52 protein-coding genes are annotated in these 50869 nt (G+C 36.6%); 27 read left to right on the top strand and 25 right to left on the bottom strand.

The window, feature by feature from the left end:
* Window positions 1-426 precede the first annotated feature (426 nt).
* The gene (locus tag DWA31_RS13530; RefSeq protein WP_114327106.1) at window positions 427-996 is read left to right on the top strand and encodes a PhnA domain-containing protein; all 570 of its coding nucleotides are present in this window, start codon (window positions 427-429) and stop codon (window positions 994-996) included.
* Between the two features lie 20 nt (window positions 997-1016).
* On the opposite strand, the gene DWA31_RS13525 is transcribed toward DWA31_RS13530, so the two are convergent.
* From DWA31_RS13525 to DWA31_RS13500, 6 genes are all read right to left on the bottom strand, one after another.
* Window positions 1017-1475 carry a methyltransferase family protein gene (locus tag DWA31_RS13525; protein WP_114327105.1) on the bottom strand — a complete coding sequence of 153 codons (459 nt, stop codon included), beginning with the start codon at window positions 1473-1475 and terminating at the stop codon, window positions 1017-1019.
* Between the two features lie 227 nt (window positions 1476-1702).
* The gene (gene fur / locus DWA31_RS13520) at window positions 1703-2146 is read right to left on the bottom strand and encodes a ferric iron uptake transcriptional regulator (protein ID WP_114327104.1); all 444 of its coding nucleotides are present in this window, start codon (window positions 2144-2146) and stop codon (window positions 1703-1705) included.
* 173 nt (window positions 2147-2319) lie between these two features.
* Window positions 2320-2844 (bottom strand): flavodoxin FldA, encoded by a 525-nt coding sequence (fldA, locus tag DWA31_RS13515; RefSeq protein ID WP_114327103.1) that lies wholly within the window; start codon window positions 2842-2844, stop codon window positions 2320-2322.
* 13 nt (window positions 2845-2857) lie between these two features.
* On the bottom strand, window positions 2858-3151 hold the full coding sequence (ybfE, locus tag DWA31_RS13510) for a LexA regulated protein (protein ID WP_114327102.1): 294 nt from the start codon (window positions 3149-3151) through the stop codon (window positions 2858-2860).
* On the bottom strand, window positions 3151-3372 hold the full coding sequence (locus DWA31_RS13505) for a DUF2788 domain-containing protein (RefSeq protein WP_114327101.1): 222 nt from the start codon (window positions 3370-3372) through the stop codon (window positions 3151-3153). The genes ybfE and DWA31_RS13505 overlap by 1 nt, the downstream gene beginning before the upstream one ends.
* 320 nt (window positions 3373-3692) lie before the next feature.
* Window positions 3693-4499 carry an alpha/beta fold hydrolase gene (locus tag DWA31_RS13500; RefSeq protein WP_114327100.1) on the bottom strand — a complete coding sequence of 269 codons (807 nt, stop codon included), beginning with the start codon at window positions 4497-4499 and terminating at the stop codon, window positions 3693-3695.
* A 112-nt stretch (window positions 4500-4611) separates the two neighbouring features.
* On the opposite strand from DWA31_RS13500, the gene DWA31_RS13495 reads away from it, so the two are divergent.
* The 3 genes from DWA31_RS13495 (at window position 4612) to astE (ending at window position 8237) form a co-directional block, all read left to right on the top strand.
* Entirely contained in the window at window positions 4612-5226 is a 615-nt protein-coding gene (locus DWA31_RS13495; protein WP_114327099.1) for a replication initiation regulator SeqA, read from the top strand.
* A gap of 47 nt (window positions 5227-5273) precedes the next feature.
* Entirely contained in the window at window positions 5274-6950 is a 1677-nt protein-coding gene (gene pgm, locus DWA31_RS13490) for a phosphoglucomutase (alpha-D-glucose-1,6-bisphosphate-dependent) (protein WP_114327098.1), read from the top strand.
* Window positions 6951-7121: 171 nt separating this feature from the next.
* The gene (astE, locus tag DWA31_RS13485) at window positions 7122-8237 is read left to right on the top strand and encodes a succinylglutamate desuccinylase (protein WP_114327097.1); all 1116 of its coding nucleotides are present in this window, start codon (window positions 7122-7124) and stop codon (window positions 8235-8237) included.
* Window positions 8238-8368: 131 nt separating this feature from the next.
* Here the strand turns inward: astE and DWA31_RS17735 are convergent, their stop codons facing one another.
* From DWA31_RS17735 to DWA31_RS13470, 3 genes are read right to left on the bottom strand one after another with little or no spacing between them, the layout of a single operon-like run.
* On the bottom strand, window positions 8369-8548 hold the full coding sequence (locus tag DWA31_RS17735) for a diguanylate cyclase domain-containing protein (RefSeq protein WP_281268635.1): 180 nt from the start codon (window positions 8546-8548) through the stop codon (window positions 8369-8371).
* On the bottom strand, window positions 8545-9597 hold the full coding sequence (locus tag DWA31_RS17730) for a diguanylate cyclase domain-containing protein (protein ID WP_114327095.1): 1053 nt from the start codon (window positions 9595-9597) through the stop codon (window positions 8545-8547). Before DWA31_RS17730 ends, DWA31_RS17735 begins: the two co-directional genes overlap by 4 nt.
* Before the next feature lie 50 nt (window positions 9598-9647).
* The gene (locus DWA31_RS13470) at window positions 9648-10079 is read right to left on the bottom strand and encodes a hypothetical protein (protein WP_114327094.1); all 432 of its coding nucleotides are present in this window, start codon (window positions 10077-10079) and stop codon (window positions 9648-9650) included.
* Between the two features lie 205 nt (window positions 10080-10284).
* On the opposite strand from DWA31_RS13470, the gene DWA31_RS13465 reads away from it, so the two are divergent.
* The 5 genes from DWA31_RS13465 to DWA31_RS13445 all read left to right on the top strand — a co-directional run bounded on the left by DWA31_RS13465 (window position 10285) and on the right by DWA31_RS13445 (window position 17252).
* Window positions 10285-11337, top strand: a complete 1053-nt coding sequence (locus DWA31_RS13465) for an aldo/keto reductase (protein ID WP_114327093.1) — start codon at window positions 10285-10287, stop codon at window positions 11335-11337.
* Window positions 11338-11781: 444 nt separating this feature from the next.
* Entirely contained in the window at window positions 11782-12963 is a 1182-nt protein-coding gene (locus tag DWA31_RS13460; protein ID WP_114327092.1) for a thiamine pyrophosphate-dependent dehydrogenase E1 component subunit alpha, read from the top strand.
* A gap of 2 nt (window positions 12964-12965) precedes the next feature.
* Window positions 12966-13943 (top strand): alpha-ketoacid dehydrogenase subunit beta, encoded by a 978-nt coding sequence (locus DWA31_RS13455; RefSeq protein ID WP_114327091.1) that lies wholly within the window; start codon window positions 12966-12968, stop codon window positions 13941-13943.
* Between the two features lie 57 nt (window positions 13944-14000).
* On the top strand, window positions 14001-15260 hold the full coding sequence (locus DWA31_RS13450) for a 2-oxo acid dehydrogenase subunit E2 (protein WP_114327090.1): 1260 nt from the start codon (window positions 14001-14003) through the stop codon (window positions 15258-15260).
* Between the two features lie 144 nt (window positions 15261-15404).
* Entirely contained in the window at window positions 15405-17252 is a 1848-nt protein-coding gene (locus tag DWA31_RS13445) for a protein kinase domain-containing protein (RefSeq protein ID WP_114327089.1), read from the top strand.
* A gap of 241 nt (window positions 17253-17493) precedes the next feature.
* On the opposite strand, the gene DWA31_RS13440 is transcribed toward DWA31_RS13445, so the two are convergent.
* The 4 genes from DWA31_RS13440 to cmoA form a co-directional block, all read right to left on the bottom strand.
* Entirely contained in the window at window positions 17494-19998 is a 2505-nt protein-coding gene (locus DWA31_RS13440) for a TonB-dependent receptor plug domain-containing protein (RefSeq protein ID WP_114327088.1), read from the bottom strand.
* A gap of 359 nt (window positions 19999-20357) precedes the next feature.
* Window positions 20358-21701, bottom strand: a complete 1344-nt coding sequence (locus DWA31_RS13435) for an anti-phage deoxyguanosine triphosphatase (RefSeq protein ID WP_114327087.1) — start codon at window positions 21699-21701, stop codon at window positions 20358-20360.
* Between the two features lie 300 nt (window positions 21702-22001).
* On the bottom strand, window positions 22002-22970 hold the full coding sequence (gene cmoB, locus DWA31_RS13430) for a tRNA 5-methoxyuridine(34)/uridine 5-oxyacetic acid(34) synthase CmoB (RefSeq protein WP_114327086.1): 969 nt from the start codon (window positions 22968-22970) through the stop codon (window positions 22002-22004).
* Between the two features lie 224 nt (window positions 22971-23194).
* The gene (gene cmoA, locus DWA31_RS13425; protein WP_114327085.1) at window positions 23195-23929 is read right to left on the bottom strand and encodes a carboxy-S-adenosyl-L-methionine synthase CmoA; all 735 of its coding nucleotides are present in this window, start codon (window positions 23927-23929) and stop codon (window positions 23195-23197) included.
* Between the two features lie 336 nt (window positions 23930-24265).
* Here cmoA and aspS point away from each other — a divergent pair, with 336 nt between their 5' ends.
* The 4 genes from aspS (at window position 24266) to ruvB (ending at window position 28693) form a co-directional block, all read left to right on the top strand.
* The gene (gene aspS, locus DWA31_RS13420) at window positions 24266-26050 is read left to right on the top strand and encodes an aspartate--tRNA ligase (RefSeq protein ID WP_114327084.1); all 1785 of its coding nucleotides are present in this window, start codon (window positions 24266-24268) and stop codon (window positions 26048-26050) included.
* A 95-nt stretch (window positions 26051-26145) separates the two neighbouring features.
* The gene (gene ruvC, locus DWA31_RS13415; RefSeq protein ID WP_114327083.1) at window positions 26146-26673 is read left to right on the top strand and encodes a crossover junction endodeoxyribonuclease RuvC; all 528 of its coding nucleotides are present in this window, start codon (window positions 26146-26148) and stop codon (window positions 26671-26673) included.
* A gap of 141 nt (window positions 26674-26814) precedes the next feature.
* On the top strand, window positions 26815-27450 hold the full coding sequence (gene ruvA / locus DWA31_RS13410) for a Holliday junction branch migration protein RuvA (RefSeq protein WP_114327082.1): 636 nt from the start codon (window positions 26815-26817) through the stop codon (window positions 27448-27450).
* Window positions 27451-27685: 235 nt separating this feature from the next.
* Window positions 27686-28693, top strand: coding sequence for a Holliday junction branch migration DNA helicase RuvB (gene ruvB / locus DWA31_RS13405; protein ID WP_114327081.1), 1008 nt, complete (start codon window positions 27686-27688; stop codon window positions 28691-28693).
* A gap of 72 nt (window positions 28694-28765) precedes the next feature.
* On the opposite strand, the gene DWA31_RS13400 is transcribed toward ruvB, so the two are convergent.
* On the bottom strand, window positions 28766-29275 hold the full coding sequence (locus DWA31_RS13400; RefSeq protein WP_114327111.1) for a DUF2062 domain-containing protein: 510 nt from the start codon (window positions 29273-29275) through the stop codon (window positions 28766-28768).
* A 73-nt stretch (window positions 29276-29348) separates the two neighbouring features.
* Between DWA31_RS13400 and DWA31_RS13395 the strand changes: the two genes are divergently transcribed.
* The 4 genes from DWA31_RS13395 (at window position 29349) to DWA31_RS17890 (ending at window position 33477) form a co-directional block, all read left to right on the top strand.
* Window positions 29349-31748, top strand: a complete 2400-nt coding sequence (locus DWA31_RS13395; protein WP_114327080.1) for a DNA internalization-related competence protein ComEC/Rec2 — start codon at window positions 29349-29351, stop codon at window positions 31746-31748.
* A 212-nt stretch (window positions 31749-31960) separates the two neighbouring features.
* Complete coding sequence (locus DWA31_RS13390) at window positions 31961-32827, top strand: delta-class carbonic anhydrase (RefSeq protein WP_114327079.1); 867 nt, start codon at window positions 31961-31963, stop codon at window positions 32825-32827.
* Window positions 32828-32956: 129 nt separating this feature from the next.
* Window positions 32957-33184 (top strand): HDOD domain-containing protein, encoded by a 228-nt coding sequence (locus tag DWA31_RS17725; RefSeq protein WP_114327078.1) that lies wholly within the window; start codon window positions 32957-32959, stop codon window positions 33182-33184.
* Window positions 33185-33261: 77 nt separating this feature from the next.
* Window positions 33262-33477 carry an HDOD domain-containing protein gene (locus tag DWA31_RS17890; protein ID WP_114327077.1) on the top strand — a complete coding sequence of 72 codons (216 nt, stop codon included), beginning with the start codon at window positions 33262-33264 and terminating at the stop codon, window positions 33475-33477.
* 319 nt (window positions 33478-33796) lie between these two features.
* On the opposite strand, the gene DWA31_RS17235 is transcribed toward DWA31_RS17890, so the two are convergent.
* Genes DWA31_RS17235 through DWA31_RS13370 form a run of 3 tightly spaced genes read right to left on the bottom strand, consistent with a single transcriptional unit; the run spans window position 33797 to window position 34606 of the window.
* A complete protein-coding gene (locus DWA31_RS17235; RefSeq protein ID WP_168427343.1) occupies window positions 33797-34051 on the bottom strand; it encodes a hypothetical protein in 255 nt (84 codons plus the stop codon).
* A complete protein-coding gene (locus DWA31_RS17885) occupies window positions 33961-34227 on the bottom strand; it encodes an HDOD domain-containing protein (protein ID WP_168427344.1) in 267 nt (88 codons plus the stop codon). The genes DWA31_RS17235 and DWA31_RS17885 overlap by 91 nt, the downstream gene beginning before the upstream one ends.
* 1 nt (window position 34228) lies before the next feature.
* On the bottom strand, window positions 34229-34606 hold the full coding sequence (locus DWA31_RS13370; protein ID WP_114327075.1) for an HDOD domain-containing protein: 378 nt from the start codon (window positions 34604-34606) through the stop codon (window positions 34229-34231).
* Between the two features lie 535 nt (window positions 34607-35141).
* Between DWA31_RS13370 and msbA the strand changes: the two genes are divergently transcribed.
* From msbA to kdsB, 4 genes are all read left to right on the top strand, one after another.
* Window positions 35142-36899, top strand: a complete 1758-nt coding sequence (gene msbA, locus DWA31_RS13365; protein WP_425451893.1) for a lipid A export permease/ATP-binding protein MsbA — start codon at window positions 35142-35144, stop codon at window positions 36897-36899.
* Window positions 36900-37120: 221 nt separating this feature from the next.
* Window positions 37121-38146: a tetraacyldisaccharide 4'-kinase gene (lpxK, locus tag DWA31_RS13360; RefSeq protein WP_114327073.1), complete on the top strand. Its 1026-nt coding sequence runs from the start codon at window positions 37121-37123 to the stop codon at window positions 38144-38146.
* Window positions 38147-38214: 68 nt separating this feature from the next.
* Complete coding sequence (locus DWA31_RS13355) at window positions 38215-38415, top strand: Trm112 family protein (RefSeq protein WP_114327072.1); 201 nt, start codon at window positions 38215-38217, stop codon at window positions 38413-38415.
* 4 nt (window positions 38416-38419) lie between these two features.
* On the top strand, window positions 38420-39280 hold the full coding sequence (gene kdsB / locus DWA31_RS13350) for a 3-deoxy-manno-octulosonate cytidylyltransferase (protein WP_114327071.1): 861 nt from the start codon (window positions 38420-38422) through the stop codon (window positions 39278-39280).
* A 3-nt stretch (window positions 39281-39283) separates the two neighbouring features.
* On the opposite strand, the gene ubiT is transcribed toward kdsB, so the two are convergent.
* Entirely contained in the window at window positions 39284-39889 is a 606-nt protein-coding gene (gene ubiT, locus DWA31_RS13345) for a ubiquinone anaerobic biosynthesis accessory factor UbiT (protein WP_245942625.1), read from the bottom strand.
* Between the two features lie 194 nt (window positions 39890-40083).
* Between ubiT and ubiU the strand changes: the two genes are divergently transcribed.
* From ubiU to DWA31_RS13325, 4 genes are all read left to right on the top strand, one after another.
* Window positions 40084-41079 carry a ubiquinone anaerobic biosynthesis protein UbiU gene (ubiU, locus tag DWA31_RS13340; protein WP_114327070.1) on the top strand — a complete coding sequence of 332 codons (996 nt, stop codon included), beginning with the start codon at window positions 40084-40086 and terminating at the stop codon, window positions 41077-41079.
* Window positions 41080-41570: 491 nt separating this feature from the next.
* The gene (locus DWA31_RS13335; protein WP_114327069.1) at window positions 41571-42452 is read left to right on the top strand and encodes a U32 family peptidase; all 882 of its coding nucleotides are present in this window, start codon (window positions 41571-41573) and stop codon (window positions 42450-42452) included.
* Between the two features lie 57 nt (window positions 42453-42509).
* Window positions 42510-43664: a ribosomal protein uL16 3-hydroxylase gene (locus tag DWA31_RS13330; protein WP_114327068.1), complete on the top strand. Its 1155-nt coding sequence runs from the start codon at window positions 42510-42512 to the stop codon at window positions 43662-43664.
* A 17-nt stretch (window positions 43665-43681) separates the two neighbouring features.
* Window positions 43682-44395, top strand: coding sequence for a pseudouridine synthase (locus tag DWA31_RS13325; RefSeq protein ID WP_114327067.1), 714 nt, complete (start codon window positions 43682-43684; stop codon window positions 44393-44395).
* A 50-nt stretch (window positions 44396-44445) separates the two neighbouring features.
* Here DWA31_RS13325 and DWA31_RS13320 read toward each other — a convergent pair whose 3' ends face one another.
* The 5 genes from DWA31_RS13320 to DWA31_RS13300 form a co-directional block, all read right to left on the bottom strand.
* On the bottom strand, window positions 44446-44733 hold the full coding sequence (locus DWA31_RS13320; RefSeq protein WP_210725600.1) for a DUF1244 domain-containing protein: 288 nt from the start codon (window positions 44731-44733) through the stop codon (window positions 44446-44448).
* Window positions 44734-44869: 136 nt separating this feature from the next.
* Window positions 44870-45265 (bottom strand): DUF2069 domain-containing protein, encoded by a 396-nt coding sequence (locus DWA31_RS13315; RefSeq protein ID WP_114327066.1) that lies wholly within the window; start codon window positions 45263-45265, stop codon window positions 44870-44872.
* Between the two features lie 22 nt (window positions 45266-45287).
* A complete protein-coding gene (gene arsC / locus DWA31_RS13310; RefSeq protein WP_114327065.1) occupies window positions 45288-45629 on the bottom strand; it encodes an arsenate reductase (glutaredoxin) in 342 nt (113 codons plus the stop codon).
* 54 nt (window positions 45630-45683) lie between these two features.
* On the bottom strand, window positions 45684-47150 hold the full coding sequence (gene bepA / locus DWA31_RS13305) for a beta-barrel assembly-enhancing protease (protein WP_245942624.1): 1467 nt from the start codon (window positions 47148-47150) through the stop codon (window positions 45684-45686).
* Between the two features lie 69 nt (window positions 47151-47219).
* A complete protein-coding gene (locus tag DWA31_RS13300; protein ID WP_114327064.1) occupies window positions 47220-47849 on the bottom strand; it encodes a hypothetical protein in 630 nt (209 codons plus the stop codon).
* A 108-nt stretch (window positions 47850-47957) separates the two neighbouring features.
* On the opposite strand from DWA31_RS13300, the gene DWA31_RS13295 reads away from it, so the two are divergent.
* Together DWA31_RS13295 and DWA31_RS13290 are read left to right on the top strand one after the other, a co-directional pair.
* Window positions 47958-48179: a sulfurtransferase TusA family protein gene (locus DWA31_RS13295; protein ID WP_114327063.1), complete on the top strand. Its 222-nt coding sequence runs from the start codon at window positions 47958-47960 to the stop codon at window positions 48177-48179.
* Between the two features lie 30 nt (window positions 48180-48209).
* The gene (locus DWA31_RS13290; protein ID WP_114327062.1) at window positions 48210-49277 is read left to right on the top strand and encodes an AI-2E family transporter; all 1068 of its coding nucleotides are present in this window, start codon (window positions 48210-48212) and stop codon (window positions 49275-49277) included.
* A gap of 65 nt (window positions 49278-49342) precedes the next feature.
* Here the strand turns inward: DWA31_RS13290 and bcp are convergent, their stop codons facing one another.
* Window positions 49343-49825 (bottom strand): thioredoxin-dependent thiol peroxidase, encoded by a 483-nt coding sequence (gene bcp, locus DWA31_RS13285; RefSeq protein WP_114327061.1) that lies wholly within the window; start codon window positions 49823-49825, stop codon window positions 49343-49345.
* Between the two features lie 90 nt (window positions 49826-49915).
* Complete coding sequence (locus DWA31_RS13280; RefSeq protein ID WP_136037998.1) at window positions 49916-50212, bottom strand: hypothetical protein; 297 nt, start codon at window positions 50210-50212, stop codon at window positions 49916-49918.
* Between the last annotated feature and the right edge of the window lie 657 nt (window positions 50213-50869).

The raw sequence follows: 50869 nt of genomic DNA, 5'->3' as shown, positions 1-50869 counted from the left end.
AGCCAAACAAGTAATAAAGCAATTCAAAAGGCGTATCACGCTGAACTATATAGAAAAAAGTTTAAAATACTTCATTTTGAATTACCAAAAAGAAGCGTTCAACTAAAATGGGGATCCCTCAGCCCTACGGGGATGTCTGAGTAAATCATGCTCTTCGTTGCATCTGTTTTTAAGGGCGCTATATGGAAGTAGCTTATTAGAGAATGCAGGAGCATATTCTCCTGAATAACCCTTAATAAAAAGATGCGCCTTGACCATGAATTGCTCAGGCATCCTGAAACACGCATTTTGAGGTATCACGGGTATATAAGACAATGCAGGAGATATATTGTCCTGAACAACCACATGACATTTAATGAGGATAAATAGCATGTTATAATCGAGATATTGAAATTTAGACTATTTTGTTTTTAATTAGGAATGACCATGGCAACCGAACAAGCATTGCAACAACGAAGTAATAACAGCTGCGAGCTTTGCACAGCAACGATAAATTTATCAGTATTTCCAGTACCTCCAACAAGTGACTTAAGCGCACAACAATGTGTCTATATATGCCAAAACTGTCAATCTCAAATTGAATCGACTACAGCGTTAGATGCAAATCATTGGCGTTGTTTAAATGATAGCATGTGGAATCAAGAGCCTGCGGTACAAGTCATTTCATATCGTATGTTGCATAAGCTTTCAACAGAGAGCTGGGCACAAGATGCACTTGAAATGATCTATCTAGAAGATGATGTAAGAACTTGGGCAGAGCAGGGCATCGCAGCGGAACAAACTGATGGCCCAACCCGAGATAGTAACGGGGCAGAATTGCAAGATGGTGATAATGTTACTCTGATCAAAGATTTAAAAGTAAAAGGTGCTAATTTTACCGCTAAACAAGGCACTATGGTACGTGGTATCTCATTAACTGATAATCCAGAACATATTGAAGGCAAAGTAAACGGAACACGTATTGTTTTGGTTGCGGCGTATTTGAAAAAAGCTTAGTTAAAAATAGTTATCAGTTTTTACAACCAGCGCCGTACTTTTTGGCTGTAAGCTTGGTAGTCAGTTGGGAAAAGTTTATTAAGCATCAGTTCTTCAGGCTTTATTTGATAGTGAGTAATGTACCATATAAATAACGGAATAACGGCGAAGCAAGTGACGTTTGTAAAATAAAGTGCTAAAGCGAGTAACACTAGCACTAATGCTAAATACATAGGATTACGTGAGTAAGCGTAAATACCAGAGTCTACTACAGTGCTAGTTTTTTCAGGAGTATGAGGATGATAAGTGGTTTTGTGCTTATGAAAATCATATAAAGCTAACGAACCGATAATAGTGGCTAAGACTATTAAACATATAATGATAGGAAAACTAAGTGATAAAGTAAAACGATATTGAGGGAAATAAGATGCTAAACCAAACATTAAACTTGCACAAATAATAAACTGTACAGGTGGAATAACTTTTAACGCTAGACTCATACTTTATTTTACCATAAATTATTTTTGTATTGACTTATTTTTTCCTGAATACATTGATACCGTCATCTTTGAAATCCGTTGTCAAAGGTGTGATTATCTTTTTATTTGGATTCAGGATGAATATGCATCCTGCATTTCTACTATGTAACATCCATGTTATATCAGTATAAAACAGAGCTGGAATGATAAAATTTATTGATGATTGTGCTAGATAGGCAACTATAGTGTTATAAATGTGTTAACCGGTATTTTTCACAAGCGACTTTATCTTCACACTCACCGTATAAATATAGACTATGGTTCGTCAGCGTGATTTTATGAGATTTAGCAATGTCTGACTGTCTTTGTTCAATGACATCATCTTCAAATTCAACTACGTTACCACACTTTAAACAAACTAAATGATCATGATGTTTTTTATGGGCAAGTTCAAATACTGATTTACCACCTTCAAAGTGATGGCGAGTAACAATACCGGCATCATCAAACTGGTTTAATACGCGGTAAACCGTTGCTAAGCCTATTTCCTCATGTTGCTCTAACAATAACTTATAAACATCTTCTGCGCTAATATGTTGATTCTTTGGCTCTTGAAGAATAGTTAAAATTTTAATACGTGGCAAGGTGATTTTCAATCCGGCTCTTTTAAGTTCTTCGTTCTGATCTGCCATGTAAATAATTTCTCTAAAGGTGATAATGCTCAAAAGTATATGAGGTTATTGACTAAGGATAAAGGCTTAGTTGTATTTATTCAGCTTTTTTAGTTTTAAATAGCAAAAAAGCTCACTTGTTGAGCTTTTTTGTTAGATAATAGCGGCAGTTAAAGCCCTATAAATATTAAGGTTTAAGCGAGTTCAGCTAAGCACATTTCATCATTAAGTTGACTAACCCATTTACTAACACGTGCATCAGTTAATTCAGGCTGTCTGTCTTCATCAATGCATAAACCAATAAAAGTATTTTCATCAATTAATGCTTTAGATGCTTCAAATTCATAACCCTCGGTAGGCCAGCTACCCACAACAATAGCGCCTTTACTTTCAACAATATCACGTAATGGCTCCATTGCATCGCAAAAGTACTCTGCGTAATCTTCTTGATCGCCTAAGCCAAAAATGGCTACTAGCTTGTCAGTAAAGTCAACTTCTTCAAGCTCAGGCAGAAAATCATCCCAGTCACACTGATTTTCACCATAATACCAAGTAGGTATGCCTAAAATTAGCATATCAAACTCTGAAATTTCTTCTTTTGTGCTTTTCGCGATGTCTTTAACATCGACCATTTTTTTGCCCAGTTTTTTCTGGATCATTTTACTAATTGCTTCGGTGTTACCGGTATCACTGCCGAAGAATAAACCTACGATTGCCATGGATATTTACCTTTTAGACTTCAATTAAATTTGTTTTATGTGCTAAAGATTCAATCAATAGCGATTCAATTAATTCACTGCGGCTAATGTCTTTAGTCTTAGCCAATTCTTCTAACTGTTCAAATAAGCTATGGTGTATTTTAAACTCAACCCGCTTTAAACCCTTAGTCTTATCTCGTTTTACTTGATTACGTTTATTTAGTTTAATTTGTACGTTGCGTGGATGTGGGTTCGTTTTAGGTCGCCCTGGACGCTTTTCTTCATTAAACAGGTCAATAGTCGTTAAATCAGTTAACTCTTTTGCCATTAGCCAACACCCTGACTTTCCCAGACGAATTGAATAATTCCCTTGGCAATAAAACCGAAACAACCTAAAAACAGTACGAAATAAACAACTAATTTTCCCATTTTTGGTACATCATTTTTATTCATCACATCGTGAATGGATAAACCAATAAAACCAAAAATGAAAAGAAAAAATAAATTAAGGCCTATTGCCTCTATAAGTTCCAAATGTTCAGCTAGCATGTGTGTTATTTCACTATGAAAAATACATCAAGTGATGTAAGCCAAAAAATTGGCGACATTGTAGCATGTCATGTCATTAAACACATTTACTTTCATGATACTTATGATTAAAAACTCTAACTTAACTACCAAGTTAATTTGTTGATCTTCATCAAGGGCTTAACATTATTCTGTCCTAAGGAGTCGGCTAAAATCATTTTACTCATTGTTGAGTAGTATTTGCTTAGAATGATTAGGCTACATAGTACTCACCGCGATTAAAACGCTTTACTCTCTTTAAAAAAGGCGAACAAAATTTAACCGTTAAAGATCAACAGACCCTAGTTTTTTAAGAAATCTATTACTATTTTATTAAAGGCTACCGTCTTTTCAGCATGTAACCAATGACCCGCACCTTGAATTATTTTAGCTTTAGCCTTAGGGAAAAGTAGCGCTATAACACTTTGATGTTCAGGTAATATGTAATCTGAATTACCCCCTTTAATAAATAAAGTATCACCGTTAAATTGTTGGCCAGTTTGACCATTAATACTTTGCATTATTTGTTGGTAACCTTGTTCAATATAATGCAGGTTACATTTGAATTGAAATTCTCTTTGTTCATTTAGGGCTAAATTTCGCAGTAGAAACGGCCTTACATTAGAGTCAGTTACATATTTTGATAATTGAGTATCCGCATCAGTACGTTTATGTACTTGTGTTAAGTCAATTGCTTTCAAGCCTTCAATAATGGTCAAATGATGAGCCGGGTATTTAACTGGGGCAATATCGGCAACAATAAGTTTATTAAGTCGCTCTGGAAATAAAAGTGCTATCTTCATCGCAATTTTACCTCCCATTGAATGACCTAATATATGGCAATTTTCAATAGACAATTTATCTAATAAATTAATGACATCTTGTGCTAAAACTTGATAGTCCATATTTTGTTGGTGAAAAGAATTGCCATGGTTCCTTACATCAATACTTGTAACGCAATAATGTAGGCTTAGGTTTTTGGCAACCATGTTTAAATTTTCTAAACTACCAAATAAGCCATGAATTAGCACAATATGCTTACCTTCGCCTAGTTGTTGATAATTTAACTGGCCAGGGTGTTGTTGTGTTGGTTGGTTAATATTTGTCATTTTATTTATTCATTTATTTTTATTTTTTAACTTATGGTAATTTTACCATGAAATAACCATGAATTTGGGTATAATCTCGCGGCAATTAAAAATTTATAGAAGTTAGTGATAAATGAAAAATATTGAAATAGACGATGAACTTTATCTGTATATTGTTTCGAATACACAAGCTATTGGCGAGAGCGCTTCAAGTATTTTACGTCGATTACTCACGCTTGATGATACTAACCAACTGTCAGTTCCAGAATCTAACCTAGTAACAGCACTAAAAGGTGATGATACTAAACAAGATGAATTCCCCCCAAATATAGAGGTAAAAGATTCTGATATTGTTGATACTGATTGTAGCGAAATAAAAATTATTACTAGCTCAGAAAGCGTTTTTAATTTCATTAATAAAGAAGAGCTCGCTATGCAGCGTGGTGCTGTAGGCCGGTTTTTATTAATTCTTGCTGCCTTATATAGAGCTCATCCAAAAACATTTAATATAGTAACCAACATAGCGCCTAAAGTGAGTGCGAGAAAAACTAAACGCTTATATTTTGCCTTGAGCGAAGAAATACTAACGGCGAGCGGTAGTAGTACTAAACCGAAACAAGTTCCTCAAAGTCCGTTTTGGGTTATTACCAACTCAAACACAACGCGTAAAAAAATGATGTTAACAGAAGCGGCAAGTTTATTAGGTTACGATGAGAGTGATGTAATAAAAATACGTGAGTTATTGTAAAAAATAGTTCTTAGGTTACAAGTAGTCATTCAAATATAGGGAATAATATGTCTGTTCACCCGCATGCAGGTAAGCCAGTTCGTCCAGAAGATAGAGTTAATCTTGGCCAATTAGTCAGTGAGTATTATCTCAAAACACCTGATGTAGATATTATCGCTCAACAAGTGAGTTTTGGTACCTCTGGCCACCGAGGCACAGCAGCTAAAGTCAGCTTTAATGAACAGCATATTATTGCTATTTGTCAGGCCGTTGCTGAGTATCGTTTAGCGCAAAATATTACCGGGCCACTTTTTTTAGGTAAAGATACTCATGCCTTGTCTGAACCTGCTTTTGCGAGTGCAATCTCAGTGTTCATTGCCAATGGTGTGAATGTTGTTATTCAAGATGATGTTTTATCAAGGTCTCAAACAAATGCTGGCTTTACACCTACGCCCGTGATTTCTCGACTTATTATTTCACATAATAAAACCCATGATGAGTGCTCAATTGCGGATGGTATTATTATCACGCCTTCACATAATCCGCCAACTGATGGTGGTATTAAGTATAACCCGCCACATGGTGGACCAGCAGAAGGAGATATAACTAAACAAATTGAACAAAGAGCAAATGAGCTCATTAAAACAGGCTTGGTTGATGTTAAACAACTGCCTTATGTTCAAGCATTAGAATCTGAGTTGTTAACGCAGCAAGATTTTATTGAACTGTATGTTAGTCAACTTGAACAAGTTATTGATATGCAGGCTATAGCCAAGTCAGGTGTAACTATAGGTGTGGATCCCCTTGGTGGCTCAGGTATTGCTTATTGGCCCGTTATCGCTAAAAAATACGGTATTAGTATTACTATTGTCAATCCGGTTGTTGATGCCAGCTTTGCTTTTATGCCGCTTGATAAAGACGGTAAAATTCGCATGGATTGTTCATCCCCTTATGCGATGGCTGGTCTTATTGCGATGAAAGATGATTTCGACATTAGTGTGGGTAATGATCCAGATTTTGACCGACACGGCATAGTGACTAAAAGCGGTGGTTTAATGAATCCGAATCACTATTTAGCCGTTGCTATCAACTATTTGATGACACATAGAGGTTGGCCACAAAAGAGTAAAATAGGTAAAACACTTGTGTCTAGTTCACTCATTGATCGCGTAGCGAAAAATATCAATAGACCATTATCAGAAGTACCGGTAGGTTTTAAATGGTTTGTCGACGGCTTAGGTGATTCAAGCTACGCTTTTGGCGGTGAAGAAAGTGCTGGCGCTTCATTTATAGCTCGTGATGGTAGCACATGGACTACCGACAAAGACGGTTTCATTATGGCGCTATTGGCCGCTGAAATATTAGCCGTTACTGGTAAAGACCCATATCAGCATTACCTTGAGTTGGTTAGCGAGCTAGGTGAGCCCTATTATGGCCGTGTTGAAGCGGTTGCTTCATTTGAACAGAAAAAAGTTCTCACAGCACTATCGAGTAATGATGTTACTGCTGAGATGTTAGCAGGTGAAAAAATAGTACAAATTCTTTCTCATGCACCGGGAAATAATGCTGCTATTGGCGGTATTAAAGTCGTTACTGATAATGGTTGGTTTGCTGCACGTCCATCGGGCACTGAAGAAATCTATAAAATATACGCTGAAAGTTTTATTGATGAACAACATTTGCAAACCATTATAAAAGAAGCCCAAGATATTGTAAGTGCTGCGTTTAAAGCGGCAGGATTGTAATTAAGCAAGTATATAGATTGGACGTAATTATTCACCATACCCAGCGTGCACGTCATTCCGGTTGTGTCTTAAGCCGGAATCTGCCAGTTTTAAACATTAGACTCCCGATTAAAACATCTCGGGAGTGACGATAGATGAGTAGTTACGATTGGACAATTATAAAGGTTAACCATGGCATATTTACAAGAGAGTTTATCGGCATCACAGCTACAATATCAACTTCAAAAAACAGCTGACTTTTTACATTTAACGCGTAGTCATGAATTTTCGATGGCTGCGTTTAATTTTGAAGTCAAATGCACACAGAACTCATCAAAAGCTAAAGTATCAGTACTTGATACTGGCATTATAATTTTTGAACCGTTAAACCACACCTCAAGTAAAGATATCGTTTTATCTAGTGCTGTTCACGGTAATGAAACTGCACCCATTGAAATATGCAATGAGCTAATCAAACAACTAATTTTAGGAAAGTTACACCTAGAAAATAGAACGCTATTTTTATTTGGTAATCCTCCTGCTATTAATATCGGACATCGTTTTGTTGAAGAAAACCTTAATCGACTCTTTAGCGGTGCTCATTCACAAGGTTCTTCATTACATAAGGGGCAGGGTGAAGTTTTGATTAACAAAGAGCATCATCGTGCTTTGTTATTAGAAAACACCGTAAAAATTTTTTATGAAAATAATAATTATAAAGAACGTAACAGTGAGCGCTTTCATTATGATCTACACACAGCAATACGAGGCTCTAAAAATGATAAATTTGCCGTTTATCCATTTAGACACAATAAATCTTGGGTAAAAGAGCAATTACAATTTATGCTGGCTTGTGGCATCAATACTATTTTATTTTCTAACTCGCCAACCACTACATTTAGCTACTTTTCGTCAAATAAATTTGGCGCCCATGCTTTTACTGTCGAACTAGGTAAAGTTAAGCCTTTTGGTGAAAATGATATGACAAACTTTGCTGGTGTAATTGGCAGCTTAACCGCTTTAATTTCAGGACAACCGCTAGCGCTAGCTGAATATAACAAAGAAGATTTTAGCTTTTTTGCGATAGACCAAATCATTGACCGTCACAGTGATGATTTTAAATTTCACTTTAGCGACGATGTTGAGAATTTCACTGACTTTGCTATTGGCACTGTTATCGCAACAGATGGTGAACAAGAAATTAAAACTCAAAAAGCAGGTGAGGCCATTATTTTCCCTAATGCTAATGTTGCTATTGGTCAACGAGCCTTGTTAACGGTAATTCCAGTAGAAGTTAACCCAGAATAAACTATTACTGTTGAAGTGAGGTCTTCAATAATATGACTCACTTATATCAATGAGTTTTATCACTAACTCGACTTACGATTCAACTTTTGTTGGTCATCACTTTTTTCGTTGAAACTACTCAAATTAATCGATTATTCATCAAAAATACGATATGTATTTCTTCCAGCTTCTTTTGCTTGATATAAAGCTGTATCAGCATTATTCATTAATATATCTAAATCAAAGTTAGCGTTGTGCTGATGTATTGCTACTCCAATGCTGATACCAACCGATAATTGATCCTTGCCATAAGGTACGGATGTAGGAATCAATGCAATAACTCTTTGTAATGTTTTTTTATGCTTTCTATGTTGTCTGGAGCGTAAAGCACAACGGAAAATTCATCACCACCAAGGCGCGCCACCAAATCTGTTTCTCTAAAAATTAATGATAGATTATTAGCAACCGACTTTAAAATCAAATCTCCAGCAGCATGACCATATTCATCATTTATTGGCTTAAATTTATCAAGGTCAAGCGCTAACAACGCGATAATTTTATCTTCGCGCTTAGCTAAAGCCGCCATTTCATTGATACTACTCTCAAATTTATTGCGATTGGCTAAGCCTGTCAGGGGATCGGTTAAGGCAAGACGAGTTATTTTTTCTTCGGCAGCTTGTCGTTTTATTTCATTATCTTTAAATATTTGTAAAGAACTATGCATTTGTCCCAATTCGGTATGATCATTTTCATAACGTATCTCCTGCGGATAAATGGGAATATCAACCTCACCCTGAGACATTTTCAACATGACTGTTGAAATGTTTTTTACTGGGTTAATTACTTTACGGGTAAAAACCCAATAGATAAAAAAGGCGATAAAGATAGTTGATGTAATAACAATAAACGCATTTTGCTGTTCTTTGTTATAAACATCCTGTATTAAAACACCTAACAAGTCAGACTTTTTTTCTATTTGGTAAATAATATCTTGTTCAATGGTTTTTAAGCCCCTTAAAGAATAGATATCACTTATTTCAACTTGACCGTCAATTTCTTCAGGCGACAAATCTTGCTCAATGCCTTGATCAATAATCTCAATATTTGATTTGTATTTATTCAAAACAGAGATTATATCTTCTAATGCGGTTTTTTCACTTATCGTTGGACTTAGTTGCTTATACTCATTGATTAAGTTTTCAATGTTTCCTATTGAATTTAAGGCATTCTTCTTATATTTAACATCACGACGAAGAATATAATTTTTAAATGAATGAATCATACCGCCATAGCCTAATTCTGCATAAAGAGCAGAAGCTAAAACAGGCTTGTTCGTTCTATCCGCAAAAAATGGATGCACGCTAACAATCTCATCTTGCAATAATTTTAAACCACGTAATGCTAACTCATCACTCAGTTTTACTAAGTTATCTATCTCAATACTAGTGCTATTTTCGCGACCTTGTCTCGAATCAGTATAATCGCTTGTTGATAGTGGTCTAACGTGGATTGAATATCAGATAAAACCAATTTTTCAGTTGGAGATGTACCCAACGCGATATATTGTTTAACTACAGCTTGTGCTGCCCCCATAGAACGTTCAACTTTAACAAAGTGTGAAAAGTCTTTTCGTAGGATGTAATTCTTAAAATTATGTATCATGCCGCCGTAACCCACTACTTGATATAAGGAGTTAATCAAGCGGGCTTTTTCATTATTTTGAGATCTAAATGCACTCCATGATTGCTGAATTTCATCAACTTGCTCGGCCACACGTATTGAAGAATAACCATGAATAAAAGCGATAGAAGTTAATGCAATTAATATAATAATTGACAGCTTACGAAGTGATAAATGATCCATATCTATTTATGTTCCTTTTTGTTAATTATCTGAAATAAATAATATTAAAACATAGGCTTATGGTAAAAAATCAACTAATTTACTTCAAATAAGTTTTTTTAGCCAGAATGATTGAATATTGGTTTTTATAATTTAAACCTCTATGTGAAAGGGGGATTCTTTTGCTAGTATTTAGTCACAGTTATTACCATGGTCATTAAATATTATGATGTATGTTCCTTTAGGCAGTAGTTCTTTGAATGTTTCTCGAGTTTGTTTAGGCAGTATGACTTGGGGGTTACAAAATAATCAACAAGATGCAAATGCTCAAATTGACTATGCTTTAGCACAGGGAGTTAATTTTATTGATACCGCTGAAATGTATGCTATACCTCCATCTGAACAAACTTATGGTAAAACAGAAGCTATAATAGGCAATTGGTTAGCTGCTAATTCCTCTAAACGAAAAGATATAGTGCTTGCATCAAAAATAGTCGGACCAGGTTTTTCATACATACGTGAAGGTAGCTCTATTTCAGGGAAAACTGTAAAAGAGGCGATTGATGGTTCCTTAATGCGCTTACAAACAGATTATATTGATTTATACCAATTACATTGGCCTAATCGTATGTCGCCACATTTTGGTAATCATTGGCCCAATACTAAAGGCTTTCTAAAAGAAGATACTGCTGAAGAAATAGAGAAAATGTTAGATATATTACAAGGGTTAGCTGACAGTGTTAAAGCAGGTAAAATTCGCTATTGTGGCCTTTCAGATGATACTTCTTGGGGAATTAATCAATATTTACGTTTAAGTGAAAAATATGATTTGCCTCGAATGGTTTCTATTCAAAATGAATTCAGTTTACTACATACCAAAGATTGGCCTTATTTAATTGAAAATTGTGTACGTGAAAATATTGCTTACTTGCCTTGGTCGCCTCTAGCAACAGGGCTACTGACAGGGAAATATCTTAATGGTGCTCGCCCTGAAGGAAGTAGATGGACTTTTATGCAAAGAAAAGGGCTCTTTAGAGACACAAAAAATACCAATGCAGCAGCTCAAGCTTATGTTGATTTAGCCAAGCATTTTGATATAACACCTGCACAATTGGCACTTGCTTGGTGTGATCAAGTTAACGGTGTTACCTCTACTCTCATTGGCGCAACAACAATGAACCAGTTAGAAGAAAACATAAGCGCTTTTAAAACTAAATTGTCAAAAGAGTTAATAATTGAAGTTAACGCTATATTAAAGCAATATCCAGCTCCTTTTTAATAAATAACTGGATATTGTTAACTAGATAAATATCAAAAAAGATCATCTAGCTCTATTTCTTATACAAGCAATGAACATCATAGTTTTATATTATTATAGACTAACTTTTTAGTTAGTTTTAATGATGTTTCACACACCTCTATAATTATTTTCAACTACTCATCCCTTTGATAAAACTACTTTTTTTTGTTTTTGCTGTAAACATTTCTGCACACTTTCAACTTAAGTCGCTATATTTCATTGTTCAATAATCTTGAGTCATGGTTAACGTAAAGGTAAGGTTTTGCGCGATTATTACAAATTATTGACTATACTCAAATTGAATAAAGTCTGTATAAAACAAGCATAAAATAATAAGTGTAAAAAATAAAAATTACACATCTATTTTGTTCAGCCAATTTATTATCAATTTAATAGCACGAACAATTAAAATAAGAGAATGTTATGAGTAGTGAGCTTTATAATGAGGGACCCGTTGTACATAAACCTACGTTTATCGACGGCACCAGCGTTGAAATTCCAGAATTAAAAATATTAAAACAAGATGGTAGTGTTTATGAAGGCAGTGATATGCCTGACATAGATGAAGCACTTGCCGTTAAGGTATATAAAACCTTCGTTTTTCATCGCGTATTAGATGAGCGTATGGTGGCATCACAGCGCCAAGGTCGCTTAAGCTTTTATATGGCGGCATTAGGCGAAGAAGCCGCCAGTGTTGGTGGCGCAGCAGGTTTGAAGCCACAAGATATGATCATGAGCCAATACCGTGAACAAGGCGCATTAATGTTTCGTGGTTTTAGTCTTGAAAACTTTATGAACCAAATGTTCTCTAATGAAAAAGATTTAGGTAAAGGCCGACAAATGCCAATTCATTATGGTTCAAACGAATTGAACTATATGACGGTTTCTTCTCCTCTAGGCACACAAATCCCACAAGCAACAGGTTATGCTTATGGTCAAAAGTTACAAGGCTTAGACGCAGTTACTCTTTGTTATTTTGGTGAAGGTGCGGCATCAGAAGGTGATTTTCATGCGGGTTTAAATATGGCTGCGGTACATGAAGCCCCTGTGATCTTTTTTTGTCGCAATAATGGCTATGCTATTTCAACACCGTCAGATGAACAGTATAAAGGCAATGGTATTGCTTCACGTGGTGTTGGTTATGGTATTAAAACCTTAAGAGTAGATGGTAATGATATTTTGGCCGTTATTAAAGCCACACAAACAGCGCGTAAGGTTGCTTTAAAAGAGAATGTTCCCGTATTGGTTGAGGCTATGTCATATCGTTTAGGCGCACATTCAACGTCTGATGACCCATCAGGCTACCGTACTCGAGAAGAAGAAGCTAAGTGGCAGGCTAATGATCCCATTTTAAGAATGAAAAATTGGCTGTTGGCAGAAAATTGGTGGGATGAAAACAAAGAAAAAGCATTGTTTGAAAAACTTCGCGAAAAGGTATTAGCTGCAGTTAAAGTATCCGAAAAAATGAGTAAACCTCATATCGATACTTTAATTACTGATGTTTATGATGTCCCTTCAAACCAATTGAAAGCGCAATTAGAACAAGTGAAAATGCACGTTAATAAATACCCAGAAGCCTATCCATTTACTGCGGGGAAATTTTAATCATGGCAAAAATGAATATGTTACAAGCCATTAATAATGCGCTTGATATCGCTATGGGTGAAGATGATTCCACCTTATGTTTTGGTGAAGATGTTGGACATTTTGGTGGCGTTTTTCGTGCAACGAGTGGCTTGCAAGATAAATATGGAAAATTACGTTGTTTTAACACACCATTAGTTGAGCAAGGTATTATTGGTTTTGCTAATGGTTTAGCAGCACAAGGCTCTCGCCCGATTGCTGAAATTCAATTTGCGGATTATATTTTTCCTGCCTTTGATCAAATTGTTAATGAAGCGGCTAAATTTCGCTATCGCAGTGGTAATGAGTTTGACGTAGGTAAGTTAACTATTCGCTCGCCTTATGGCGGTGGTATTGCGGGTGGTTTGTATCACAGCCAATCACCCGAAGCTTATTTCGCTCATACTCCGGGCTTAAAAGTGGTTATTCCACGCAATCCCTATCAAGCTAAAGGCCTGTTACTTGCTTCTATTCGTGATGACAATCCAGTGATATTTTTTGAACCTAAGCGCTTATACCGAGCATCAACGGGTGAAGTACCGATAGAAGATTATCAATTACCACTTGGTAAAGCTGAAGTACTGCAAACGGGCAGTGATATCACGTTACTTGCTTGGGGCGCGCAAATGGAAGTTTTACAAAAAGCGGCTGATTTAGCTGCAAATGATGGAATTTCTTGTGAAGTTATTGATTTGCGAAGCATATTACCTTGGGATATAGAAACTATAGCAAACTCGGTAGTTAAAACGGGTCGTTTATTAGTCAGCCAAGAAGCACCACTAACGGCAGGGTTTGCTAGTGAGATAGCGGCAACTATTCAACAAGAATGTTTTTTACATTTAGAGTCACCGATAGAACGTGTTTGTGGTTTAGATACGCCATATCCGTTGGCATTAGAAAAAGAATACGTAAGTGATCACTTAAAAATATATGAAGCGATTAAACGCAGTTTTAATTACTAATACTTGATGATAAGAGTGATTGATAAAAATGTCTGATAAGAGTACTAGGGAAAAAATATGAGTATTGATTTTATATTACCTGATATTGGTGAAGGTATCGTTGAGTGTGAACTAGTTGAATGGCTAGTTAAAGAAGGCGAAACAGTTGCTGAAGATCAACCTATTGCTGATGTGATGACAGATAAAGCATTGGTACAAATTCCTGCAATGCATTCAGGCGTAATAGATAAACTATTTTACAAGCAAGGTGAAATAGCCAAAGTACATTTACCGCTATTCTCAATGATTACAACTGACGATGGTGGAAGTTGTGAACCCAAAGAAGCGCTCAGTGATGTGCAGGCTGAAGTAGAAGCCGAACAAACTGTAAAAGAAGTGCCTAGTGCTGAGTCAGATAAAAAAGAAACACCAAGTATAGAGCAAAGACAAACAAAGGGTAAAGCTGTTGCTAGCCCTGCTGTTCGTCGTGTTGCCCGTGAGCTAGATGTTAATATTAGTGAAGTGACAGGCTCAGGTAAAAAAGGGCGAGTGTATAAAGATGACGTTTTAATGTTCGAAAAAGCTGGCAACACTGTTGCTGTTCAAACTCAGGCTTCTTCTACAGGTGTTGAGCCTAGCTATGTTGAAAAAATAAAGGGTATTAAAGCGTTAATGGCAAAAGCGATGGTTAATTCGGTTAGCACCATTCCTCACTTTACTTATTGTGAAGAAATCGACATGACAGAACTAATCAAGCTGCGTCTAGAGCTCAAAGAGGTATATGCCAAGCAAGACATTAAGCTAACCATGATGCCATTTTTTATGAAAGCTATGTCGCTAGCATTAAAAGAGTTCCCTGTAATAAACAGCCAAGTTAATGATGACTGTACCGAGCTAACCTATTTTAATGATCATAATATCGGTATGGCGGTAGATTCAAAAGTAGGATTATTAGTACCTAATGTAAAACAAGTACAAAACAAATCAATTGTAGACTTAGCCACAGATATTACCCGTTTAACTGTTGACGCGCGCAGTGGTAGAGTGCAACAGGCTGATTTAAAAGGCGGTACTATCACAATATCTAATATTGGTGCTATTGGTGGCACGGTAGCTACACCTATTATTAACAAGCCTGAAGCGGCTATTGTTGCGCTAGGTAAATTACAAACACTGCCAAGGTTTAACGAACAAGGCATTGTTGAAGCGCGTAGCATAATGCAAGTAAGTTGGTCTGGTGATCACCGAATTATTGATGGTGGTAGCATTGCGCGTTTTTGTAATTTATGGAAATCATTTATTGAAAATCCAAGTAACATGTTAGTGCATATGCGTTAACAAGTTGCGAGTGGCGGGTATTGAGTTTCGAAATCCGCCATTTTTATTTTTTACTATCAAGCTATTCTTTTTATTTAAATTTTCACCTTAAAAAAGGTAATATGTTATTGAATAAGATTGCTATTTTCGAGAATAGGTACCTTTGTGACAGCAAGCCAATCAGAAAAAAGTACTGAACAGAAACTCCAACATTTCTACATTGCTGAAGAGCAATCTATTTACCTGCTCAATCATAAAGACGCTACAAAATTAAAACAGTGGGTTGATCTTTGCCAGCAACAACTAAAACACCTTGGTTATAAAAATATCGCCTTACTGGGTAAGGGAGCTTATGGTTTTGTGTTTTGCGGTAATAACAGTGTTGGTGATGAGGTGGTGTTTAAATTCTCAAGACTTAACTTACCACAACATGTACAAGACAGACTTAGCGAAGAAGCTGATATTCAAAGTCAGTTAAACCATACCCAAATTCCTTACGTTATTGACTATCAAAAAATAAAGCGACAATCTATTTTACAGATGACTCGCGCACCGGGTATCGACTTAGAACAGCTTTCACAGCAACAAGGCCCACTTTCACCAGAACTCGTGGTTAGTATTGCTATTCAATTAGCTGACATATTAATCTATTTACGTGATGTTAATGCTCATACGAATAATAAACCCTATGTACATGGCGATATAAAACCTTCTAACGTGGTATTTGATGAGGAAACAGGATTAGTACAGTTAATTGATTGGGGCTCTTCAGTTATTGCTCAGCTCGATGTTGACGGACAGACAACTAGCAACAATATAATGGATCTAATGAGTAGTGACTTGCAGCACAGTAATGCCAGGCTAGGTGATGTTTACTTTATTGGCCCAGAGCAAATAAATGGCGGGTTATCGTCACCGCGTTTCGATGAACAAGGTTTAGCTGCAACACTCTATGCGATAGCTTCTGGTCAGTCATGTCGCTATGGATCAAACGTGATCACGCCTAATTCGTTAGGTTTACCAAAAATGTTAGCGAATGTGCTAATGGCAATGCTTAGTGATGATGAACAGCAGCGCTGTCAGGGCGGAGATTATTTTTTCAATAATTTATCTTATTTAAAGCAATTAGTTTTATCAGATAAACCAACTGTTATTAAAAGTGAACCACTAATTCCCGTGTGGACTAAACCTAAAAAAGAAGCAATTGATACGGTAGTCTATGGTTCTCGTAAGTCTTTTTTACGAGAAGAGTCTAACGGTGAAAGCTTAGATGATATAGATGATGTGCAGTTAGAGAAATATTATAAAAATTACTTAATGGGTATGGGTGATAATGAAAAAGCATTTATTGCAGCCTTAAGCCGTTTAGGTCATTTTCCTGTGGTAGGCGGGTTAGCAATTCGTTGGGCGAAAGAGGGCGTTTATATCGACTCTAATTTAACCTTGTTTGAACCGAGTTTAAAAACCTCTTTTGAAAGTGCTGTAAATAATATTATTCATTTGGCCCAGGGAATATTTCGCATTGGGGTATTTAAAAGCTGCTTGTTTAATGCACGTAATACCTTACATGTGGAACGTGAAGATCAGAATACCCCATTTTATGCTTTGTCTGACCAGAGTATTGCGTTTGAGGTGAGTGATGTTGCAGACATGGATGATATTACGCGGCTACATTCTTATTTTGAGGATGGTAAAGACCCAGATGAATATTTGTATTTACCTGATGAGTTGATGGCTGTATTGGCAAGGTTAAACCTTATTCATCATACCGGTTGTATTATTTTTGAAGTGTTGCCCACCCATTTAAAAATTCATAGTTACTTGATGCTTTTAAATCATGATAAAGAAAATGAATTTAGCCAATGTTTAGCTGAAATTATGACGCTATTACCGACTATTAATGGTATTGGTATTTCTGGTTTTATGAAATTGCCCTATAAGGACACTCGCTTTTTTGAACATATTAGTAGTTTACCCGAGCGTTTTTATCCTAAAAATCCCAAACTCATATAATTAACGGCAAAGCTATTTTTACTGTAACTATTCACCATACCTAGCATTCCCGTCATTCCAGTTATTTCTTGAGCTGGAATCTCAGTGTTTAAAAGCCTAGACTCCCGATTTAAAGACCTCGGGAGTGACGATAGGTGAATAGTTACTTTTTATTTTGCTTTTATTGGGATTGAGCAAATAAAAAGCCAGCAAAAAATGCTGGCTTTTAGATCAAAACTTTATGTTACGGCATTACTCACCATTAAAAGCTATATGATGCTCTTACATAATACTCACGTCCGGCAAGTGAAAATGGAAAGCTTGACCAACCATATTGAAAACCAAGTTTTCGGAAATCAGTACCGTCTGATGCAATAGCATTATCGCCCCAGTCATCAGGGTATTCATCCGTTAGATTTAATATACCGCCACTAACATCTATTTGATCCGTTACATGCCAGCGAGCAGTTAAATCAAATAAGCTTTTCGCGCCCCAGGTATTAGCTGGCGTTCCGTAAGCGGCAGTTGATACTTCACCGTAATAAGTCATACGACCCGTTACTGACCAACTATCTAAATCCATCATGGCAGAAACACTTAATCTGTCTTGTGGCTGGCCTTTCTCGACTAACAATATCTGAGCAGAATCAAAAACTACTTCATTAGGGACTATTGATGATGAAGTATTGATATTAGTCACTTCAGTGTTGTTATGGTGATAAGCAAGTTCGTAGACAACGCTACCAAGGTCTTCTAATTCTTGGGTATATTGGTTTACCCAATCAAGACCGAAGGTTTCAGTATCAATAGCATTAGTGAATATAGATACATTTTTTACCCCATCTAATATATCACCAGTACCAGAATGGCGATCAAAAAAGTCGTCTATAGGAGTACTAATACCGCGTTGAATGTTGCCAGAATAGGCAATGCGATCATCAATGTTTATTTGATAAACATCAAGGGTAGATGAGAAGCTGTCTCTGGTGTATACCAAACCAACAGAGATATTAGTTGAGGTTTCTTCTTCTAGCTCTTTAAATTCAAGCTCTTGTGCCAATGCATCATTAGGACGCAAGGTTACTGTATCTGCTAGTACACCGTTAGTTAATGTAATTGAGCGTTGGGTAAAGTTAGACTGCTGCATACCCGGTGCTCGGTAACCTGTTGAAGCCGAGCCACGCAGTGAAAAGTTGTCAGTTAAGGTTAAATGCGTTGATAGCTTACCAATAACAGTACTACCAAAGTCATCGTAATCTTCATAGCGAACTGCTGCAGCAACTAACCAGTCTTCAGTTAAATAGGTTTCAGTGTCTAAATAGATAGCAAAACTTTTTCTATCGGTATCTATTGCCATGGCAGGGCTGTAACCTTGGAAACCTTGCATACCAGGAACTGTAACTGCCAGTTTTACTAGGCCATCTTCAGGATCAATATAACTACAATCATTTTTGTCTGTAGAATCTGTAGAGCCCGTAGGGTTTACAGACTCACCACAAAGGACGTTACCACGAGCATAAGTGACTTCATCACCGGCTTCTTGCTCATAACCATCTATTCTATACTCTACACCGATAGCGATAGCGGTCTCATCGTAAAGTCCTAAATCAATGGCGGTTACAGCGTCTAAATTAAAGGTAGTTTGACTAAAAACAAGCGCGCCATCATAAGCTGATGTTGGGCTGCTTGGTCCGTAACTGGCATTAAGAGAGTTTGTATTACTGAATTCGAAACGGTTTTCGCCGGTAACAATACTGGCATCAAGTCCCCAATCACCAATTTCAGTTTTATAACCCACCGCCATTGAGAAATCTTCAGATTGAGTGCCTAACCCTGGTGTTACGCCTTCTGGGAATAATGTACTCCATACACGGTCATCAGCAGCAGGGCGGTAAAAACCAAGAGATTCACCTTCTTTGGCAGTATAACCACCAAAAGCGTATAATTCACTACCTTCACCTAAATCATAAGAAAAGTTTGCCCATAGGCTAGTCATTTCAGTTTCGGCTTCACCAACAAGTAATAAGACTCTTGGCTCTGGAATACTGCCATACCAATCTACCGCCGTTGCTCTATTCATTTCACCGTTATCAGCGTATTCAAAAGTAAGGTTTAACATACCTTTGTCACCAATATCAAAACCATAGTTAGCGCCTAGCTCATAGCTTTCACCGTCACCTTCACTGGTTTCGCCATATTGAGCCCAAACTGTACCACCACCGTTATTTTTAAGAACAATGTTAATAACACCGGCAATCGCATCAGAGCCATATTGAGCTGCCGCACCATCGCGCAATATTTCAATATGAGAAATAGCGGTCATTGGAATTGAGCTAAGATCTGTACCAGCGCTACCGCGACCAACATTTTCTTGTACAGCAACAACGGCTTGTTGATGACGGCGCTTACCGTTGATTAATACTAATACTTGATCTGGCCCTAAGCTTCTTAGTGAAGCAGGGCGCATTAAATCTTGGCCATCAGACGTTGTGGTATTGTTCATGTTAAATGAAGGGGCAAGTTTGCGAAGCATATCAGGCGTGCTAGTTGCACCCGAGTTTTTAATCGCTTCAGCTGAAATAATATCAATGGGTGCAGGGCTGTCTGCCACTGTACGGTTAGACATACGGGTACCAACGGTAACTATACGCTCTATATCTGAATCTTTAGCGCTATCAGCATTACTATCTTGTGCTATTGCTGAAGTGCCTGCTAGCGATAAATACACTGCTATCGCAAGTGCACTATGTTTAAATTTAACTGTCATGTTTTGTTATCCTTTAGTCTTTTGTTGTTATAATAAATTATCACACCGATGTAAATATTCGGGGCGTAATTATTATGTTTTTTATAATGGGTTTTCATAACGCTGATTGTAATAATTGACCTTATTTAGAGTGGAAAGGGCTAAAACACTGTGTTTACCATACTTTATCGGTTTATTATTTACTACATAGATAGATAGATACATAGATAGATAGATAAGTTATTTGTTTGACTGATAAGACTGCATAGAAAATAACTAAAATTCAAGGCAGTGATACAATTTTTTTCACTAGCTTTAATTAAAAGTGTATAGAAATATTTACAGGAAAGACAAATAAAAAGTATCTAGTATTTTAAATACTAAATTAACTGGTATGAACCAGCAGCACGGGCAACAAATAATGTTTGATGCAAACGACTGGCATATTCATCAGTCATACCGGCAACATAATCAGCAATTACTCTATGGGCATTGTCATCATTATCCAAAGCATATTGCCAGCGCTTAGCGCTATTACTGGGTAGTAATCTCAATGGGTCAGAAGACAGCGCTTCAAATAATTCCATAACTATTTGTTGCCCTCTATATTCAAGTCGCTGAATGCTAGTTTGTTTAATAACAAAGTTATAAACGAAGTCTTTAAAAATTTGTAATGCTTGCAGGGTGACTTTTGGTAAGGTTGCGTTATATCTAAGTATATTTTCTTCAAAATTCACATCGTCGTTTAGTTCATTCAAATCAGTTAACTCAATAGCAGTAATCAGGTAATTAACCAAACCGCCAATAGCATCTTTTTGTAAGTGGTGTTGCTCACTAAATAGTTTAGCGGTTAACGTTTGAGAGTATTTCTCAAGCCATTGATCATCCAATGATTTTAGTTTGTTGATAACGTGTGATTCAAAGTCATGTTGATTGACTATGCCAGTAACAATGGCATCTTCAAGATCATGAATGCCATAAGCAATATCATCTGCTAGTTCCATGATTGAGCAGTCAAGTGATTTAAACCTTGTTCTATTATGACCATTCTCTTTAACATCTATTTGTTGAAAAAGTTTACGGTCAGTGACGGATAAAGAGGATAATAACCAATCAATGATCTCGCTGTCATCGCTATATAAGCCTTTGGGAGGGTGCCATTCACTGGCTTTGAGTTGTCTAAAATTATCAATAGCACCATTTCGTATTGGTTTGTTTAGTTGTTCTAATACTTGTGGATACTTCATTAAACCGAGTAAAGTTCTGCGGCTTAAATTCATACCGTGGTGTTCACTAAAAGGCTCAAGACGAGCAACAATTCTAAAGGTTTGCCCATTACCTTCAAAGCCGCCGTGATCACGCATCATATAATGTAGGGCAACTTCACCCCCGTGGCCGAATGGGGGATGACCAATATCATGCGCTAAACAAATGGCTTCAATTAAACTATCAGAGTCTGGAATCAAAACTTGGCAGAGTGTCGGATATTTGAAACGAAGCTGCGAGGTAATGCCAGAACCAATTTGGGCGGCTTCAAGTGAATGAGTTAAGCGAGTACGATAAAAGTCACTTTGTCCACTGCCCATAACTTGGGTTTTTGATTGTAAACGTCTAAAGGCTGCTGAATGTAATATTCGAGCTCGATCACGTTGAAAGGGGTCTCGGTGATCTTGTTGTCTCTTTGATACCTTCTTCAACCGTCGTTCTAACCAAACTTTATCCATTAGATTACAAACCTATCATTTTATTAAAAGCTATCTTTTTAAAGAGTGTTTTTAAAGGGGCTTAGCTTAAAAATTCACCTTAACATGCTATTTTATAAATGAATATAGAGATGAAATTTTTTATATAATGACCGTAAGACAAAATATAATAAATTTTATAAAAATCATCGTGTATGTCAGTGTAGAGTTTGTACTGTGGTGTTAAAAAGTAAAGTAGTCCGCGATCAAATTGATCGCGGTTTAGTAGTGATTAAAAGCAATGGTAAATAACAGTAAGAACACTTGCTGTAAGCTTTTTATTTATGGTTTAGTGGCAATAAAAATGGCTCGTTGTGGGGCAGGGTAACCTTCAATCGTTTTACTATTATCAAGGGGATCAAGAAAGTCAGATAGTGATTCTGTGTCAATCCAGTCAGTTTTTCTTTGTTCATCAAGTGCGGTAATATCGGTGTTAACCACACGAATATCTGTAAAACCACAGCGCTCTAACCAAGCACACATGGCTTTAGCGCTAGGTAAAAACCAGACATTCCGCATTTTAGCGTAGCGTTCCCCAGGGACTAATACGGTATTTTCATCTCCATCAACAATTAGCGTTTCAAGTATTAGTTCACCGCCTTTAACTAATTGTGCTTTTAATTGATAAATAAAATCAATGGGTGAACGACGATGATATAAAACACCCATCGCAAATACGCTATCAAAAGCATTAAGCTCAGGTAATTGTTCGACGCCTAGCGGTAATAAATTTACCTTGTTATCATTAATAAAATGTTGAACTGCGTTAAATTGCATCAAAAATAATTGGGTTGGATCAATACCGACAACAAATTTTGCTCCAGCACCACGCATACGCCATAAGTGATAACCACTACCACAGCCAATATCAAGAACATATCTACCTGATAAATCGCTGATGTGTGGGGCTAATCTGTCCCATTTATAATCACTTCGCCACTCAGTGTCTATATGTAATCCATGAATGTGATAAGGGCCTTTACGCCAAGGTTTGAATTTTTTTAACAAGTTTTCTAAGCGCTTATGTTCACCCGCATTAAAATCTTCTTTACAGCCAACAGTGACACTATTGACCAAATCAATATCTGATGTATGTGTTGATGGCAGGGCATCTAACGTTTTTTGCCAATGTTTATATTCGCCATGAAGATTGTTTTTATGCCAATAATCAAGTTGTGATGGCAGTGTATTTAACCAATGACTTAAACGGTTTGTGGCAATTTCTTGATAAAATTTATTAAAATGTGTCATGAATAATTCATTTTGTTGTTGTTTAAATACCTATGCTTTGCTGTTCACTTATTTTGAGCTTGTCTTTCTTCGACTGCTCCCTTCGACTGCTTCGCGCTCAGGGCCAACGGAGTGTTTCCGTTCATCCTGAGCTTGTCGAAGGAAGGGCCAACGGAGTGTTTCCGTTCATCCTGAGCTTGTCGAAGGAAGGATGAACGATCTGTTTTCATCCTACTATCCTAAGTTTATTTTATGGCAATAAAAGAGATAAAATTAAAGCATTGAAACCAGGGGGATACATGCTTAAAGCCGGCACTTTTTAGGCGATTAATATGCTGTTCTATTGAATCTGTACGCATGACGTTTTCTAATGCGGTGCGTTTTTGAGCAACTTCTAGTTCGCTGTAACCGTTAGCGAGTTTAAAGTCATGATGTAAATTGATTAAATGTTCATCAATAACAGAATCGCCATGGGATATTTTTTCTGAAATTACTAACAAGCCGCCCTCATTAATACCTTGTGCAATACGATCGATTAAACCTTGTCGTTCTGTTTTTTCGATAAACTGCAAAGTAAAGTTAAGTACCACCATAGAGGCATTTTCAATTGCTATATCTTGAATGTTCGCTTCAATAACGTCAACGGGTGTGGTGCCTTTAAAAGCATTAATATGCATTTTACACCGTTCAACCATTGCTGATGAATTATCAACAGAAATAATTTTACACTGCTTAGCTTCAATCCCTTTGCGCATAGCTAAGGTTGCTGCACCTAATGAACAACCCAAGTCGTAAATAGTGGTGTTGTCTTGTACAAATTGTTGGCTAAGGCGACCAATGGTATCAATAATTGTAGTGTAACCTGGCACTGAACGACTGATCATATCGGGAAAAACTTCCACTACTTGTGCATCAAAAGCAAAATCGTTCACTTGGGCTTGGGGATTTGAATAAATTAAATCGGTATCAGGAGTGCGCATAGTAATTAATCATTTATACATTATTGCTCGGATAAGTGAGCGTATTTTAACTGATATTGATTGGATATAAAAACAAATATACCCGTTCCACTTGAAAATACATGATTCATCTGGAATTATAAACGTCTTTAGGTAAGGCATTCTCTTCAATCAATTCCTTGCCTCTACGCCTTTTAATTCTCGCTGAATGATCTATTCATTACTTCAATTACTATTATCGTTTTAACGGGGTGACTTTACTAATCTTTGCTTTATAATATGCGGCATTTATCGCTAGCTAAAGTCATTTCAGTTAGCGTCAATTTTTAATTATTAAAGTAGCAAGGCAAAAAATACATGCGTAGTCTTTATTGTGGTGAAGTTAACGAATCTCATATTGGTCAAGAAGTCACTCTTTGTGGCTGGGTTAATCGCCGTCGTGATTTAGGCGCTGTTATCTTTCTTGATTTACGTGACCGAGAAGGTTTAGTTCAAGTTGTTTATGATCCTGATCTTCCTGAAGTGATTGCTATTGCCAACACCTTGCGTAATGAATTTTGTGTTCAACTTAAAGGTAAAGTACGTGCTCGACCTGAAGGTCAAATTAACAAAGACATGAAAACAGGTGCGATTGAAATACTAGGTCTTGAACTGACTATTCTGAATAAATCTGCACCTTTACCACTTGATTCAAACCAAAACAATTCAGAAGAGCAGCGTTTAAAATATCGCTATCTTGATTTACGCCGTGTTGAAATGACTGAACGTATGCGCTTTCGTGCGAAAGTGACTTCAAAGGTGCGTAGTTCATTAGAAGCATTAGGTTTTTTAGATATTGAAACGCCTATTCTTACTGCGGCAACACCAGAAGGTGCTCGTGATTATTTAGTTCCAAGTAGAACGCACAAAGGCAAGTTCTTCGCTTTACCGCAATCTCCACAGTTATTTAAACAATTGTTAATGATGTCGGGTATGGAACGTTATTATCAAATTGTTAAATGTTTTCGTGATGAAGACTTACGTGCTGATAGACAACCTGAATTCACTCAAATAGATATTGAAACTTCATTTATGAGTAGCGCACAAGTCATGGATGTTAGTGAAACCATGATTAGAGAGCTATTTAAAGAAATGCTTGATGTTGATCTTGGCAAATTTCCATCAATGCCATTTAGCGAAGCAATGCGACGTTTTGGCTCTGATAAACCTGACTTACGTAATCCGTTAGAGTTAGTAGATGTTGCTGATATACTCAAAGATGTAGAATTTAAAGTATTCTCTGGCCCTGCAAATGACGAGAATGGCCGTGTTGCTGTTATTTGTGCGTCAGGTGGCGCAGCTAAATTCTCAAGAAAAGGCATTGATGATCTGACAAAGTTTGTTGGCATTTATGGCGCTAAAGGTATGCCATGGATGAAGGTTAACGATATTGATGCCGCTTTAGCCACAGGGCTTGAAGGTTTACAATCACCAATTTTGAAATTTTTGTCAGCAGAAGCTGCAAAAGCGTTACTTGAACGTACTAATGCTAAAACGGGTGATATTATATTTTTCGGCGCAGATAATTATAACGTAGTAACTGAATCACTAGGTGCGCTTCGCCTTAAATTAGGTGAAGATTTAGAGTTACTAGAAGGTGACTGGAAACCATTATGGGTTGTTGATTTCCCTATGTTTGAAGAAATAGATGGTCGAATGCATGCACTTCATCACCCATTTACTGCACCCACTAACTGTACACCAGAGCAGCTTGAGGCTAACCCATTAGGTGCTTTGTCAGATGCTTACGATATGGTGCTCAATGGCTGTGAATTAGGTGGTGGCTCAGTGCGTATTCATAACCAAGACATGCAGTCTGCTGCGTTTAGAATATTAGGGATTGATGACGAAGAAGCACAAGAGAAATTTGGTTTCTTACTTGAGGCTTTACAATATGGTGCGCCGCCACATGCAGGTTTAGCTTTTGGTCTTGATCGCTTAGTGATGTTAATGACTGGTGCTAGCTCTATTCGAGAAGTGATGGCATTTCCGAAAACGAATACAGCAGCATGTCCATTAACGAATGCACCAGGTAATGCTAATACTGCTCAGTTAGCTGAGTTGGGTGTACAAGTCATTCCTCAGCAAGAAAACGCTGAGTAATTAGTCGTTAGTATCGAGTTGGAGAGTTGCGAAGAGAGGGGCAATATTTTCTTCGTAACTCGTCACTAATAATTAATAACTCGTCATTATAATTTATGTCTATTATTTTAGGTATTGACCCCGGTTCACGCTTCACCGGCTACGGGGTTATTAAACATGAAGGTCGCTCCTATACCTATCTAGGTAGTGGTTGCATCAAAGCGCTTAGCCAAGGCGAAGATCTTGGTTCGCGCTTACAAACTATTTTTGCTGGTGTTTCTGAAATCATTATGCAATTTAAGCCAGATATGTTCGCGATTGAACAAGTTTTTATGGCGAAAAACCCTGATTCTGCACTTAAATTGGGTCAAGCGCGCGGTGCGGCTATTGTTGCGGCGACTAATAATGACTTAATTATTGCTGAATACTCCGCTCGACAAATTAAACAAGCGGTGGTTGGTACTGGTGGCGCAGATAAATCTCAAGTTCAGCATATGGTGAAAACTATTCTTAAATTACCAGGTATGCCACAAGCCGATGCTGCTGATGCCCTTGCCGTGGCAATATGTCATGCTAATAGTCATCAAAGTCTAGGTAAACTTGCAGGACAAGCAAGTAAAGTTGTCAGAGGAAGACTGAGATAATTCAGTTACGAGTATCGAGTTACTGATCGCAAACTGCTTTGTTCGTAACTTTTATGCTCGCTACTCGAAACTGCTGTTTACTGTATAAATATATAGTGATATGCTTTTATTCACTTAATCATTACTTGTAGGTTATTAACTGTGATCGGTCGTTTATCAGGTACTATTGCTGAAAAATCCCCTCCTGAAATCCTTATTGAATGTGCTGGCGTTGGTTATGAAGTTACTATGCCGATGACGAGCATCTATGGATTACCTGAATTAAATGAGCCTGCTGTTATTTATACTCATTTCGTTGTTCGTGAAGATGCCCAGTTATTATACGGATTTGCTAATAAAACGGAGCGTAAATTATTTCGCTTATTGATTAAAGTCAATGGGGTTGGCCCTAAGTTAGCCCTAGCCGTATTATCTGCTATGTCAGCTGATCAATTTGTTAGTTGTGTTAGACACGATGATGTTTCGGGTATCGTAAAAATACCGGGTGTAGGTAAAAAAACGGCAGAGCGTTTATTAATTGAAATGCGAGATAGGTTAAAAGATTGGCACGTATCATCAACGCCAGCAACTGATGCTATGCCTGTGCAATTAAGTAATGAGCATACTTTTGTCAATTCTCTTAACGATAACGCCTATAACAACAAAGGTGATGCTACTAACGCTTTAATATCGTTAGGTTATAAACAGGTGCAAGCAGATAAAGCGGTTAAACTTGTTTATACTGATGGTATGTCGAGTGAAGATATTATTCGTCATGCGTTAAAGTCAATGTTGTAACTGCGCAACTTGTTGCTGTATCGTCCAATTTCTTTATCAGAAGTACTCACAAATTCTTCGGGAAAGAATTTGAACATCCAACGGATGGCCTGAAAGGCGGAGTACAGGATGTACGGAGTAATGACTAACGTCAACTCCGTGCTCCTTCTTTTAAATTGAACCATACATCTTAAAGTTGAACAGTTACATAAGTAAAAATCTGTACCTAACAAATGTTTAAAAAGTAGGAATAAAAATGATCGAAGCGGATCGCTTAATTGAGCCAGCTGCCAGCATTGAAGACATAGGGGTTGATCGTGCGATCCGCCCGAAAATGCTTAGTGATTATACAGGCCAAGCCCATGTTAAAGCGCAGATGGAAATTTTCATTCCTGCAGCAAAGAAACGTGGAGAACCACTTGATCACTTACTTATTTTTGGTCCTCCAGGCTTAGGAAAAACAACGTTAGCGAATATTGTTGCCAATGAAATGGGCGTTAATATTCGTACAACCTCTGGCCCGGTGCTTGAGAAGGCAGGGGATCTAGCTGCACTGTTAACTAACTTAGAAGAAAATGATATTTTATTCATTGATGAAATTCATCGTTTAAGCCCTATTGTGGAAGAAATATTGTATCCGGCAATGGAAGATTATCAGTTAGATATTATGATTGGTGAAGGCCCTGCTGCTCGCTCGATAAAGTTAGATTTACCTCCTTTCACACTCATTGGCGCCACAACACGCGCTGGGGCATTAACTTCACCATTACGCGACAGATTTGGCATAGTACAACGGCTAGAATTTTATAACGTGCAAGACTTAACGACCATAGTTAAACGTTCGGCACATTTTTTAAATTTAAGTCTTGATGAAGAGGGGGCTTTTGAAGTGGCTAAACGCTCGCGTGGAACGCCTCGTATCGCTAATAGATTATTGCGACGGGTGCGTGATTATGCAGATATAAAAACCCATGGTTTGGTCAACAAAGAAACTGCGGCAGCCGCACTTGATATGTTAGAAGTAGATCATGAAGGCTTTGACATTATGGATAGAAAGTTACTGCATGCCATTATTGATAAGTTTATGGGTGGGCCTGTAGGGCTTGATAATGTTGCTGCGGCTATAGGAGAAGAGCGAGAAACCATTGAGGATGTGCTTGAGCCATATTTAATTCAACAAGGTTTCCTACAACGCACACCTCGGGGACGTATCGCTACAGATAGAGCCTACGATCACTTTTCAATTATTAGGCCGAGCCAGTAAAATAATTTTCTGATCAAGAAATAAGTAACCGTATTATTTTATATTGTAGTGATAACTTAAGTTATTTAACTCTTATCTACGGACTCTTTTTTTCCACGCTTTTATCACACTGTAACGCCATAAACCTTGAATGATAAAGTAGCCAAGTATGGCAAAAGTTACCGCTAAAACCCCACAACCTAATAAAAATGCCGGCCCAATGGTTGATAAACTGTCAACTACCCATTGCCAGCTGGCCTCAAAGTTAAACTCTTGTGTTGTTTCTCCTATTAACCATGAACCAACAATATAACAAGCATAAAATATAACGGGCATGGTGAATGGATTTGTTATCCACACAAGAGCGATTGAAAGGGGGAGATTAGAATGTACTAAAATGGCAGTACCCGCAGCTAACACCATTTGAAATGGAACAGGTATAAAAGCAAAAAACAAACCAACGGCAAAAGCTTTCGCAACAGAATGACGATTCATATGCCATAAGTGGGGGTTGTGCAATAAGTTACCAAAAACTTTTAAATGTTTATTGTCTTTAATACTTTGACTGCTTGGCATAAAGCGCTTAATTAGTTTTTTTGGCATATACTTATTATTATCTTTAAAACTTTGTATCCAAACTAACGCTGTAAACATTATAGGAAATATTTCGTTCACTATGGATTGGTGGTTAGCTAGTTTTTTTCTTGGTTCTATATTGTCACTATTTATACCAATAGTGCCAGATCTTTTTGTGCTATTTTTACTTATTTCACTTTCAATCACCTTTTTTTCTTACAAACCTTTACGTTTAAGTTCGGGTTTGTTTTTTGGCGCTAGCTGGATGCTATTCAATGCCTTCAATTATCAAAGCCTCTGGCAAGAAAATAATTTAAATTCACTGGAGCTAGCAGAAGCACCTCAATGGGTACAAGGTAAGGTGAGTAGCTTACAATCTTCAGCTGATCCTATTCAAATTAATCGTGATAAAAAACCGCTTCGCTTTAATCTAAACGTTACCCATCTTAATTCAAAAAAACTAAACACAATAATAAAAATACGACTAAGTTGGAAAAATGCCAAATTTGCTGTGCAGCAAGGGCAAGTTGTTAAATTAAAAGTCAAATTTAAACCTGCACATGGTTTGGCAAATATAGGTGGATTTAGTTATCAAACATGGCTGAGGAGTAAGCGAATTCTTGCAACAGGTTATGTTGTTAATGATAAAAATAATAATGTGCTAATGAAAACAAACTCAATACGACAACAGCTTTTTAATACCTATAAAAGTTTATTACCTGAACATGATCTATCACCATTATTACTCGCGTTAGGCTTTGGCTCTCGAAGTGAGTTGAATCAAGAGTTATGGCAAGTTTTGCAAACTACAGGAACAGGGCACCTTATTGCTATTTCAGGCTTACATATTGGTTTAGTCGCTACAGGTAGTTACTTTTTTATTATGCTGATTATTCGTTTGTTACCATTAAGTATTTTTAATCATTTACGTTTTTTTCAAACGATTAACATTCGCTACTTTGTTATAACGGTAAGTTTAGGTGTTGGAATAATCTATGGTTATTTAGCGGGTTTTTCTTTGCCAACAATACGAGCATTACTGATGCTCAGTATTTATTGGTTTTCACGAACGTTAAGTCTACATATTTCAATAAAACGTTGGCTGCTCCTAACGCTGTTCTTGTTAACACTAATGACACCTTTTAGTTTATTTACCGCCAGTTTTTGGTTATCTGTTTATGCCGTATCTATAATCTTTCTTACTTTATGGCGCTTTAAAAATATGCTCAATAGCGGTAATACTGTTTGGCGATTTATTAAAGGGTTATTTGTTATTCAATTGAGTTTAACTGTGATGTTATTACCCATTAGCGCGGTGTTTTTTCAGCAAGTTTCTTTAGTCGCGTTGTTGGCCAATATAATAGCAGTGCCTTGGATGAGTTTTTTTAGTATTCCGTTGTGCTTATTATCAGTATTAGTAATGCCTTTTTCTGAATCAATATCACAGTTTTTGATGGCGTTTTGTATCGATAGTCTACAAGCGCTATGGCATTATTTAAGTTATTTGTCACAGCAAACATGGGCAGTAGTAAAACTTTCAAATATGAATATTCAATTGTTGGTATTACTTGGGATTATGAGTGTTTTTTATTTGTTTTTTCAGCTCCCCATAATGAACCGTAGTCTTGTTAATTATCAGCGAAAATATGTTAAAAAGTTGTTTGTGGGGATCAACGTTAGTATTTTGTTATTTTTTACCTTGAATATTCAAAGCAATAAATTTAATGAACAAGAGAGTACTAACGATACAAACTGGCAGCTAGTTGTTTTTGATGTTGGACAAGGTTTATCTGTATTGATTCAACGAGGAACGAAGACCATTTTATACGATACGGGGGCTGCTTACCCTAGCGGATTTACCATGGCTAATGCCGTGATTTTACCTTATTTACAACATAGCGGTGTAGCGCATTTAGATAAAATGATAATCAGTCACAGTGATAATGATCATGCAGGCGGCTTAATCGAAATACAAGAATCAATGGTTATAAATGAGTTAATCTATAATGATAAGCAAACAACAAAAAATGCTGTTTGCTTACAAGGGAAGTCATTTGTTTGGCAAAACCTCCATTTTGAAATGCTTTGGCCAAAGAGCATTGTAAGCGAAGAAAATGATGACTCTTGTGTATTGTTAATTTCTGATGGCAAGCATAATGTGTTACTAACGGGAGATATATCGAAAAAAGTTGAAGCTGCTTTACTACAACAATATCCTGATCTTAATACTGATATTTTAGTTGTGCCTCATCATGGTTCTAAAACCTCATCAAGTGATTTGTTTATTACTACGTTACAACCAGCATTTGCTGTTGTGAGTGCAGGTTATTTGAATCGTTGGCGTATGCCTGTAGTGGAAGTTGTTCAGCGTTATCAACAACACAATGTTAAATTACTTAGCACTGCAAAATCTGGCCAAATTATATTTACACTGTCGGAGCATGGTATAAATAAGCAATCTTATTACCGTGATTTGTGGCCCTTTTGGTTTGCTCATTAGTGTTTATATCCACTTCATTAGTTATTTTTGAATACCAATATAGGAAATGTTGTTAATGTAAATCCCTTTCATAAATTTGACTTTTATGAATAGTTAATGATAAAAAACGAAATTGATAAAGTATCTGTTCAAGAAGAAATATGACCTGTAAAGAGTATAATTAATGGAAGCTAATACCGACATTTTAGGATAATAAAAACAAGGAATAAAAAATGAATAAATTTAGATTATCAATAGTTGCTTTTACTGTTATTTCAGTAACAGCCTGTTGTCAACAAAAAACTGATGATAAACATGAGTCAAAAGCAGTTGTAAGTAGTGTTTTATTAGAGCAAAGAGCGGCTCTTGCTAGTAACACTAAAGAGCAAGGTTTTGGACCACAATCGCCAAGAGATATCGATTTAAAGCAAGGTACTAACACGCGTGATTTTAGTACTGCTCCTGCTCATACTGAAATGAATTTGTGTAATATTCATTTTCATAAAAATGCCGAGCATAAAGGCGGAGAATTTACTTTATTTGCAGGTGATGGTGATGGCCATGGTTATGGCAGTGGCTATAAATATTCAGGTAAATTAAATGAAAAAGAATTGATGCCTGTAAATGGTAATATATGTCCGAGTAAACATGGTGGCCTTTCTTCTGGTGATACCATTGAAGTTCATTATGTTCATTCAACAGCTAAAGTGACACCTGGCCCCACACTAGGCTCTTGTTTGAGTGATTCAATCAAAAACCCTGAACTGCGTGTTGAAACCCAAGTTTTTGTTTTAGTAAATGACGAAAATGCCTTGAACTTTAATGACTTATCAAAGCATGAAATGATAAAAGATTTAGCTCAAGCAGTAAACATCCCTAGTAACACAGGGGTACCAATTCAATATGCTGGCTCGACTACGGGACCTAGTTATAACGAAAAAGGATCTCCCTTTCAGGTTTCATGGAGTGTAAGACCGAAAGTTGCTAAAGTGAATATAACGTCGGTTGGAAAATGGTGTGAAGGTAATATATTCAATGAAGATCATGCTCACGGCGTGAGAAATTTAGTTATAAATCCAGATTTATTGTCTAATATGTAATTCCTTAATATATTAGCTTCAAATCTGAGATTTATATAAAGCTCGCTCATTCGTGGCCGAGTTTTAAAATCCTTGCGGTCGTTAGGATAATTGTCCTTATAAACTCTATTGTCACAACCAAAGTATATAATGGAAAATTTGCCGGTACTACCCGTGTCATTAGCCAAAGTTATTGAACAATTAAACGATGAAGAGTTCGATACAGAAGTGTTAATTTCACTGATCCAACAAGAGCCAGTAATTGCTGGCAAAGTCATTGAGTTAGCCAATTCTTCATATTATAACCGTAATAATAAGAATATAACTGATCTTAAATCGGCATTTATGCTGCTTGGGGCAAATGGGCAAATGGGCTAATGGAAGGTGTGGTTAATGGCTTTGTAAGTAAATTCACTCTTCAATCGCAAATATATTTCAAATAGTATGGTAATAAAATATGGAAGCACAGTTTTACTACAGGAGTGATTGCTAAAGAATTAATAAACAGATCTGAGTATAAGCAGGAGTCAGCGCAAGGATATCTTATAGGTTTGATATGCAACTTAGGGGATATGATTATTTACCAACTATTAATGGAATCCTTCGCTTATGTTCATCCTGACTGTCAGCCAAACTCATTTGCTTTTAAAAACCTGTTAATTAAAAATTAAAAAAAATAACCTACCACATAGCCAAATACTGGGGATTCCCAAGTTCAATTTTAAATATAATAAGTGAGCTAGAGCTTATGTTTGAAAATAGAGAAATCGATAGTGATGGCTTAAACGAAGAAATTTTTTTTGGTTTTCAGTGATGAAGCAAAAGATTATTTAGAGAAACCTTTCAATAAAGAACCTCAGGTTTAGCTCTCGCTTTACAGGTCATACAATCTCCTATTTGGTAGAGATTGCAAGCCCCTTAGAATTACTGGGTATATCAACGAATACCAAACACTTAGCATTCATTGATAATCAATGGTCGCTAGGTTGGCTAATCAAATAGTTCAGAAAAATCATCTTCTAATTCTTCAAAATCAGTAGAAGTGAGACCTAAAACATCAAGGACACTCTCTTTTATTACTTCCCAATCTGGGGAGATTTTAAACCGTTTTACTCTTTCTACCATATGTTCAGCCATTTTTAATGTAGCGAAGGTTAATTGTTCATTGGTACCTGATGTTTCAGCAAGGTAGTCTGATTCATGATGCTGGAAATCAATGAACAGATCTCTTTTGGTAGATGCCAAGAAGACGCTATGTAGTAACCTAAAACGGCATGATTAGTACAATATTTTTGCTCTTCTAGTTTAATTGAATTAATTCCCAAACCATTTGCCTCAATTAGGACACTTTTATAATCACTAAATTTAAGTGCTAATAACGGGATACCACAATTTATAAATAAACCAATGGTATACAACATATCAACGGGGGGTATTTTGTAATCTATTACCAACAAATGCCATGGCATTAGCAACATCAAGCGAGTCATCCCAAAAACGCTCTAAGGATATGCAAGAATTCCCTTGAAATGATGATTTCAATAATAACGCAGTTACTAAGGCATTGATTGTTTCTAATCCTAGTATTATAACGGCCTGTTTTAATTTTGAAATCTTTCTACTCATTCCGTAAAAGGGTGAATTAATGATTTTTAAAATAGCCGAAGAAAGACCAACATTATTTGAAATCAAGTTCGCAATACTTTCTACATCGGGTTCCACCGCATCAAGAAGTAATTGCATATCAGTCAATATTTGAGGCTTTACGGGGATTTGAAAACTAGAAACGACTAACGCCATTTTTTATTATCTAATTTAATCATTTATATACTTGTTAATTATTATTTAACTTGAGTTCGGCTTAATAAATGTCACGCTAGCCATATTCTTACTGGTTTCTGCGTTAAATTTACTTTCCTATTGATACGTAAATTCACCTTGAATTAATCAAAAACTATCAAGCTAGAGATGGTTATATTATTTATGTTTTAAATTTCAACCTATTAAGTATCTCTTAAACCATCAAATCAAGTTAATTACTTTGGTGTTTATAAACTGCCTTAGTTTTGGGAAAGTTTAAATCGTTTGTTATCTAATTAATATATATTTATACGCTTTATTGTTAATTCGTTACTACCATATAGTCATTCAAGTAATGAAGTATTTGGTTATTTTAACCAGTAGAAATGATCATATAATTAGTGAGGTTGGTATTACTATGAGAAAAATTTGGTTGTTGACAGGAATCACGTTAAAATCAAGATATTGTGAATAAATAATACAAAATGAGAAATATTAGCCAATGGCAATACCATCAGCAAAGCAAAAATCAACTATTGATTTATCCGCAACTACATGGCAAAACTTCAAACGTCTACTTTCTTATGCGAAACCCTATAAACTCGGTTTTGTTGCCGCTATCGTGGGTATGTTTGGCTACGCCGCCATTGATGTATATTTTCTATCAAAATTGCAACCGCTTATTGATGATGGTTTAGCAGGCGCTAATCCTGATTTTATGAAGTGGGCGCCGTTATTTGTAGTCGTGGCATTCTTTTTTCGGGGTATTTTTCATTTTGTTGCTAATTATTGTTTAGCTTGGGTAGGTAATCATGTGGTTACTGATTTAAAACAAAATTTATTTGAACATATTATGGCAATGCCTGTCTCTTTTCATGATAAAGAGTCAACAGGTGGACTAATTTCCAAGCTTACTTTTGATACCGAACAAGTATTAAATTCAGTCAGTAAATCAATTTTAGTGATTGTTCAGCAAAGTGCCTTTGTTATCGGTTTAATTGGTTTGATGTTTTTCATTAGCTGGCAATTATCAGTCATCTTTTTACTTGTTACGCCATTAATAGCCATTATTGTTACCATTGTCTCAAAACGTTTTCGTAAGGTAAGTAAAAGCATTCAGGGGGCGATGGGCGAAGTAACAACAGCAGCCGAACAAACGTTCAATGGCCATAAGGTTGTACTCACTTTTGGTGGACAAAAACGAGAGTTTGCGCGTTTTGCAAAAATTAATAAACATAACCGCCAACAACGTATGAAATTAACAGCAGCTAAAGCTGTTAGTGTACCGGTGATTCAAATTATAGCCTCATTTGCCTTAGCATTTGTTTTTTATGCTGTTAATTCTGATAGTTTACGAGAGAGTATTTCTGCGGGTAGTTTTGTCAGTGTTATCACCTATATGACTATGCTATTAAGACCCTTAAAAATGCTAACCAATGTTAATAGCGAATTTCAAAAGGGTATGGCCGCTTGTGTTAGTATTTTTGCCGTATTAGATCAAAAAACAGAAAACGATCAGGGCTCGCTTGTTTTTGAAAAAGCACAAGGGAACATTGCATTTAAAAATGTTGATTTTTCTTATGGCGTTGTTAATGAAAAAGCAGGGGATACAAAGTGGGCTTTGAAAGATCTTTCTTTTGAATTAAGTCCTGGAGAAACACTTGCCCTAGTAGGGCGTTCTGGTAGCGGTAAATCTACAGCGAGTGCATTATTGTTACGCTTTTATGACGCTAACCGGGGTGAAATATTAATTGATAACGTTAACATTGAACAATACCAATTAAAAAGCTTAAGACATCAATTTGCTTATGTTTCCCAGCAAGTTGTGTTATTTAACGATACGCTAGCTAACAATATCTCTTACGGTAAGCCAGAAGCTAGTCGAGAAGAAATCATTGCCGCAGCAAAAAGTGCCCATGTGATGGAATTTTCTGAGCAAATGGAACATGGGCTTGATACTAACCTAGGGGAAAATGGTGCTTTGCTTTCTGGGGGCCAAAGACAACGCGTAGCGATAGCGCGTGCCTTATTGTGTGATGCGCCATTTTTGATTTTAGACGAAGCGACTAGTGCCTTAGATACTGAATCTGAACGTCATATTCAAGATGCTTTGCAAACCTTACAAAAAAATAGAACGTCAATTGTCATTGCCCATCGTTTATCGACAATTGAGAATGCAGACAAAATCATTGTAATGGAGCAAGGAGAAATTATTGAGCAAGGGGATCATCAGTCATTACTTGCTAAAAAAGGTGCTTATGCTCAGTTACATAACTTTCAATTCCAATCGTAATTTATTATCTGATGTTGATATTAAGGTTTAGAGTGAATCACTTTATTAACGAGCAGTGATACCAGTTCCACTAAATTATTGCCCACTTGTGCTAGTTAAAATACTCCAAGTCGGCGTTGCTCTCAATCCCAATAGCCAGCTATTGGTCAATCAAGCGCCTTGCCCTGAAATATTTTTCCTGTGCACAACAAGATCATATACTTAATGAAACTGGTACTACTATGCGATTAATTGAAAAAGTTTGGTTTGAAAGCCACCGTGCAAAGTGGTGGCTAGTACCTTTATTATTGCCATTAACCGCATTGTTTTTTTTACTGAGTTCCATTCGCCGTTTTGCTTTTTACCTTGGTTTATTTAAATCTTATTCAGTGAGTAAACCCGTTATTATTGTCGGTAATATTGGCGTAGGTGGTAATGGTAAAACACCTGTAGTGATCCATTTAGTTGAACTAGCTAAAACACTGGGTCTTAAACCGGGTGTTATTTCACGTGGTTATGGAGGTAAAGCTGAAACTTACCCTTACTCATTATCAGAGCTCAGTACTACAGAGCAAGCAGGCGATGAACCCATTCTTATTTTCAAGCGTTGCCATGTGCCCGTTGTTGTTGGTAGTGATAGAGTGGCTAATGCACAAAAGTTAATTGAGCTTGGTTGTGATGTTATTATCAGTGATGATGGTTTGCAGCATTATCGTTTACAACGGGATCTAGAATTAATAGTGGTTGATGGTAAACGTCTTTTTGGTAACGGGTTACTATTACCAGCAGGCCCTTTACGAGAAAGTAAGTCGCGGTTGAATAATGCAGATGTTGTTATTTTTAATGGTGAATGTAATACGAGAGATGGTGATTGTCAGATAAGAGATAAATCATCATTAATGACCTTAGTGGCGACTAAGTTACGTCATATTCAAACAGATAAAGAGATTAGCTTAACTGAGTTTTTAGCTAATCATGTAGAGGTAAATGCGATTGCGGGTATTGGCTCACCACAACGTTTTTTTGATACCTTACAGAGCTTAGGTTTTAATTTAGTAAAACAGCAAGGTTTTATTGATCATAAAAACTTCACGCCTAATGACTTTAATCAATTTAAAAATGATTTACCGCTATTAATGACTGAGAAAGATGCGGTAAAATGTCAAGCATTCGCAAAAGATAACTGGTGGTATCTGCCCGTTGATGCGCAGTTTTCTGAACAAGATGAACAAGTATTAATACAACATATTAAGCAGTTAGCATCGTAACTAACTAACTAACTAACTAACTAACTAACTAACAAGCACTAATAAAATACAACAAAGAGAATAAAACAATGGCTTTCGATACAAAATTAATGGAAATATTGGCTTGCCCAGTGTGTAAAGGTAAGCTTGATTATGATAAAGCTCAACAAGAGCTTATTTGTAAATTTGATAAATTAGCTTATGCAATAGATAGAGATATACCTGTGCTGTTAGAAAATGAAGCACGTCACATAGCTATTGATAATGACACCGCTGAACAGGAATCATAAACATATGACTGGTGCTACTTTGGCAAATGCTACTCTGACCAATACGGATAGCTCTTTTATTGTTGTGATTCCTGCGCGTTATCAATCATCTCGTTTACCGGGAAAAGTTTTAGCGGATATTGGCGGTAAGCCTATGATCCAATGGGTTGTTGAAAAAGCGCAACTCAGCGGTGCGAGTAAAGTGATTGTCGCAACCGATAACGATGAAGTAGAACAAATTGTAAAAGCCTTTGGTGGTGAAGTGTGTAAAACGCGTGCAGATCACCAATCAGGCACTGAACGTTTGGCTGAGGTGATGGAGCAATATCAGTTTAGTGATGATGAAATCATTGTTAACGTACAAGGAGATGAACCTTTTATTCCACCAGAGAATATTGCGCAAGTGGCGAGTAACTTGGCACATCAACATAATAACGCTACGGATGATACCTCTCGTGATATTGTTAATCGAGGACGTAAAATTTCTCGTATGTCGACTCTAGCGATTAATATCGACTCAGTTGAAGAAGCTTTTAATGCTAACGCGGTGAAAGTGATAACCGACAAAGATGGTTATGCTCTTTATTTTAGCCGAGCGACAATTCCTTATGATCGTAACCGTTTTCTTAATAACGATCAGATAAAAGAGATAGGTGAGTTTTATTTACGTCATGTTGGTATATATGCTTATCGTGCCGGTTTTATTAAAGATTATGTTAATTGGCCAACAAGCCAATTAGAGCAAGTTGAAGCGCTTGAACAATTGCGAGTACTTTATCAGGGTGAGAACATTCATGTTGCTGTAGCAAAAACTAATGTGCCCGTTGAAGGTGTTGATACACCTGAAGATTTAGCTAAAGCTAGAGCCTACGCGGCGAGTTTATAAGCTTTATAAATTTACTAATTCATCACGGGTATTTTGTAAAAAATCAGCACTAAAAGCGACTAAAGAATGCACTGAACTTGGGAGTTGGTCAATGTCGATAGCATCGATTAAATTTTTAACTTCTAATCCCAGTTCAGTATCGCCTTCAATCTTTAAACGGCGCTGAAAGAATAAAGTATCGGGATCTTGTTTGCGCCCAGCAATCAATATTAAATCATCACCGGTAGCACTAAAGCTCACATCTTCAGTTAGTTTACTGGCAATCAATTCATTCATCGATGCCATTACCAACTTGTCTTTATCAAAACTTAGCCACCAATTTAAGTCTAAATCGATAATAGAGATTTTTAACCATTTATCTTGTAAAAACTCAAAATCACCGTCTTCAATAGGCTCTTGAAAAACAGAAGATAATGCCGGTAATAACAGTGCTTTCTGTGCTGAAAATGGTAATAAACGTAGGCTAGGGCGTAATATTTTAGGCATTATGTCTATCATGCGCGAACGTAATTTGAGTGGGACCCTTCCTATCGTTTGCTTGTTATTGGAAATTAAGTTATCGGGGATTAAGCTAACAGCCGCTTGAGGTAATGAGGACAATTTGAACACGTTTTAGCACCTAGACTTAACTTGTATTGATTAGTATTTTCACAGTTTACCAGTCGGTTAATAAACTTTGCTGCCCTAGATCAAGTTTTCTTTAATACATATCAATAAAGCCCTACAGATAAACCCATAGACTATCGAGTAAGTTTTTCATCTTGTTCATTCAGTTTTGATTACAATTTAGATTGGAGTTTTTTGTGGAGCTATTGTGTCCGGCGGGTAATTTACCTGCCTTGAAAACCGCCATAGATAATGGCGCAGATGCGGTTTATATTGGTTTAAAAGACGATACCAATGCGCGTCATTTTGCTGGCCTTAACTTTAATGATGGTAAATTAGCAAAAGCTGCTGATTATGTGCATGAACGAGGTAAAAAGCTACATGTTGCCATAAATACCTTTGCCCATGCTAATGGTGAAGATCGTTGGAAAAGAGCCGTGGATAATGCGGTTGCTATGGGGACTGATGCGTTAATTATCGCTGATTTAGGTGTACTTGATTACGCCGCGAATAAATATCCTGATGTTGAACGACATGTGTCGGTACAAGCATCAACGACTAATCTAGAAGCCATTAAGTTTTTTAAAAATAATTTTGATGTAAATCGCGTAGTACTACCGCGCGTATTGTCAGTGCAACAAGTGAGACAACTCGCTAAAACTAGCCCTGTTCCGCTAGAAGTATTTGCTTTTGGCAGTTTATGCATAATGGCAGAAGGGCGTTGTTACTTATCTTCTTATATGACGGGTGAGTCTCCTAATACGGTAGGAGCATGTTCTCCGGCTAAATATGTGCGTTGGCAAGAAACTGAGCAAGGATTGGAATCACGGTTAAATAATGTGCTGATAGACAGGTATCAAAAAGATGAAAATGCTGGTTATCCAACCTTGTGTAAAGGGCGTTTTGACGTTGACGGTGATGTTTATCATGCACTTGAAGAACCAACGAGCTTAAATACTTTAGAGCTGATTCCAGATCTAATGGCCATGGGCATCGTGTCGGTTAAAATTGAAGGTCGTCAACGTAGCCCTGCCTATGTTGAACAAGTAACTAAAACGTGGCGTATGGCACTTGATCGATGTAAAAAAAATCCAGATAACTTTCAAGTTGATGGTGCTTGGATGCAAACCTTAGCCAATTTATCTGAAGGTTCACAGACCACGTTAGGTGCATATCACCGTAAATGGCAATAATCGTCTTTCATCTTGTCGTTGTATTACCCAATTTATTTGTCAGAAGTACTCACAAATTCTTCGGGAAATAATTTGAACACCCGAAGGGTGGCCTGCAAGGTGGAGTACAGGATGTACGGAGTAATGACTGGCGTCAACTCCGTGCTTCTTCCTTTAAATTGAACCATATACCCGTTCCATTTGAAGATGCAGGATTCAGCTGGAATTAGAAACGCCTTTAGGCAAGGCATTGATTGAGGAGAATGGTTATTCCCTTCTCAAAATCAATAACGCAGTATAAAGCGTTTCTAAACCAGCCCCTTGGGGAAGGCTGAGCAAACCATACTCTACGTTACATTTCTTTTTAAGGGAATAACCCTTAATAAAAAAATGTGTCTTGATTATGAATCGCTCAGACTTCCTGAAACGAGCATCTTCAAGTGGAGCGGGTATATATCTTAAAGCTGAATAACGATCAGGTTAGCGATAACTTTAAATATTTAGGAAAAACTATGAAATTCTCTCTTGGGCCAAATTTGTTTTTTTGGCCAAAAACAGATGTTGAACAATTTTATCAACAAGCAAAACACTCTAGCGCCGATATTATTTATCTCGGTGAAACAGTCTGTTCAAAGCGTCGAGAATTAAGAGCAAAAGACTGGTTAGGATTAGGCCGAGAATTGGCCCGTGATACCAATAAACAAATCGTTATTTCAACGATGACATTACTAGAATCTCCGGCTGAGATCGTTACCTTAAAAAAACTCTGTGATAACGGTGATCTTTTAGTAGAAGCCAATGATTTAAGTGCTGTACAAATTATGCATGACTTAAACATGCCCTTTGTCGCAGGCCCAGCGATTAATTGCTATAACGTATCTACGTTAAAAGTACTGCTTAAACAAGGAATGATGCGCTGGTTAATGCCTGTAGAGCTTTCGGGTGATTGGTTAAAAACAATGTTAACCCAAGCTGTTGACGAAAACATTCGTGATAAATTTGAATGTGAAGTGTTTTCATGGGGTTATTTGCCCCTTGCTTATTCCGCTCGTTGCTTTACTGCACGCTCAGAAGATAGGCCAAAAGATGATTGTAAGTACTGTTGTATTAACTATCCGCAGGGTCGAAAAATGAATTCGCGAGAAGGAGAACAAGTTTTTGTGTTAAATGGCATTCAAACTATGTCTGCTTACCAGTATAATCTAATTAATGAAGTTGCTCAGCTTAACGACATGGGTGTTGATATTATTCGTATCAGTGCCGATAGTGAACAAGCCTTTACTCAACTAGACAAATTTAAAGCGCAATTACTTACGCCTAAAACGTATTCTTTAGAAACTGATAAAGAGTGTAATGGTTTTTGGCATCAAATTGCGGGTATGTCGGTTGCGTAAAATTGTTAACATGGCGTTATGAGTGACGATTAATATTAATACAGGTTAGATAAAAATATGTTTACCTTAGATTTAAACCAAATGAGTCAAAATGAATTCTTAACACAATATTGGCAGAAGAAGCCTGTTGTCATTAAACAGGGATTTAAAAACTTTGTCGACCCAATATTACCTGATGAATTAGCCGGTTTAGCGATGGAAGAGGCGGTAGAGTCGCGTTTGGTGTATAAAAATGGCGATGAATGGCAAGCTGAATTTGGTCCATTTGAAAAGTATGAGCATCTTGGCGATAACAACTGGTCATTAGTGGTACAAGCCTTGGATAACTTTAGCGAAGAAGCGGCAGAAATAATTGAGCCTTTTCGATTTATTCCTCACTGGCGATTGGATGACTTAATGGCTAGTTTTGCTACTGCTGGTGGTGGCGTTGGTCCTCACGTTGATAATTATGATGTATTTATTTGTCAAGGCTCAGGCAAGCGTCATTGGCGTGTTGGTGCTAATAGTAAACAGACCGAAGTGATTGCCCATGAGGCGCTGCTGCATGTTGAAGCATTCGAAGCGATTATTGATGTTGAATTAGAGCCCGGAGATATTCTTTATATTCCCCCTGGCTTTCCCCATGAAGGTATTGCATTAGAGCCATCAATGAGTTTTTCTGTTGGATTTCGCGCAAATTCCACTGTGAGCTTATTAAGCGCATTAGCCGATCACCTTATTGATAATGAATTGGGAACCGAGCTACTTGAAGATACCGATCGTCAAGCCATCACTCATAGCGGAGAAATTACTAATAATGATTACCATAGTCTTAAAAGTCAGTTAAGCAACCTACTTGAAAATGAACAAGTGTTTAAAAGCTTTGTTGGTAAATTTTTAACCAATGCCAAGCATGAATTAGACTTAATGCCCAGTGATGAGCCGTTTGCTCGTGATGAAGTGTCACAGTTACTCACTATTCATAGTATTAAGCGTTTAGGTGGACTTAGAGCGTTTTATTTTGAAGACACGATTAACGACGGTGTTTTTTATATCAATGGTGAGCAGAAGAACGTTTCTAGCGATATTGTTCCTGTGATTAAATTATTATGCGATCAATCCATCGTCACCTCAGATGAATTAGCACCATGGTATGACAATGAACAATTTCTTATCTTAATGATAGAGTTACTTGATCAAGGTTTTTGGTTTTGGGTTGAGGCAAGTGAATAAGCTAGAGGACTTAAATATTGCGATTAGATAAATTTATTTGTAAAAGTACTGAATTAACACGAAGTGAAGCAAAAAAGTTACTTAAAAGTGGTGAAGTTAGGGTTAATGGCGACATTGCAAAAAATCCCGCTATGCAGGTACATGAAAATAATAACATTGAAATTGATGGTCAAACGTTAACAGCTCGTGGTTCACGTTATTTTATGTTACACAAAGTAGCCGATACCATTTGCTCTAATGTTGATGAAGGCTATCCATCAGTATTAAATTTTCTTGATGTTGATAAAGCGTTTGATTTGCACATTGCAGGGCGTTTGGACGCCGATACCACAGGCTTAGTACTAATTACAGACGATGGCCGTTGGTCGCACAATGTTATTTCACCTAAAAAAGAATGCCAAAAAATTTATCGGGTATGGCTTAGAAATCCAATCACCGTTGAAAAGTCAATTGCACTTATTGAACAGTTTACCCAAGGCATACAATTACAAGGTGAATCATCTTTAACTAAACCGGCTATTTTAGCATTAGTGACTGATACCGACGTTGATAACGAAGTACTGTTAACCATAACGGAAGGTAGATATCATCAAGTTAAACGAATGTTTGCAGCAGTAGGAAATAGAGTTATTGGTTTACATCGAGAGCAAATTGGCACACTTAAATTAGCAGATTTAACGCCGGGTGAGTGGCGTAATTTAACTGAAGAAGAAGTAGCGGAATTTCATTGAACATCATTCACTTGATGAACGTTGAATTTCCACTTTCAGGTCTTGATTACTTAGCTTTTATTTACGGCATTAAATTTTGCTAATTGTTCTTCAGTGGCAGGTAGTTGATGCTTTTCTTTCCATTCACTATAGGGCATGCCGTAAACTTGCTCGCGAGCAGTATCAATATCAACGTTAACACCTAGCTTCTCAGCTTCCGCTACCGTCCATTTACTAAAACAATTTCGACAAAAGCCTGCTAGGTTCATAAGCTCTATATTTTGTACATCTTTACGGTTATCTAAGTGGGCTAATAAGCGGCGAAAGACTGCTGCTTGAATTTCAATTTCTTTATTCATGGTTATCCTTTTTAATAAAACTGTTATATCAACGAGTGATTTATTTACCCAAGGCATTTATCATTCAAGATAAACCCTTCATCTTGATGTTTTTTGGGTATATGAATAACAGGTGTTTAATCATAGCCGTAAGGCTTTATTTATCTTCTTTCTTTTTTCGAATACTAAGACCGAGCTCTTGTCCTCTATATTTCGCATAATAGCTACAGCCTAAAAACATCATAGTGGCAAAAATCAGCTCTAATACTGCCCAAACCCTATCGTTTGGTAATACCCATAATGTGGTTAAACTATGTAAAAAATAAATAAGTACAATAAAGTTTGCCCAAGCATAGGTAAATGGATTGCCTTGTAATAGCCCTTTTAACGGAAATAGTAATGGTAAAACAAAGAGTAATAACGTTGTTGAAGCACTTAAACCCTCACTAGGAGATAATACTAATAACCATAAAGGCATAAAAAAAAGTAAAGAAAAATAGCCAAAGAGTGCTATTTTTTTCAAATTGTTGGTGGATATTTTTTGTTTGTTCATTTGTTCGCTATTACCTATTTAATTAGCATAAAGCCAAAACATTTTCTGGTGGACGACCAATAATTGCTCTATTGCCATCACTAACAATTGGACGCTCAATAAGCTTTGGTGTAGTAACCATTGCATCAATTAATTGCTCGTCACTCGCATTTGCTAAGCTTTGCTCTTTGAATTCAGGATCTTTTACCCTCATCATATCACTAGGTTTACATGAGAGTAGCGATAAAAGCTGTGTAATCTCTACTTGTGTTAGCGGCTGTTTAAGGTATTCAACAATGGTAAGTTCTTTAGCCGAGTTTTGTTGGATTAACTCTAGTGTTTGACGACTTTTAGAGCATCTTGGGTTGTGATAAATAGTTAACATAAGTTTGTTTCTTTTAGTAAAGTTTAATAATTAATGGTGAATACGTACAATTGCCTATAAGCGTTTTAACTTATTCTCTTGTTCTTGAAATTGTAAAATGCGTGCTTTTATCCGTTTTTGTAGTAATGGTTGTTCTTCTACTAAGCTATAGCTGGTTTGTAATTCATCAACAGCTTTGCTGTAGGCACCTAACAAAGCTAATACTTCAGCTTTAGCTGTATGCATTAAGCCTTTTTTATCTTGCTTTCGATAAACGGTGGTTAATAAATCATAGGCAATGAAGTTACCTGAATTCACGAGTAAAAAGTCTTGTAATACCGTCTCTGCTTGCTCATATTTGCCTGCACTCAATAACGCGTTACCATAATTTAAGCTGATAACTTGATTATTAGGCATATATAAAGCTAAGTTGGCCAAAAGTGTTAATGCTTTATCATACTCTTTCAATGCCAAATAAACATCGGTAAGTACATCGATATAAAACAGGTTATGTTTATCCTGCTTTAGTAAAGATTCAAGCAGTGTTTTAGCTGAATGATATTGTTTATTTTCAAGATAAGATACTGCTAATCCGTATTCGGCTGCAGCTTTTAACCTATATTTTTTCTTACTCAATTGTTCTTTGAAATAACTTATACTCTGTTTTGGCTTAGCTTGATAACGCGCTTGAATTCTAGATTTAGCTAATTCAAACTGTAAGCTTGGTGCTAGCTGTCTAACGGGATAGTTGTGCGCGCGTTGTCTCGCATCGGCAATACGAGACTCTGGCAATGGGTGAGTTAATAACATTGCAGGCGGCTTGCTTGCATAGCGATACTTTGCGGACATTTTACTAAAAAAGCTTGGTGCGCCTTGAGGGTCAAAGTTACTGTTCGCTAATAGTGCAATACCAACTCTATCTGCTTCTTTTTCATTGCCACGGGTATAGTTGATACTAGCTTGTTGTGATGCCGCCATCGATGCACTCAATGCTGCCATGCCAACAGTAGGGTTTACTAATGCTAATAATATTCCAGATACCATTCCTGCCATTGATAATGTTTGGCTTCTACTCTGGGATTCTATCCTGCGTGCTAAATGACGTTGAGTAACATGAGAAATTTCATGAGCAATGACAGAAGCAAGTTCACTTTCAGTATCTGCTGTCGTTAAAAGACCACTATGAATGCCAACATGACCACCAAAAAAAGCAAAGGCATTGAGTTCATTATTATTGATTAAAAAAAACTTAAAGGCGTAATTAACATCTTGGGCATTTTTAACTAATTGATTACCTAAATGGTTAATATATTCTATTAATACAGGGTCTTGAATTAGTGGTTGGCTAGCGCGTAATTGGCGCATCATGGCTTGGCCTATTTGTCGTTCTTTCTCTAAAGAAAGGACACTAAAGCCTGAAATACCTATTTCGGGAAGTTTGTTTTTATTATTCTGACCATTGGCCTCAACATTAAAAGAGCATGAACTTGCAATCACTACTGTTAATGCACAAGCAAGAAAAAATGGCTTAATATTAAACAATACGGTTTCCTGTTATTAAATAAAGAGCATAAATAAAATAGAGGGTTAAAAGAATATGAAAATAAAAAATTAATTCTCAGAAGGCTTTTGAGTGACATCGCTATTTAGTATGTTGCCATTTCTTCGATCAATTTCTTGATAGAATTCGGCAATGCTATAACCTTCGACCTCAACAAGCTCAAAAGATTCGGATAATATTTTAATTAATTTTTCAACGCTATAATAAGCATATTTGATTAAAGCTAAGTCTGCTTCATCGCCATTTTGGTAAGTAAATATTGAAAAGGCAACTAAGCTATTTATTCTAAAAAGCATACGCATGCTTTCTGGCAGCCATGTTTGAAAAGGGCATGTATGCTCTCGCACTAACGGATGGTTAATTCGCTCACCATCAACGATAGGGTAGCAAAGTAACTCATAGCCCATATCATTATAATCATGGCGTAAAATTAATTTAGGCTTAATTTTTACCTGTATATTACCATCGCTATCTCTATAGCCATTTAATGCCTGCAAATTCCATGTGTTACGATCTAAAATAGTTTTATAGGCACTATCAAATCCATGAGATAAAATACCGTCTAATTCACTTAATGATGAGGCCACTAAGCTATAGATTGCAGGAACATCTCCCCAATTTAATTTTTTTTTAAGGGCGTTAATTTCTTTTAAGTTAGGCTTTTTAGCTAAGCTACTCATTTAGTTTTATTTCCTGCTATTTTAATGACAGCACTTAAGATAGTATGTCAGCGATAATTGTCTCAGATTACCTTGTTAAAAAAAAGCAAATAGGTAAAGAAATATAAAATGATCTTTGAATATGATGCCAGTGATGAGAAATGCCCTCTGCCATTGGTTAATTTACGTTTACAATTAAAAAAAATGCAAAAGGGTGATATTTGTCTTTTAACCATTGCGGATAAAGGTTCAATTGAAGATATCCCCAAACTACTTAACAAGCTGGGTTACAGTTATAACCAAAGTCTTATTGACAATGGTAGGGTTAAAATTACCATATCAAGTAAATAAAACTAATCTCAATTTTAAAATAGGATAAATATGTTTAAGTTGTTCCGCAACTGGTATACACGTCATTTTTCAGATCCTCATGCGGTGACATTAGTGCTGATTTTGGCATGTTCATTTTTATTTATTGCCTTGTTTAGTCAACTACTTATGCCAGTATTAGTTGCCTTGGCGATAGCTTTCTTATTAGATTTACCTGTAAATAAAATGGTAAACCTTAACTTATCTCGTACGGGAGCGACGGCCTTCGTCGTGGCTACTTTTGTCGGTATTTCGTTAATTTCAATGTTTGGATTAATGCCTATTATCTGGAAACAAAGTAGTAGTCTATTGCAAGAAGTACCGCATATGATCTCTCAAGGTCAGCAGTATTTATTAACGTTACCTGAACAATACCCTGATATTATTCAAGCATCGCAAATAGAAACGTTTATTGCTGCAGTAAAAGAAAAACTGCTTGAGTGGGGGGAGTTAGCGCTAACGGCCTCTTTAAATTCTATCTCTGACATAGTTGCTATAATGATTTATCTCATTTTAGTGCCCTTAATGGTGTTTTTCTTTCTTAAAGATAAAAGTGACTTATTGGCTAGTGTGGCTGTTTTTTTCCCAAAAGAGCGCCGTATGGCGATACAAGTTGGTAAGGAAATGAATCAGCAAATAATGAACTATATTCGTGGCAAAGTGATTGAGATTTTAATTGTTGGTATTTCAACAACCATTGCTTTTATTCTCCTTGATTTACAATATGCCGTTTTATTAGGGGTATTGGTTGGTTTGTCAGTATTAGTACCTTATGTAGGTGCGACTGTAATCACTATTCCTGTCTTTTTAGTTGCCTTGTTTCAATTTGGTTATAGTAATGAGTTAGGCTATGTGATGTTGGCATATGGTATCATTCAAGCACTTGATGGTAATGTTATTGTGCCATTATTGTTTTCTGAAGCGGTTAATTTACACCCTGTCACTATTATCATAGCGGTTATATTTTTTGGCGGGTTATGGGGCTTTTGGGGAGTGTTTTTTGCTATTCCATTAGCGACATTAGTGAAGGCTGTCATTAATGCGTGGACTTCTACTACGCAGACAGAACAAGAGGCGTAACTGTTAACGATATTTTTGAATATAATAACGGTAAGTATAAAGCTCACTTACCGTTATTATTCACATTATTTAGTTAATTCATTTAATACATCTAGTACTACTTGATGATGATCTTTGGTTTTGAATTTATTAAATACATGGCTAATTTTCCCATCTAAGCCAATTAAAAAGCTTAAGCGGTGTATACCATCGTATTCTTTACCCATAAATTTCTTTAAGCCCCAAACACCAAAATCATCGGCAACTTTGTGATCTACATCAGATAACAAGGTGAAGTTCAATTCATCACGCTGACAAAATTTAGCTAAGCGCTTTGGCTCGTCAGGGGATATACCGAAAACTACCGTGTTTAAATCGTTTAATTGTTGTTTAGTATCGCGAAGACCTTGTGCTTGAACTGTGCATCCGGGTGTCATTGCTTTTGGATAAAAGTAAACTAATACTTGTTTTCCATTTGACCCAATATAGTCATTTAGAGATACAGGGTTGTCATCTTGATCAGGGAGAGTGAAGGCTGGAGCTGTATCGCCTACTTGTAATGTATTCATTATTTGAGTCCTAAAATTAATTGTAACAACTTCGTTATCTATAAATATAATAAAGCTCAGTAATTATAGTTATAAAGGCAACCTAAAGCATTAACTAACTTTATAAATATCAATATGTCCTATCTTTTTGCCTTCAGAAGAACCCCCATGATAATATGGCCTTTTAAAATTGTACTCAGTATCAGTATTCTTTGTAATATAAACACCCCTTATTTTCTCTCTTGTAAAAGTAGACATTGAGAACTTTAAAGCACTTTGAATATCTTTTAAAACATGGTTATCCTGTTGAAGGTTGCATACACGCTCTAAATTATCGAAGTGAAGTATTGTATCATCAAGATTATTTAATTGTTTTTGTTTAGAGTTTACAGATACAAAAGTTGTCAATACCATTCAACCCGCTATAAACAAACCAATCATAGTATTCGTTTCCAGATCCATAAAAATTCCTAAGCTATTTTTAAAGCCTAAAATTAGCAACGTATAAAATTGCCGACTCAATTTTTACATCAAACAGCGAAGGAATACTTCGAAAGGATTACTACATACCAACCCATTTACCAGCTGATGTTTGAGGGTTCGATCTTGTATTGATTTTCGGTCATATAATTATTCCACAACAGATTTATTATTTTACATGCCTATGCACATAACTCAGGTGGTGTGACAATAAGAGCAGTGAACTTTATGAATAGATAGTTCAAGTTACACTGAACCCATAAAGTTAGGTTATTTAAGTGTTAAGTGTCACATTAGCCGATTTTTCATGCTCTTCCTGAGCTAACTGCATAGGCATGTTATTTTATATGAAACTTAATATTTAGACTGTAAGTTAACTCTCAGATTTTTTTATTAATTGTAAGTGACCCTAGAAAGTCTATTAGTCGATGGATCTTATGAGTGTATTCGATTGAATACCCCCTGTGTCAGGATTGTTGTCGCCTCAATTAATTTAGTAAATAAACAGGGAGCGGTAAGTTAACAACAGTGTACTATCAAAGGCATTCAAGCCAATTTAAAGAAGCAATATTAAATAAACTAAGT

Origin of the sequence: Candidatus Colwellia aromaticivorans (genome assembly GCF_003333305.1) — a bacterium.
Lineage (GTDB): Bacteria > Pseudomonadota > Gammaproteobacteria > Enterobacterales > Alteromonadaceae > Colwellia > Colwellia aromaticivorans.
The sequence above is the reverse complement of the archived record's forward strand: the minus strand, read 5'-3'. Positions and strand labels throughout refer to the sequence as shown.

Coding starts and splice junctions, on each gene's coding strand:
- DWA31_RS13435 (WP_114327087.1), bottom strand. CDS start 21,701: ATGGATAAAGTTTGGTTAGAACGACGGTTGAAGAAGGTATCAAAGAGA.
- aspS (WP_114327084.1), top strand. CDS start 24,266: ATGCGTAGTCTTTATTGTGGTGAAGTTAACGAATCTCATATTGGTCAA.
- DWA31_RS13320 (WP_210725600.1), bottom strand. CDS start 44,733: ATGAATAAAGAAATTGAAATTCAAGCAGCAGTCTTTCGCCGCTTATTA.
- lpxK (WP_114327073.1), top strand. CDS start 37,121: ATGCGATTAATTGAAAAAGTTTGGTTTGAAAGCCACCGTGCAAAGTGG.
- DWA31_RS17885 (WP_168427344.1), bottom strand. CDS start 34,227: ATGTTGTATACCATTGGTTTATTTATAAATTGTGGTATCCCGTTATTA.
- kdsB (WP_114327071.1), top strand. CDS start 38,420: ATGACTGGTGCTACTTTGGCAAATGCTACTCTGACCAATACGGATAGC.
- DWA31_RS13495 (WP_114327099.1), top strand. CDS start 4,612: ATGAAAAATATTGAAATAGACGATGAACTTTATCTGTATATTGTTTCG.
- DWA31_RS13505 (WP_114327101.1), bottom strand. CDS start 3,372: ATGCTAGCTGAACATTTGGAACTTATAGAGGCAATAGGCCTTAATTTA.
- DWA31_RS13370 (WP_114327075.1), bottom strand. CDS start 34,606: ATGGCGTTAGTCGTTTCTAGTTTTCAAATCCCCGTAAAGCCTCAAATA.
- fldA (WP_114327103.1), bottom strand. CDS start 2,844: ATGGCAATCGTAGGTTTATTCTTCGGCAGTGATACCGGTAACACCGAA.
- bcp (WP_114327061.1), bottom strand. CDS start 49,825: ATGAATACATTACAAGTAGGCGATACAGCTCCAGCCTTCACTCTCCCT.
- ruvB (WP_114327081.1), top strand. CDS start 27,686: ATGATCGAAGCGGATCGCTTAATTGAGCCAGCTGCCAGCATTGAAGAC.
- fur (WP_114327104.1), bottom strand. CDS start 2,146: ATGGCAGATCAGAACGAAGAACTTAAAAGAGCCGGATTGAAAATCACC.
- DWA31_RS13455 (WP_114327091.1), top strand. CDS start 12,966: ATGGCAAAAATGAATATGTTACAAGCCATTAATAATGCGCTTGATATC.
- DWA31_RS13460 (WP_114327092.1), top strand. CDS start 11,782: ATGAGTAGTGAGCTTTATAATGAGGGACCCGTTGTACATAAACCTACG.
- DWA31_RS17725 (WP_114327078.1), top strand. CDS start 32,957: ATGGAAAATTTGCCGGTACTACCCGTGTCATTAGCCAAAGTTATTGAA.
- DWA31_RS13335 (WP_114327069.1), top strand. CDS start 41,571: ATGAAATTCTCTCTTGGGCCAAATTTGTTTTTTTGGCCAAAAACAGAT.
- DWA31_RS13400 (WP_114327111.1), bottom strand. CDS start 29,275: ATGCCAAAAAAACTAATTAAGCGCTTTATGCCAAGCAGTCAAAGTATT.
- DWA31_RS13450 (WP_114327090.1), top strand. CDS start 14,001: ATGAGTATTGATTTTATATTACCTGATATTGGTGAAGGTATCGTTGAG.
- ybfE (WP_114327102.1), bottom strand. CDS start 3,151: ATGGCAAAAGAGTTAACTGATTTAACGACTATTGACCTGTTTAATGAA.
- DWA31_RS13315 (WP_114327066.1), bottom strand. CDS start 45,265: ATGAACAAACAAAAAATATCCACCAACAATTTGAAAAAAATAGCACTC.
- DWA31_RS13300 (WP_114327064.1), bottom strand. CDS start 47,849: ATGAGTAGCTTAGCTAAAAAGCCTAACTTAAAAGAAATTAACGCCCTT.
- DWA31_RS13390 (WP_114327079.1), top strand. CDS start 31,961: ATGAATAAATTTAGATTATCAATAGTTGCTTTTACTGTTATTTCAGTA.
- DWA31_RS13295 (WP_114327063.1), top strand. CDS start 47,958: ATGATCTTTGAATATGATGCCAGTGATGAGAAATGCCCTCTGCCATTG.
- DWA31_RS13395 (WP_114327080.1), top strand. CDS start 29,349: ATGGATTGGTGGTTAGCTAGTTTTTTTCTTGGTTCTATATTGTCACTA.
- astE (WP_114327097.1), top strand. CDS start 7,122: ATGGCATATTTACAAGAGAGTTTATCGGCATCACAGCTACAATATCAA.
- DWA31_RS13440 (WP_114327088.1), bottom strand. CDS start 19,998: ATGACAGTTAAATTTAAACATAGTGCACTTGCGATAGCAGTGTATTTA.
- DWA31_RS13465 (WP_114327093.1), top strand. CDS start 10,285: ATGATGTATGTTCCTTTAGGCAGTAGTTCTTTGAATGTTTCTCGAGTT.
- ruvC (WP_114327083.1), top strand. CDS start 26,146: ATGTCTATTATTTTAGGTATTGACCCCGGTTCACGCTTCACCGGCTAC.
- DWA31_RS13470 (WP_114327094.1), bottom strand. CDS start 10,079: ATGGATCATTTATCACTTCGTAAGCTGTCAATTATTATATTAATTGCA.
- DWA31_RS13330 (WP_114327068.1), top strand. CDS start 42,510: ATGTTTACCTTAGATTTAAACCAAATGAGTCAAAATGAATTCTTAACA.
- DWA31_RS13525 (WP_114327105.1), bottom strand. CDS start 1,475: ATGAGTCTAGCGTTAAAAGTTATTCCACCTGTACAGTTTATTATTTGT.
- DWA31_RS13500 (WP_114327100.1), bottom strand. CDS start 4,499: ATGACAAATATTAACCAACCAACACAACAACACCCTGGCCAGTTAAAT.
- cmoA (WP_114327085.1), bottom strand. CDS start 23,929: ATGCGCACTCCTGATACCGATTTAATTTATTCAAATCCCCAAGCCCAA.
- DWA31_RS13355 (WP_114327072.1), top strand. CDS start 38,215: ATGGCTTTCGATACAAAATTAATGGAAATATTGGCTTGCCCAGTGTGT.
- DWA31_RS13290 (WP_114327062.1), top strand. CDS start 48,210: ATGTTTAAGTTGTTCCGCAACTGGTATACACGTCATTTTTCAGATCCT.
- DWA31_RS13530 (WP_114327106.1), top strand. CDS start 427: ATGGCAACCGAACAAGCATTGCAACAACGAAGTAATAACAGCTGCGAG.
- arsC (WP_114327065.1), bottom strand. CDS start 45,629: ATGTTAACTATTTATCACAACCCAAGATGCTCTAAAAGTCGTCAAACA.
- cmoB (WP_114327086.1), bottom strand. CDS start 22,970: ATGACACATTTTAATAAATTTTATCAAGAAATTGCCACAAACCGTTTA.
- pgm (WP_114327098.1), top strand. CDS start 5,274: ATGTCTGTTCACCCGCATGCAGGTAAGCCAGTTCGTCCAGAAGATAGA.